58 protein-coding genes (1 of these 58 running past the window's edge) are annotated in these 55,469 nt (G+C 68.3%); 26 read left to right on the top strand and 32 right to left on the bottom strand.

Translation table 11 applies throughout. From position 1 onward, the window contains the following. Positions 1–277: the beginning of an iron chelate uptake ABC transporter family permease subunit gene (locus tag AB0E63_RS16525; protein ID WP_360366207.1), read on the bottom strand. Its footprint begins 791 nt before the window's first position; only the first 277 of its 1,068 coding nucleotides appear in the window; its start codon is at positions 275–277; its stop codon lies off the left edge, out of view. Between the two features lie 150 nt (positions 278–427). On the opposite strand from AB0E63_RS16525, the gene AB0E63_RS16520 reads away from it, so the two are divergent. Further along, positions 428–1,249, top strand: a complete 822-nt coding sequence (locus tag AB0E63_RS16520; protein WP_360366205.1) for a siderophore-interacting protein — start codon at positions 428–430, stop codon at positions 1,247–1,249. Positions 1,250–1,300: 51 nt separating this feature from the next. Here AB0E63_RS16520 and AB0E63_RS16515 read toward each other — a convergent pair whose 3' ends face one another. Both AB0E63_RS16515 and AB0E63_RS16510 read right to left on the bottom strand, forming a co-directional pair. Further along, positions 1,301–2,500 (bottom strand): alginate lyase family protein, encoded by a 1,200-nt coding sequence (locus tag AB0E63_RS16515; protein ID WP_360366203.1) that lies wholly within the window; start codon positions 2,498–2,500, stop codon positions 1,301–1,303. A gap of 220 nt (positions 2,501–2,720) precedes the next feature. Next, positions 2,721–3,311, bottom strand: coding sequence for a TetR/AcrR family transcriptional regulator (locus AB0E63_RS16510; RefSeq protein WP_360366201.1), 591 nt, complete (start codon positions 3,309–3,311; stop codon positions 2,721–2,723). A gap of 87 nt (positions 3,312–3,398) precedes the next feature. On the opposite strand from AB0E63_RS16510, the gene AB0E63_RS16505 reads away from it, so the two are divergent. Both AB0E63_RS16505 and AB0E63_RS16500 read left to right on the top strand, forming a co-directional pair. After that, positions 3,399–4,100, top strand: coding sequence for an SDR family oxidoreductase (locus tag AB0E63_RS16505; RefSeq protein ID WP_360366199.1), 702 nt, complete (start codon positions 3,399–3,401; stop codon positions 4,098–4,100). Positions 4,101–4,152: 52 nt separating this feature from the next. Beyond that, positions 4,153–5,052 (top strand): hypothetical protein, encoded by a 900-nt coding sequence (locus AB0E63_RS16500; protein ID WP_360366197.1) that lies wholly within the window; start codon positions 4,153–4,155, stop codon positions 5,050–5,052. Here the strand turns inward: AB0E63_RS16500 and AB0E63_RS16495 are convergent. Beyond that, a complete protein-coding gene (locus tag AB0E63_RS16495; protein ID WP_360366195.1) occupies positions 5,049–5,642 on the bottom strand; it encodes a DJ-1/PfpI family protein in 594 nt (197 codons plus the stop codon). The genes AB0E63_RS16500 and AB0E63_RS16495 overlap by 4 nt on opposite strands. A 77-nt stretch (positions 5,643–5,719) precedes the next feature. Continuing rightward, a complete protein-coding gene (locus tag AB0E63_RS16490) occupies positions 5,720–6,040 on the bottom strand; it encodes a DUF1330 domain-containing protein (protein WP_360366193.1) in 321 nt (106 codons plus the stop codon). Positions 6,041–6,155: 115 nt separating this feature from the next. Here AB0E63_RS16490 and AB0E63_RS16485 point away from each other — a divergent pair, with 115 nt between their 5' ends. Beyond that, positions 6,156–8,090: a serine/threonine-protein kinase gene (locus tag AB0E63_RS16485; protein WP_360366191.1), complete on the top strand. Its 1,935-nt coding sequence runs from the start codon at positions 6,156–6,158 to the stop codon at positions 8,088–8,090. A 35-nt stretch (positions 8,091–8,125) separates the two neighbouring features. Here AB0E63_RS16485 and AB0E63_RS16480 read toward each other — a convergent pair whose 3' ends face one another. Together AB0E63_RS16480 and AB0E63_RS16475 are read right to left on the bottom strand one after the other, a co-directional pair. Continuing rightward, positions 8,126–9,406: an adenylosuccinate synthase gene (locus tag AB0E63_RS16480; RefSeq protein WP_360366189.1), complete on the bottom strand. Its 1,281-nt coding sequence runs from the start codon at positions 9,404–9,406 to the stop codon at positions 8,126–8,128. A gap of 310 nt (positions 9,407–9,716) precedes the next feature. Beyond that, on the bottom strand, positions 9,717–10,202 hold the full coding sequence (locus AB0E63_RS16475; RefSeq protein ID WP_360366187.1) for a VOC family protein: 486 nt from the start codon (positions 10,200–10,202) through the stop codon (positions 9,717–9,719). Positions 10,203–10,259: 57 nt separating this feature from the next. On the opposite strand from AB0E63_RS16475, the gene AB0E63_RS16470 reads away from it, so the two are divergent. Further along, positions 10,260–11,081 carry a helix-turn-helix domain-containing protein gene (locus AB0E63_RS16470; protein ID WP_360366185.1) on the top strand — a complete coding sequence of 274 codons (822 nt, stop codon included), beginning with the start codon at positions 10,260–10,262 and terminating at the stop codon, positions 11,079–11,081. On the opposite strand, the gene AB0E63_RS16465 is transcribed toward AB0E63_RS16470, so the two are convergent. From AB0E63_RS16465 to AB0E63_RS16455, 3 genes are all read right to left on the bottom strand, one after another. After that, entirely contained in the window at positions 11,068–12,273 is a 1,206-nt protein-coding gene (locus AB0E63_RS16465) for an MFS transporter (RefSeq protein WP_360366183.1), read from the bottom strand. The genes AB0E63_RS16470 and AB0E63_RS16465 overlap by 14 nt on opposite strands. Positions 12,274–12,426: 153 nt before the next feature. Further along, positions 12,427–13,173, bottom strand: coding sequence for a 2-phosphosulfolactate phosphatase (locus tag AB0E63_RS16460; protein WP_360366181.1), 747 nt, complete (start codon positions 13,171–13,173; stop codon positions 12,427–12,429). A 43-nt stretch (positions 13,174–13,216) separates the two neighbouring features. Next, a complete protein-coding gene (locus AB0E63_RS16455) occupies positions 13,217–13,624 on the bottom strand; it encodes a DUF3151 domain-containing protein (protein ID WP_360366179.1) in 408 nt (135 codons plus the stop codon). Positions 13,625–13,769: 145 nt separating this feature from the next. Here AB0E63_RS16455 and AB0E63_RS16450 point away from each other — a divergent pair, with 145 nt between their 5' ends. From AB0E63_RS16450 to AB0E63_RS16440, 3 genes are all read left to right on the top strand, one after another. Further along, a complete protein-coding gene (locus tag AB0E63_RS16450) occupies positions 13,770–14,219 on the top strand; it encodes an HNH endonuclease (RefSeq protein WP_360366177.1) in 450 nt (149 codons plus the stop codon). Between the two features lie 12 nt (positions 14,220–14,231). Continuing rightward, entirely contained in the window at positions 14,232–14,849 is a 618-nt protein-coding gene (locus AB0E63_RS16445; RefSeq protein WP_360366175.1) for a hypothetical protein, read from the top strand. A gap of 68 nt (positions 14,850–14,917) precedes the next feature. After that, entirely contained in the window at positions 14,918–15,892 is a 975-nt protein-coding gene (locus tag AB0E63_RS16440) for a type IV toxin-antitoxin system AbiEi family antitoxin domain-containing protein (protein ID WP_360366173.1), read from the top strand. A gap of 61 nt (positions 15,893–15,953) precedes the next feature. On the opposite strand, the gene fbaA is transcribed toward AB0E63_RS16440, so the two are convergent. Both fbaA and AB0E63_RS16430 read right to left on the bottom strand, forming a co-directional pair. Beyond that, a complete protein-coding gene (fbaA, locus tag AB0E63_RS16435; RefSeq protein WP_360366171.1) occupies positions 15,954–16,979 on the bottom strand; it encodes a class II fructose-bisphosphate aldolase in 1,026 nt (341 codons plus the stop codon). 192 nt (positions 16,980–17,171) lie between these two features. Beyond that, positions 17,172–17,891: a GntR family transcriptional regulator gene (locus AB0E63_RS16430; RefSeq protein ID WP_130388014.1), complete on the bottom strand. Its 720-nt coding sequence runs from the start codon at positions 17,889–17,891 to the stop codon at positions 17,172–17,174. A gap of 139 nt (positions 17,892–18,030) precedes the next feature. Here AB0E63_RS16430 and AB0E63_RS16425 point away from each other — a divergent pair, with 139 nt between their 5' ends. Beyond that, positions 18,031–19,050, top strand: coding sequence for an SIS domain-containing protein (locus tag AB0E63_RS16425; RefSeq protein WP_360366168.1), 1,020 nt, complete (start codon positions 18,031–18,033; stop codon positions 19,048–19,050). 102 nt (positions 19,051–19,152) lie between these two features. Further along, positions 19,153–19,584, top strand: coding sequence for a VOC family protein (locus tag AB0E63_RS16420; RefSeq protein WP_360366167.1), 432 nt, complete (start codon positions 19,153–19,155; stop codon positions 19,582–19,584). Between the two features lie 401 nt (positions 19,585–19,985). On the opposite strand, the gene AB0E63_RS16415 is transcribed toward AB0E63_RS16420, so the two are convergent. Next, positions 19,986–20,768 carry an IclR family transcriptional regulator C-terminal domain-containing protein gene (locus tag AB0E63_RS16415; protein ID WP_360366165.1) on the bottom strand — a complete coding sequence of 261 codons (783 nt, stop codon included), beginning with the start codon at positions 20,766–20,768 and terminating at the stop codon, positions 19,986–19,988. 167 nt (positions 20,769–20,935) lie between these two features. On the opposite strand from AB0E63_RS16415, the gene AB0E63_RS16410 reads away from it, so the two are divergent. Genes AB0E63_RS16410 through AB0E63_RS16400 form a run of 3 tightly spaced genes read left to right on the top strand, consistent with a single transcriptional unit; the run spans position 20,936 to position 24,737 of the window. Next, positions 20,936–22,126 (top strand): maleylacetate reductase, encoded by a 1,191-nt coding sequence (locus AB0E63_RS16410; protein ID WP_360366163.1) that lies wholly within the window; start codon positions 20,936–20,938, stop codon positions 22,124–22,126. Between the two features lie 11 nt (positions 22,127–22,137). Beyond that, entirely contained in the window at positions 22,138–23,010 is an 873-nt protein-coding gene (locus AB0E63_RS16405) for an intradiol ring-cleavage dioxygenase (RefSeq protein ID WP_360366161.1), read from the top strand. Then, positions 23,007–24,737 carry an FAD-dependent monooxygenase gene (locus tag AB0E63_RS16400; RefSeq protein WP_360366159.1) on the top strand — a complete coding sequence of 577 codons (1,731 nt, stop codon included), beginning with the start codon at positions 23,007–23,009 and terminating at the stop codon, positions 24,735–24,737. The genes AB0E63_RS16405 and AB0E63_RS16400 overlap by 4 nt, the downstream gene beginning before the upstream one ends. On the opposite strand, the gene AB0E63_RS16395 is transcribed toward AB0E63_RS16400, so the two are convergent. The 3 genes from AB0E63_RS16395 to AB0E63_RS16385 all read right to left on the bottom strand — a co-directional run bounded on the left by AB0E63_RS16395 (position 24,726) and on the right by AB0E63_RS16385 (position 26,920). After that, positions 24,726–24,914 carry a hypothetical protein gene (locus tag AB0E63_RS16395; protein ID WP_360366157.1) on the bottom strand — a complete coding sequence of 63 codons (189 nt, stop codon included), beginning with the start codon at positions 24,912–24,914 and terminating at the stop codon, positions 24,726–24,728. The two genes, AB0E63_RS16400 and AB0E63_RS16395, sit on opposite strands and share 12 nt — an antisense overlap. Positions 24,915–25,050: 136 nt before the next feature. Beyond that, on the bottom strand, positions 25,051–26,298 hold the full coding sequence (locus AB0E63_RS16390) for an alpha-amylase family protein (protein ID WP_360366155.1): 1,248 nt from the start codon (positions 26,296–26,298) through the stop codon (positions 25,051–25,053). Position 26,299: 1 nt separating this feature from the next. Continuing rightward, positions 26,300–26,920, bottom strand: coding sequence for a TrmH family RNA methyltransferase (locus AB0E63_RS16385; protein ID WP_360366153.1), 621 nt, complete (start codon positions 26,918–26,920; stop codon positions 26,300–26,302). 63 nt (positions 26,921–26,983) lie between these two features. Between AB0E63_RS16385 and AB0E63_RS16380 the strand changes: the two genes are divergently transcribed. After that, on the top strand, positions 26,984–27,691 hold the full coding sequence (locus AB0E63_RS16380; RefSeq protein WP_360366152.1) for a DedA family protein: 708 nt from the start codon (positions 26,984–26,986) through the stop codon (positions 27,689–27,691). 4 nt (positions 27,692–27,695) lie between these two features. Here AB0E63_RS16380 and AB0E63_RS16375 read toward each other — a convergent pair whose 3' ends face one another. The 6 genes from AB0E63_RS16375 to AB0E63_RS16350 all read right to left on the bottom strand — a co-directional run bounded on the left by AB0E63_RS16375 (position 27,696) and on the right by AB0E63_RS16350 (position 34,098). Further along, complete coding sequence (locus AB0E63_RS16375; RefSeq protein ID WP_360366150.1) at positions 27,696–28,085, bottom strand: hypothetical protein; 390 nt, start codon at positions 28,083–28,085, stop codon at positions 27,696–27,698. A 136-nt stretch (positions 28,086–28,221) separates the two neighbouring features. Continuing rightward, complete coding sequence (locus AB0E63_RS16370) at positions 28,222–31,203, bottom strand: BTAD domain-containing putative transcriptional regulator (protein WP_360366149.1); 2,982 nt, start codon at positions 31,201–31,203, stop codon at positions 28,222–28,224. Between the two features lie 220 nt (positions 31,204–31,423). Beyond that, a complete protein-coding gene (locus AB0E63_RS16365; RefSeq protein ID WP_360366147.1) occupies positions 31,424–32,212 on the bottom strand; it encodes a LemA family protein in 789 nt (262 codons plus the stop codon). A 38-nt stretch (positions 32,213–32,250) separates the two neighbouring features. Beyond that, positions 32,251–32,979, bottom strand: a complete 729-nt coding sequence (locus tag AB0E63_RS16360) for a DUF3137 domain-containing protein (RefSeq protein ID WP_360366145.1) — start codon at positions 32,977–32,979, stop codon at positions 32,251–32,253. Continuing rightward, positions 32,979–33,524, bottom strand: a complete 546-nt coding sequence (pyrE, locus tag AB0E63_RS16355) for an orotate phosphoribosyltransferase (protein WP_360366144.1) — start codon at positions 33,522–33,524, stop codon at positions 32,979–32,981. Before pyrE ends, AB0E63_RS16360 begins: the two co-directional genes overlap by 1 nt. 28 nt (positions 33,525–33,552) lie before the next feature. Further along, positions 33,553–34,098 carry a sortase gene (locus AB0E63_RS16350; RefSeq protein ID WP_360366142.1) on the bottom strand — a complete coding sequence of 182 codons (546 nt, stop codon included), beginning with the start codon at positions 34,096–34,098 and terminating at the stop codon, positions 33,553–33,555. Between AB0E63_RS16350 and tdh the strand changes: the two genes are divergently transcribed. Together tdh and AB0E63_RS16340 are read left to right on the top strand one after the other, a co-directional pair. Continuing rightward, the gene (tdh, locus tag AB0E63_RS16345) at positions 34,089–35,138 is read left to right on the top strand and encodes an L-threonine 3-dehydrogenase (RefSeq protein ID WP_360366140.1); all 1,050 of its coding nucleotides are present in this window, start codon (positions 34,089–34,091) and stop codon (positions 35,136–35,138) included. The two genes, AB0E63_RS16350 and tdh, sit on opposite strands and share 10 nt — an antisense overlap. Continuing rightward, on the top strand, positions 35,138–36,322 hold the full coding sequence (locus tag AB0E63_RS16340; RefSeq protein ID WP_360366139.1) for a glycine C-acetyltransferase: 1,185 nt from the start codon (positions 35,138–35,140) through the stop codon (positions 36,320–36,322). The genes tdh and AB0E63_RS16340 overlap by 1 nt, the downstream gene beginning before the upstream one ends. A gap of 6 nt (positions 36,323–36,328) precedes the next feature. Here AB0E63_RS16340 and AB0E63_RS16335 read toward each other — a convergent pair whose 3' ends face one another. Continuing rightward, complete coding sequence (locus AB0E63_RS16335; protein WP_360366137.1) at positions 36,329–36,745, bottom strand: hypothetical protein; 417 nt, start codon at positions 36,743–36,745, stop codon at positions 36,329–36,331. Positions 36,746–37,313: 568 nt separating this feature from the next. Continuing rightward, on the bottom strand, positions 37,314–37,865 hold the full coding sequence (locus AB0E63_RS16330; RefSeq protein ID WP_360366135.1) for a hypothetical protein: 552 nt from the start codon (positions 37,863–37,865) through the stop codon (positions 37,314–37,316). Positions 37,866–38,000: 135 nt separating this feature from the next. On the opposite strand from AB0E63_RS16330, the gene AB0E63_RS16325 reads away from it, so the two are divergent. From AB0E63_RS16325 to AB0E63_RS16315, 3 genes are all read left to right on the top strand, one after another. Next, positions 38,001–38,558 (top strand): hypothetical protein, encoded by a 558-nt coding sequence (locus AB0E63_RS16325; RefSeq protein WP_360366133.1) that lies wholly within the window; start codon positions 38,001–38,003, stop codon positions 38,556–38,558. A 31-nt stretch (positions 38,559–38,589) separates the two neighbouring features. Next, the gene (locus AB0E63_RS16320; RefSeq protein ID WP_360366131.1) at positions 38,590–39,675 is read left to right on the top strand and encodes a winged helix DNA-binding domain-containing protein; all 1,086 of its coding nucleotides are present in this window, start codon (positions 38,590–38,592) and stop codon (positions 39,673–39,675) included. Positions 39,676–39,737: 62 nt separating this feature from the next. After that, entirely contained in the window at positions 39,738–40,562 is an 825-nt protein-coding gene (locus AB0E63_RS16315; protein ID WP_360366129.1) for an aldo/keto reductase, read from the top strand. A 158-nt stretch (positions 40,563–40,720) separates the two neighbouring features. Here AB0E63_RS16315 and AB0E63_RS16310 read toward each other — a convergent pair whose 3' ends face one another. Then, a complete protein-coding gene (locus tag AB0E63_RS16310; protein WP_360366127.1) occupies positions 40,721–41,797 on the bottom strand; it encodes a LysR substrate-binding domain-containing protein in 1,077 nt (358 codons plus the stop codon). A gap of 99 nt (positions 41,798–41,896) precedes the next feature. On the opposite strand from AB0E63_RS16310, the gene AB0E63_RS16305 reads away from it, so the two are divergent. Further along, positions 41,897–42,193 carry a hypothetical protein gene (locus AB0E63_RS16305; protein WP_360366125.1) on the top strand — a complete coding sequence of 99 codons (297 nt, stop codon included), beginning with the start codon at positions 41,897–41,899 and terminating at the stop codon, positions 42,191–42,193. Next, positions 42,150–43,049 (top strand): LysR family transcriptional regulator, encoded by a 900-nt coding sequence (locus tag AB0E63_RS16300; protein ID WP_360366123.1) that lies wholly within the window; start codon positions 42,150–42,152, stop codon positions 43,047–43,049. Before AB0E63_RS16305 ends, AB0E63_RS16300 begins: the two co-directional genes overlap by 44 nt. Positions 43,050–43,056: 7 nt before the next feature. On the opposite strand, the gene AB0E63_RS16295 is transcribed toward AB0E63_RS16300, so the two are convergent. After that, entirely contained in the window at positions 43,057–45,366 is a 2,310-nt protein-coding gene (locus AB0E63_RS16295; protein ID WP_360366119.1) for a N,N-dimethylformamidase beta subunit family domain-containing protein, read from the bottom strand. Positions 45,367–45,665: 299 nt separating this feature from the next. Continuing rightward, entirely contained in the window at positions 45,666–46,436 is a 771-nt protein-coding gene (locus AB0E63_RS16290; protein WP_360366117.1) for an SDR family oxidoreductase, read from the bottom strand. Positions 46,437–46,488: 52 nt separating this feature from the next. Between AB0E63_RS16290 and AB0E63_RS16285 the strand changes: the two genes are divergently transcribed. The 3 genes from AB0E63_RS16285 to AB0E63_RS16275 all read left to right on the top strand — a co-directional run bounded on the left by AB0E63_RS16285 (position 46,489) and on the right by AB0E63_RS16275 (position 50,007). Then, positions 46,489–47,136 carry an HAD-IA family hydrolase gene (locus tag AB0E63_RS16285; RefSeq protein WP_360366115.1) on the top strand — a complete coding sequence of 216 codons (648 nt, stop codon included), beginning with the start codon at positions 46,489–46,491 and terminating at the stop codon, positions 47,134–47,136. Between the two features lie 122 nt (positions 47,137–47,258). After that, entirely contained in the window at positions 47,259–47,963 is a 705-nt protein-coding gene (locus AB0E63_RS16280; protein WP_360366113.1) for an FCD domain-containing protein, read from the top strand. A gap of 88 nt (positions 47,964–48,051) precedes the next feature. Continuing rightward, on the top strand, positions 48,052–50,007 hold the full coding sequence (locus AB0E63_RS16275) for a glycosyl hydrolase family 28-related protein (protein ID WP_360366111.1): 1,956 nt from the start codon (positions 48,052–48,054) through the stop codon (positions 50,005–50,007). Positions 50,008–50,026: 19 nt separating this feature from the next. On the opposite strand, the gene AB0E63_RS16270 is transcribed toward AB0E63_RS16275, so the two are convergent. Continuing rightward, positions 50,027–51,598: an MFS transporter gene (locus tag AB0E63_RS16270; RefSeq protein ID WP_360366109.1), complete on the bottom strand. Its 1,572-nt coding sequence runs from the start codon at positions 51,596–51,598 to the stop codon at positions 50,027–50,029. Between the two features lie 115 nt (positions 51,599–51,713). On the opposite strand from AB0E63_RS16270, the gene AB0E63_RS16265 reads away from it, so the two are divergent. Further along, positions 51,714–52,136, top strand: coding sequence for a MarR family transcriptional regulator (locus AB0E63_RS16265; protein WP_360366107.1), 423 nt, complete (start codon positions 51,714–51,716; stop codon positions 52,134–52,136). 42 nt (positions 52,137–52,178) lie between these two features. Continuing rightward, on the top strand, positions 52,179–53,330 hold the full coding sequence (locus AB0E63_RS16260; RefSeq protein WP_360366105.1) for a pyridoxal phosphate-dependent aminotransferase: 1,152 nt from the start codon (positions 52,179–52,181) through the stop codon (positions 53,328–53,330). Between the two features lie 124 nt (positions 53,331–53,454). Here AB0E63_RS16260 and AB0E63_RS16255 read toward each other — a convergent pair whose 3' ends face one another. The 4 genes from AB0E63_RS16255 to AB0E63_RS16240 all read right to left on the bottom strand — a co-directional run bounded on the left by AB0E63_RS16255 (position 53,455) and on the right by AB0E63_RS16240 (position 55,420). Next, positions 53,455–53,715 carry a hypothetical protein gene (locus AB0E63_RS16255; RefSeq protein WP_360366103.1) on the bottom strand — a complete coding sequence of 87 codons (261 nt, stop codon included), beginning with the start codon at positions 53,713–53,715 and terminating at the stop codon, positions 53,455–53,457. Positions 53,716–53,836: 121 nt separating this feature from the next. Further along, the gene (locus tag AB0E63_RS16250; RefSeq protein ID WP_360366101.1) at positions 53,837–54,187 is read right to left on the bottom strand and encodes an ArsC/Spx/MgsR family protein; all 351 of its coding nucleotides are present in this window, start codon (positions 54,185–54,187) and stop codon (positions 53,837–53,839) included. A gap of 15 nt (positions 54,188–54,202) precedes the next feature. Next, entirely contained in the window at positions 54,203–54,775 is a 573-nt protein-coding gene (locus AB0E63_RS16245) for a hypothetical protein (RefSeq protein WP_360366099.1), read from the bottom strand. 48 nt (positions 54,776–54,823) lie between these two features. After that, positions 54,824–55,420, bottom strand: coding sequence for a hypothetical protein (locus tag AB0E63_RS16240; protein ID WP_360366097.1), 597 nt, complete (start codon positions 55,418–55,420; stop codon positions 54,824–54,826). Positions 55,421–55,469 lie beyond the last annotated feature (49 nt).

Genomic DNA, 55,469 nt, shown 5'->3' with positions numbered 1-55,469 from the left:
CGGCACCGACCAGCAAGCCGATCACCGTCCGTGGCACCCGCAGTGAATGGATGATCACGTGATCGGTGTTCGCCTCGTTGTAGTGGCGCAGGGCATCGAACACCGTCGGCAGCGGGATCTGCTTCGACCCGACCGCGATGCTGAGCAGCGTCACCAGCACCAGCAGGGCGATGCAGCCGATCAGGCCGAGTACGAGCGTCGCCCGCCGGGTCCGCCGAGGGCGCGACGAGACGGCGACATCGGGGCCGGTTGCGACCACGGCAGTGGGCGGGGGCATTGGACTTTGGGATCCTCTTAGGTAAGGCTAACCTCTAGACGCCTCAGAATAACCCGGCCGTCCGCGGGTCCGCACCTGGCGTCTTCCCTGCGTAGTTTCCCAGACCGGGGCGGAGGGGCGGGGCAGCAATGACAATATGGAGAAACCAGCATGACGACTGTGCTCGAGCGGCCGATCGTGTTCGACTCGGTTCTCGCCGCCGTGGCGGCCGTTGACGACCTGAGCCCGCATCTGCGCCGCGTGACGTTCGTCGCACCGCGGATCGCGGAGGTGGTCAGCGCCGGGCCGGACCAGCGGATCAAGGTGCTGCTCGCACCCCCCGACGGCACCGAGATCAAACTGCCTTCCGGCCCCGAGTGGTACCCGGAGTGGTGTGCGCAGCCGGTCGAGGAGCGTTTCATCATGCGGACGTACACCGTCCGCGCGCTGCGTCCCAAGGTCGCCGAACTCGATGTCGAGTTCGTCCTGCACGGCGTCAACGGCCCGGCCTCGGCCTGGGTCAGCGAGGCGCAACTGGGTGACCAGGTCGGCCTGATCCTGCCCTTCGCGGTCGACACCACCAGCACCAAGGGCCTACTGCACTCCGGCGTCGACTACGTTCCGCCGGCCACCAGCGTGCGCCGGATCCTGGTCGCCGACGAGACCGCGCTCCCGGCGCTTGCCGGGATCCTCGAGCAGCTCCCGGCCGCCGTCCACGCGACCGTCTTCGTCGAGGTCCCGGACGCCAGTGACATCCGGCCGCTGCCGACCCCCGGCTCCGCCGACATCACCTGGATCACCCCCGCCGACGGCACCTCGTTGCTCGAGGCCCTCAAATCCGCCGAACTTCCGTACGACGCCGACTACGCCTGGGTGGCCGGTGAGTCGTCGATGATCAAGTCGGTACGTCGCCACCTGGTCAACGTGGCCGGGATGCCCAAGGCCGCCATCTCCTTCCAGGGCTACTGGAAGCGCGGCGAAGCCCAGGTCTGAACAGATCCGGGAGAGCTGAAGGGGCAGATTCTCCAGCCCTCCCGGAAATCTTTAGGACGGATTCTCGGCGTGCGTGAGGGTTTCCCACGCGACGAACAGGTTGTTGGAGCCGGCCGGCCGACGAGACTCGGTGAGCGCCTGGGTGTTGGACATCGCGATGCCGAGACGCGTGTGCAGAGCATTGAAGCCGACCTCGGTGATCGGGCCGAGGCCGCGGTTGACAGCGCCGTTGCACAGCCAGGACGGCACCGGCTCGAGGTTGCGCTCCCAGCGCGACTGGAACCCGAGCGCCTGCCGGAGCCGCTCACCGAACTCCGGGTAGAGGTCGATCCCCTGGATCCGCGAGGTCTCCAGGACGTGTGAGATCGACGAGATGCCGTAGCCGGTGTGGGTGAAGTCGCGACAGGTCTCCTGAGTCAGACCGGTCACGAACGTTCCCTGCCCCTGCCAGTACGCGACGATCTTGTCGCGGGTGTTGAGGTTCTGGCTCGGCTTCGTCTTCGGCAGCGCGCCGTCCGACTCCAGGTAGACGTAGGCCGGCACCCGCACCCGGTAGAGCGCGATCGCCTTGTCGTACACGGTCTTGTCCTCGAGGAACACGCCGATGCCCTGGATCGCCTCGGTCATGCTCAACTCCCAGTTCCCGTTGGAGTTCGAGCCGTTGATGATCTCGGGCAGGTAGACGTTGCGCAGCATGGTCGCGAACCGGCCGGAGTTCGGCCAGTTGCCGTAGACATGCTTGATGATCTCCGCGGCCTTCGGCCACGACGACGCGGCCCACGCGGTCTGCAGCGGAGCGTTGCTGTTGGTGTGGTCGGTGATGGTCGCCGACCACGCGTCCATCAACTGGATCGACTTCTGCGCGTATCGATCGTCACGGGTGAGGTACCACAGCAGCGCGTCCGTGTACGCCGCGATCGCGTCCTCACGCTCGTTGGTGCAGCCAAGGTTGGGATTCGAGTACGGGCCGCACTCCACGACCGAGCGCGGAGTCGGCGTCCGGGACAGCGACGCGTAGGAGCTGTTCTTCGCCTGGTTGAACGCATTCGTCCACGGCTGTGCACCGGCCTGGACCTTGGCCCGGACGAAGTCCAGTTGGGCCCGGCTGACGCCAACACCTGGATGGGTGAACGTCGCAGGTGCGTCGACGGCCATGGGTTCAGCTTTCGAGGCGGCTACTGCTGGACTGCTGAGCGCTCCGGCCACCAGCGCGGCACACGCCGCGGCCAGGAGTAGGGGTTTGGTTCGCATGGGCGGATGTCCTGTCTTCGGGGGCGGTAGGACACTGCTCCCCCGCGTGCCCGGAGGCACTAGCGCAGGGTCTTTGCGAAAGTCTGACGACGGACGGTGAACGCGTCAACACCTGGCCTCGAACGGAACAGACTGCGAGGTTTTCCCAGCTCAGTGGAACAAAGTGAGGCTTTGTCCCATTAACGGGAGAGCCTCACGATCACTTTCTGCGACAGCGAGATCAGCTGACCTGCGTCGCCAGCTCGCCGACGCGGACTCCGGCCGCGTCCAGCAGGGCGGCCGCGGTGGTGACGCCGATGCCGGCCAGTGGTTGCGCCTTGACGACCGCCCGCGCGCTCGCGCCGTCGAAGATGATCGTCAGCTGGATCGCCAGCGTGCCCGGGTCCTCCGCGCCCGCCTTCACCAGCTCCCGGTGGAAGAAGTCGGTCAGCTGCTGCTTGAAGTGCCGCGCGACCACCGAGCCCGGGTGCTCGGGATTCTTCAGCTCCACCGCCGTACTCACGTAGGGGCAGCCGAGGAAGTTGCCAGCAGCAACCACCGAGTCCTGCCGCTCGAACACGGTCAGGATCCGCTCCCTGGGCGACCGGTCGTCCTCCGCGCCGGGCTGCAGCAGACTCTGGTACGCCGGTCCGCGGCTGGCCAGGCTCTCCGCGATCAGCTCGTCCTTGGACCGGAACAGCTGGTACATCGACTTCTTCGACACCCCGGCCGCCTTGCAGAGCGCGTCCACCCCGATGTTGACGCCGTCGCGGTAGAAGAGTTCGCCCGCAGCGTCGAGAAGCCGCTCACGGGGTGTCGCGGAGGTGGTCATGAAACGAGGGTACCGGTCGGATTTGAATATGGAAACCGATCGGTTTACAGTCGGGGAAACAGATCGGTTCCCACCAAGGAGTTTCAGATGACCACACTCACCGGCGCCGTCGTCCTGGTCACCGGCGGACAGCGCGGGATCGGCAAGGCGATCGTCGACGACCTGCTCGACCGGGGCGTCGCCAAGGTCTACGCGACCGCGCGTAACCCGCAGCCGAGCACCGACCCCCGCGTGGTCCCGCTGCCACTGGAGGTCACCGACCAGGCCTCGATCGACGCACTGGCCGCGGCCGCGCCCGACGTCACCGTCCTGATCAACAACGCCGGCGCCAGCTCGCCGGACACCTACCTGGACGCGCCGGTCGAGGAGATCCGCGCGGTCTTCGACGCCAACTTCTTCGGCCCGCTCGAGCTGACCCGCGCCTTCGTGCCGATCATCGAGCGCAACGGCGGCGGCCACATCCTCAACGCCCACTCGGCCCTGTCCTGGGTGGCGCGGCACGGCGCGTACTCCGCGACGAAGGCCGCGTTCTGGCTGCAGACCAACGCGATCCGGCTCGAACTGCTCGACCGCGGCATCGGCGTCACCGGCCTGCACATGGGGTACGTCGACACCGACATGACCACCGCCGTCACCGCCCCGAAGTCCCGGCCCGAGGACATCGCCAAGCAGGCCCTCGACGGCATCGAGACCGGCGCGCACGAGGTGCTCGCCGACGACACCGCCCGTGGCGCCAAGGCCGCCGTCTCCCAGGACCTCGCGGTGCTCTACCCCGAACTGGCCAACTGACCGACACTCGGCCGCCATTTTTCGGTAGGGATCTTGCGTAAACTGGTCAGGGATGATCGACGTCCTTGCCGTTACCCGCCCGGAAGATGCCGTCACCGATTTCCTGTCCGTCCTCGACCCAGCACACGGCCGCGAGGTGCACCTCGTCGCCGCTGAGCGCGGGATCTATCTGAAACTCCCAGCCGGGATCCCCCTCGCCGGCCGGCTGGCCGCGATCGCCGCGTTGCACGCCAGCAGCGGCGAAGGGGACCGGCCGTTCTCCGCCGAAACCGCGGCCGCCGCGATCACGCTGGAGACCGGCAGTACACCCTTCACCGTCTGGACACACCATCCGTCCGATGCCCGCGGGCGCTGGGGCGAGGGCCTCATCTCCGTCATCCAGGCTCCGGTCCGGCACCCCGCCGGCCCACCGGCTGACCTCGTACTCGAGCTCGTGCAGCCGACGGCATCGCCGTACGAGCAGGAGCGGCTGGACGCGACGGTCGCGTGGGTACGGCGTCATCTGGACCCGGCAGCGGGCCGGGTGATCGAGATCGGTGCCTATCAGGGTGCGTTGACGCGGCGCCTGCTCGCCGACGGGTACGGCGTCGACGCGACCGAGCCGGACCCGGTGGCGCTGGATCGGCTCAGGACGAACGTCGCCGGTGACGTTCGGATCCATCCGCACAGCTTCGACGATCTCGCGACCACGGCCCGGCTGACGGGTTCGGCGTACCTGCTGATCGAGCTGTTGTACTACGGCCAGGACCTGTTGCTGCTCGAACGGTTCCCCACCGACCGGCTCTTCATCGCGCTCGAGCCGGGCGAGCTCACCCACCGGACCTGGCCGGCGACGTGGGCGATCGAGGATGAGGTCGAGCTCGTCCCGCCCCGGCTCGAACCACTGGCCGGCGGACCCGCCTTCCTGCGCAAGCGCGGCAGCCGGGGCGTCCTGCTGCGCCGGACGAATTAGCTGCCTACGTACACATCCCGGTCGCGGGTGTACTCCATGGTCGCCGCGATTCCGTCGGCGACGTCCACGCCGTACTCGCGCTCGACGATGTGCAGCGCCAGGTCGATCCCGGACGTGATGCCGCCGGAGGTGACGAGCGTGCCGTCGTCGACGACGCGATTCGACTTGAGCTCGGCGCCGAAGGTTTCGAGCTCCGCCCACGCACCGCGGTTCGTCGTGGCCGCGCGGCCCTTCACCAGGCCGGCCTCGGCGAGCAGCATCGAGCCCGTGCAGACCGAACCGATCCAGCTGAGCGTCGGCGCCAGCTCGGCGATCCTGGCCGTCATCACTCCGCGGCGCGCCTCGGCCCACGAGCCCTTCTCGGCGCGGTTCATCCAGCCGCCACCCGGGACGAAGAGTGCGTCCGGCGTACCAAGTCCTTCAGGTGCCTTGAATTGCAGGGTGTTCAGGCCGGTCACCTCGACCGGGCCGTCCAGACCGACCAGCGCCAGCGCGAGCGCGGTTCGCTTCGAGGCATGACTCCAGACCTCGAACGGACCCATCACATCCATCTCGTCCACACCGTCGAACACCAGCATCTCGATTCGCATGACTCCACCCAATCGGCCGGCACCGGTCTGCACCAGTGGCCACAATGCCGCCCTTCGCAAGGATCTGGCCAGCGCAATCAGACCAGGACGTCGGTGGCCTGGTGGGTCCGGTCGACGCCCTCGACGAAGATCACCACGCCGTCGGAGTTCTCGGTGCGCAGCGGGAGGATCTCCCGGTACGCCGCCGACTCGTACCAGCCGTACAGGTGGTCGCGGTCCGGGAACTCGATCACGATCGGCGCACCCTCCCAGTCGCCTTCGATCCGTTCCGGCGCGGCACCGTGCACGATGAAGTGGCCGTCGTACGGCGCCAACGTCTCGTCGATGCGCTCCAGATACTCGACGATGTCCGCGCCCATCCGGACGTTGCGCAGGTAGGCGATCGCGTAGTGCTTCATCTCTGTTCCTCCTCGGTGGTCGATGCGTTCAGCTTCGGGCACCTCGGTGAGTTCAGACGATTACCTCAGACGTCATCAGGGCTGCTTGGTCTGCTGCCGACGTACCGTAGATGGCATGTCAGTCACAGGGGGGCCGCCTTCTACGCCGGTCGAGGAGGCGGAGGAGCGGGTCGGGCCGTACCGGTTGATCCGGCGGCTCGGACAGGGCGGCATGGGTGTCGTCTACCTGGCCGAAGGACCTGAGCACCAAGAGGTTGCGCTGAAGGTACTGCGCCCGCACGTCGCCCATGACCCGATCGCACGGGCTCGATTGCAGCGCGAAGCGACTACGCTGCAGAAGGTGAGCCACCCTGGCGTGGCCGGCATCCTCGACCACGACCTGGTGGGCGACCAGCCCTACCTGGTGACTCGGTTCATCCCAGGACGGCCGCTGGACGAGCAGGTGGACGAACGCGGGCCGCTGACGCCGCGCAAGTGGCTGCCACTGGCTGGATGCCTCGCGGAGTCGCTGCAGGCGATCCACCTGGCCGGTGTGATCCACCGAGACCTCAAGCCGGGCAACGTGATGATGTTGAACGGCAAGCCGGTCATGATCGACTTCGGCATCGCCCAGGCCGCTGACGACCTCCGCCTCACGCAGACCGGTCTCGTGATCGGTACGCCGGGCTATCTGGCGCCCGAGCTCATCGAGGGCGAGACCGTGTCGGAGTCGGCGGACTGGTGGGGCTGGGCGGCCACTGTGGCATTCGCGGCCACCGGACGCCGGCCTTTCGGCAAGGGTCCGTTCGAAGCGGTGCTGCATCGGGTGCACACCGGTCAGGCCGACCTCGAGGGCTTGGACCCGCGGCTGAAGCCACTGCTCGCTGCGGCCCTGTCGCCTGGTAAGAGCGACCGTCCGACCCAGGACGAGATCATGGCCGGTCTCAACCGGTACGCCGAGGGCCGCGACGCACTGCCGCCCCGCGAGTCGCCGACGGTGATCGCTGTACCGGCGACCGTGCAACTCCACCCGCAGACCGCGCTGATGACGCGCGAGCTGCCGTCGGATGAGCCGTCACCCACCGATGTCGCAGAGCTGGTGCCGCCGGTCATTCCGCCGTGGTCGGCGTTCACACCGATCCGCGACAAGATTCGCGACGCCGCGGCCAAGAAGCCTGTTGCTGCCGCGCCAGTGCATCCCGCGACGTACAGTCCGGCACCTGTTGCCGCCGCGCCGGCCGCGATGCCCTTGCCGTATCAGAGTGGTCCGCAGCCGGTTGCGCCGTACCCATATCAGCAGAATCCCTCGCCCTATCAGCAGAATCCGTCGCCATACCAGCAGAGTCCCTCGCCGTATCAGCAGCCCGGGCAGCCGCAGCAGCAGCCCGGTGGCGGCCACCCGGAGAAACCACCGAAGGCTCCACCCACCGGCCGGCGGACTCTGGTGGTCGTCGGGTTCATGGTGGCGCTGACCGGCCTGACTGCTCTCAATCCCGGCCTTGGCGCCGCCATCGCCATCGTGCTGCTGGTGATCGCTCGTACGGCCGACCGCACCAGCACTGCTCTGATGCGTCGCCGTCAGATCCGTGGCCGCTCCGGGCGTTCGGACGGCGTGGTGGCGGCAGCCTCCAGCCCACTGCAGCTCGTCACCGCTGCGCTGATCACGCTGCCTTGCCTGATCCTGCCGCTGCTGATGGGCGTTGTGGTCGGTGGCATCGTCACTGCTGTTGCCGCTACCGCCTACGGCCTCGAATGGCAGCCGCTGTCGGCCGTCGGCTTCGGCAGCGCCGCTCTCGTCGCACTCTTCACCGCCTGGTGGGGCCCCGGCGGCAGTTCACTCCGCCGCGGCGCTCACATCGCGGCGCGCAATACGTTCCGGCCACAGTGGGTCGGCGCCATGCTGGCTGCCGTGCTTCTGGCTGTCGGCGGCTTCACGTTCTACCAGGCGACTCAGGGTGAGGGTGCTGCCTGGGCGCGGAACCCCATCGAAGCCCCCACCATCGACCGTCCGACGTTCAGCGATCTCCGGGACGCGCCCTTCATCCGGGACCTCCCCATCATCGGACGATGACGGGCATCGGACGATGACGGGGGGTCCGGCGGACCTCAGAGCTGGACGATCTGGCTGCGTTCGGGACCCACGCCGATGGCGGAGATCCGGGCGCCGCTGAGGGACTCGACGGCGCGGACGTAGGACTGGGCCTCCTTCGGGAGGTCCTCGAAGGTCCTGCAGCCGGTGATGTCCTCGGACCAGCCGTCGAACTCCTCGTAGACCGGGACCGCGTGGTGGAAGTCGGTCTGGGTCATCGGCATCTCGTCGTGCCGGACGCCGCTCACGTCGTACGCGACGCAGACCGGGATGGTCGAGCGCCCAGTCAGCGTGTCCAGCTTCGTGAGGACGAAGTCGGAGACGCCGTTCACGCGCGCGGCGTACCGGGCGATGACCGAGTCGTACCAACCGCACCGGCGTGGGCGGCCGGTCGTCGTACCAAACTCGAAGCCCTGCTGCCGCAGCCACTCGCCATCGGCATCCAGCAGCTCGGTCGGGAACGGGCCCTCACCGACTCGGGTCGTGTACGCCTTCACGACAGCCATCACGCGATCGATCCGGGTCGGCGGGATGCCGGTGCCGGTGCACGCACCCGCGGAGATCGCGTTGGACGAGGTGACGAACGGATACGTCCCGTGGTCGACATCGAGCAGCGTGGCCTGGCCGGCCTCCATCAGCACCGTCCTGCCGTCGTCCAGCGCCTGGTTCAGCAGGAGGCTCGTGTCGGCCACCATCGGCCGGAGGCGGTCGGCGTACCCGAGCAGTTCGTCGAGCACCTCGCGGATCTCCACCGCGCGCCGGTTGTACATCTTCACCAGCAGCTGGTTCTTCTGCTCCAGCGCGCCGGTCACCTTCTGCTCGAGGATCTTCTCGTCGTAGAGGTCCTGGATCCGGATGCCGATCCGGTTCATCTTGTCGGCGTACGTCGGGCCGATGCCACGGCCCGTGGTCCCGATCCGGCGGCTGCCGAGGAACCGCTCGGTCACCTTGTCGAGGGTCCGGTTGTACGGCGGAATGATGTGGGCGCTCGCGCTCACGACGAGCCGCGACGTGTCGACCCCGCGGGCCTGGAGCGCGTCGAGCTCCTCGAACAGCACACCGAGGTCGACCACCACCCCGTTGCCGATCACCGGGGTGACGCCCGGGGTCAGGATGCCGCTCGGGAGCAGGTGCAGCGCGTACTTCTCGGAGCCGATCACCACCGTGTGGCCGGCGTTGTTGCCGCCGTTGAACTTGACCACGTAGTCGATGACCTCGCCCGTGTTGCCGAGCAGATCGGTCGCCTTGCCTTTGCCCTCATCGCCCCACTGGGCGCCGACGAGCACGATTGCGGGCATCTCAGCCCTCCTCTTCACGCGCCGGACTACGGCCTCACACCCCGCGGCTGCCGACGCTGGAAACGGTGAAGCCCGGAGACGTTCACCGGACGTTCATCCGGCGACGAAACCAGGCTCTTGCGACCAAAGCCTACCGGACCGAAGAGCCGATGTTTCGGCCCCGTCCACAAGGCCGAAACGCTCACTTCAAGTAACTGTTTCATCAACTGACGGGTTGCCATTTAGCGTGATCGCGTGCACACTCTTAGTCAGCGGCCCGCCGAAACTGCCGCAGGGGACGGTTCCGGCGGGCCGCTTCCTTGTGTCTGGACTACTCCAGGCCCTCGGGGTTCGAGGCGAGCCACTCCTTCACCCGCCGGTCGGCCTCCTCGCGGGACACGTCCTCCACCTTGGTGAGGATCGCCCAGCGGTGCCCGAACGGATCGATCACCGTGCCGAACCGGTCACCCGTCATGAACGTCTGCACTTCTTCCACCGGCTTCGCCCCCGCCGCGACGGCCTTCGCGTACGTCGCGTCCACGTCCGGCACGTAGTGCACCAGCGAGGAATGCACCCACTCGCCGTTCGGCGCGCGCAGCCCGATCTGCGGCATCTGGTCGCTCAGCTGCAGCATCGAGTTCCCGAACTTCAGCTCAGCCTGCCCGACCCGCCCGTCCGGCATGTCCTGCCGGCTGATCACCTCGGCCCCGAACACCGACTGGTAGAACTCGATCGCCTTCGGGCCGTCCGGCACGGCCAGGTACGGCGTCAGCGAGTGATAACCGTCGGGGATGGGGTTTACCGTGTTCGTCGTCATGACTCTTAGTCAATCTTCTGGCCGCCGTGCCGGTCTTGTAAGAAAGCGACAGCGAGGGTGAGCGTGCAGCCGCCGGACAGCGAGAAGGGCATCCTGCATCCGCGGGAGCAGGCCCGTCATCGGTCGCTGAGCCGTCTCGCCGCCGGCCCGGAGGTCGGCCGGTTCGTGGAGTGGTACTGGATCGTCGAGTGGGACCTGGACGAGCCGTACACGGCCGAGGTGCTGCCCTTCCCGAGCGTCAACGTGACCTTCGAGCAGCCGGGTGGTGCCTTCGTCAACGGGGTCTGCACGCGCAAGTTCGAGCGTGAGCTCGTTGGGCGGGGCCGCGCGTTCGGGGTGAAGTTCTGGGCCGGTGGGTTCGGTGCGGTGACCGGGCTGGACGTCGCGTCGTTCCGTGACCAGGTGCTGCCGCTGACCGCGGTCTTCCCGGACGGCGACCGGCTGGCGGATCTGGTGTTCGCCGCGGAGTCCGACGTACGGCGTCGCGCGGTGTTCGAGGCGTTCTTGCGGGACCACCTGACTCCGCCGGATCCGTCGTACGAACTGGTCCGGGAGATCGTCACGGCGATGTCCGTGGACCGGTCGGTGGCGCGGGTGGACCAGGTCACCGAGCGGTTCGACATTCCGATCCGGACCTTGCAGCGGCTGTTCCGTCGCTATGTCGGTGTCGGTCCGAAATGGGTGCTCCGTCGCTACCGCCTGCACGACGGTGCGGAGCTTCTGGCACAGGGCGAAGTCGCCGAGCTGGCGGAGCTGTCCGCCTCGCTCGGGTACTTCGACCAGGCCCACTTCTCCAAGGAGTTCAAGCAACAGATCGGCCTGACTCCGGCCGAGTACGCGACCAGAGCCGCGGCCGAACGTCAGATCACCTATCGCTGAGCTTGACGGTTACGGCCATGACCGTGGCTGTGAGGGTGGCGCACAGTGCGACGAGGAAGCCGTACTGCGCGCTGTGCGTATCGACGACGTGGCCCGCAACCGCTGCACCCAAGGCCATCCCGGCCGCGCCCCCGGAGTTCAGCCAGGTGAAGGCCTGGGTGAGTACGGCGGACTCCACCGAGGACTCGGCCAACACGGCCGAGATCGTCTGGAACGGCGCTATGGCCAAGCCTGGCAGGGCCAAGGCGAACGCCGCCGTGAGCGCGGAGTTGGCCGCCAGCAACGGCAGGCAGGTCAGGGTCAGACCAGCCAGGACGATGATGAGCTGCGTCTGCGGTGCCGTCCGCCAACGCCTTGCGCCATAGGCGATTCCGGCAAACAGACCGACCAGACTCGTGATGCTGTAGAGCGGTCCGGCCAGGCCCGGTGTGCCACGCGCGACGGCGAAGGCGGTGACCGAGACCTGCATGCTTCCGAAGAACAGTCCGATGCCGACGTTCGTACCGATCAGGCCGAGGAACCGCTTGTGCAACAGGCGGCTCGAGCTCTCGTGTTGACCAGGTTTGGTCGGCGGGGGCGCCGTACTGCGTTGCACCGCCAGGAGGAAACCGCCTGCCAGCAGCAGGCTCGTCGCGAGCACTGAGCCTGCCACCGGACTGACCAGTGCACTGATTGTGCCCACGAGCCCAGGGCCGACCATGAAAGCGACGCCGACACTGAGCGATTCCAGAGCGAAGGCCGACGAGAGTAGTGGGGTGCCACGCAGTGCATGTGACCAGCGAGCCGCGGTCTGCGCACCCAACTGCGGCAACGATCCGCCTGCCAGGACACCCGCGGTGATGAGCGACCACAGTGGTGCGCCCGAGACCGTCAGGCCGATCAAAACGGCTACTGCCGCAGCATGCGCGAGCAGAGTGATCGGCAGCATGCGGGTCTGACCGAAGCGGTCGATCAGACGGGCGACTTGTGGACCAGCCAGTGCCTCGGCGACTGCGAAGCCACCGGTCACACTGCCGGCCGCGGCGTACGAGCCGGTGGATCCGTGGACCAGCCAGACGATGCCGAGGCCGGTCATGGCGATACCGATGCGAGCCGGTGCCGCTGCTAGGTAGAACTTCCACGCCCCGGGAGTACGCAGAGCCGCTGCGTAGGTGTTGGTGGGCGTGCTGATCCGTCCGGTGAGAGCCGGCACGGTGAGACCTTCCGCTGCCCGAAGGGGCGGGGACCCGACCGTGGGCGTCCAGCTTCACCGGTCTGTCCTAGTCCGCCTACAACCGTCCATGTTCGGCAGGAAGCGGGGACGCGCACCGCCTGCCGGCTCTTTCAACGGGCAGAACCTCGTGGTTCAGGTTGACGCGAACATCCTACCGTCCCGGAGGACGGGGACGCTGCGACTCTCGTCCACCTCGGCCGCGATCGCGACGTCCTCGGGGTAGCCGTACTGCGTGAGCTCGCGACCACCGGCGCACTCGTGCAGGAGGGTCGGGAGCTCATCCGCCACAGCGTCGTACGCCGCCATCGCGGCCCGCGTCTCCGGGGACATGTCGTCGAGCTGCAGCGCACTCAGGAACCCACCGGCACCCCACAGGTCCTCCACCGCCGGCCGGAGCGAGCCGTCCTTCCACCGCTCCCCTGCCGCGATCGCCACGACCTTCGCGCCTGGGTGCTCCGTCAGTTGCTCCCGCACCCACTCGGCAGCCGCAACCCGGTTGCGCAGCGACACCGCGATCACTGTCGCCCCACCATCACTGAGCTGCTTCGCGATCGTCGACCCGTTGGGTGACGGCAGCACCAGCCGGCTGAGTCCCACCGCCCGCCGGATCGTCATCGGCGACAGACTCACGTCCCCGGTGCCCGCCTCGGACCGCCCGACTGCCAGCACCGCGTCGTACTGCTTGGCGTACGCCACAGCGGTCGCGTCGCGCCAGCGGTACGGGTACACGTCGATGCCATGGTCAACGGCGACGGTCACCGCGGTGGTGAAGGACAGGACGTCCACGACGGCAACCAGATTGCCGCCGACAACCTCCGCGCCGACCGGTCCCCAGTCGAATCCGACTCTGAATCCGTCCTGGGCATAGGGGCTGGTCACCCGACGGATCATGCCGCCGAGTCACCAGCCCGACAACCAGGTTTCAGCTCAGTACGTCGGCTGCGGTGGGTGACGAGTCGCGGAGGAACGTGGCGCAGCGCTCGGCCTCGTCCTTCTCGTCGATCAGCGCGGCCGCCTTGCCCAGCGCGGCCAGGCAGCGCAGGAACCCGCGGTTCGGCTCGTGCTCCCACGGGACCGGCCCGTGACCCTTCCAGCCGTTGCGCCGGAGCAGGTCCAAACCACGGTGGTACCCGGTCCGGGCGTAGGCGTATGCCTCGACCGTGCGGCCGTCCGCCAGCGCCGCTTCGGCAAGCAGGCCCCAGGCCAGCGAGGACGTGGGGAACTTGGCGGCGACGTCGGTCGCAGCTGCCCCGGCGGCGAGTTCCGCCGCGGCCGGGTCGACGGGGAGTAGTGTCTCGGGTGGACCAGACAGCAGATTGTTCAATTCCATAAGCACATCTTCGCCGATCACGCAGCCGTACCGGCACGTGACCGTCTGACGAAACCCGTTGACCGTTCACCGACCGGCCACGGATGCTTGAGACCCTGCGTCATAGCCGCCGTGGTTCCCAGCTACGGCCGGAAGGAGGCACCGGATGAGCGTCATAGTCCTGAACGCGTCATACGAGCCGCTGCACACCGTGTCGATCCAGCACGCCATCCGGATGCTGGTCCGCGAGGTCGCAGTGGTGGAAGAGGCGCACGGAGAGCGGACCATCGGCCCTTTTCCGGTTCCGCGCGTCCTACGCCTGGTCCGGTATGTCGTCACGCACTGGCGCTACGCCGCCGGTCGGATGAAGTACAGCAAGCACGGTGTGCTCCGGCGCGACAGGTTCCGGTGTGCGTACTGCGGTCTGGACAACGCCGACACCATGGACCACGTCCAACCCAGATCCAGGGGCGGCCGCACCGAGTGGCTGAACGCCGTGGCCGCCCATGCTGCCTGCAATGAGCGGAAAGGCAACCGCACCCCGTCCGAAGCCGACATGCCGCTCCTCTGGCAACCCTGGGTACCAACCCGCGCGGAGCTCGTCATAGACAAATGACGGGCTTTTTTCATGCCCGCTTCCAGGCTGCCGTCCGGGCACACCGTCGAGATCACCACTGTCGCCGACCGCCCGGACCTCGCCGGGACGGACATCGACGTCGGCCCCTGGCCCGAGTTCATGCGCCACCGGCGGATGGGAGCAGGCGGTCGTGTGGGCCTTCGCCGACGCACGGCGGGGCGTCGCACCGACTGTCGCTTGTGCGCTGAACATCAGCGTGGCTCGAAACTTCCAGGCCAAGAGCTGGCCGGACTCCTGCTCGCCGCACTCCGGAAGGCCGCCGCAGACCTGGGTCTCACGAGTCTGGACGCGCCGGTGCGGCCGACTGCTAAGCATCTGGAACCGCTGACCCCAATGCGCGACTACGCGTACCGCACGCGCGAGGACGGACTTCCCTCCGATCCGTGGCTTCGGACACATGTCCGGGTTGGCGGGCAACTTGCCGGGCTCGCGCCGGCCTCGTGGGTGGTCACGGGTTCGCTGGAGGAGTGGCGGCGGTGGACCGGGCTGCCCTTCGATCGCAGTGGTGCAGTCGAGGTGCCTGGAGCCTTGTCTCTCGTGCACTGTGACGTCGACGGCGACTGCGCGACGTACGTGGAATCCAATGTCTGGGTTCGCCATCGGTTGTGATCCCCAGGTTCTCCACAGATTTGAAATCGTCGATCTCGCCGGGGGGTGATCGCGGCAGTTTCTAGGGCATGAACCCTCAACTTTCCGTGATGGCCTCGATCCGCGGCGGCGTGTTCACCCGGGCCGATGCCCGTGCCTGCGGCTACCCCGACCCGGATATCGATTCTCTGCTGGACACCGGCGGCTGGCGCCGGATCCGGCCGGGCACGTATGCCGAGCGCCGCTCACTCATCCTCATCACCGACGAGGTCCTCCACCTGCGGAAGGTGTACCGCGTCCTCCGTTCCGGCGGACCCAACACCTACGCGAGCCATCAATCAGCGGCAGCCCTCCATGCGCTGCCGCTCTGGGGACTGGACTTGTCCGGGGTGCACGTGACCGCACCCGCCGGGCGCTCGGGCTGCCTCGGCGGCGTGCACCGGCACATCCGCGATCCCGTCGGCCCCGGCATCCAGCTCTGGAACAAACTGCGCATGGTCTCCCCGGCCCGCGCCATCGCCGAGGTCGCCGCCACCGCACCCACGACGGCCGCCGTCGTCCTGGCCGAAGCCGCCCTGTACGCCGGCCTCGTCACCAGACGCTCGCTAAGACGCGCGGTCCACGACCACGGGAACGAGCGCGCCCTCGAGGTGGTCTCTCATGCCTGCACGAATTCGGCGTCGGTTGCCGAATCACGCCTGCGCTACATCCTCAGCGAAGCCGGCTTCCCGACCCCTGCACCTTCGCCGGTTCCAGACTCGGGCGCACCTGACACAGCCGACCCGGAGACGACGACCCTGTGGTTCTCCGAGGAACGCACGATCCTCGAGTTCGAACCGCGTTTCCCCTTCTGGTGCGACGATTTCGAGGCGGAGGAGGACGAGCCGCCGGTCCCCGCGCCGCTTCCCGATCCGTTCGCGCCGCAACCGGTCGAGCGCTGCTGGATCTCCTGGGCCGACCTCAACGACCCACCTGCCGTGATCGACCGAGTCCGTGCCGCCTTCACCCGAGCATCCCGCCGTACAGGCATCCGGCACTTCGACCTCGCCCGTGCCCGGATGTGACTGAGGGGCCCACCGCTCGCAGCGGTGAGCCCCTCGAAGAACCCTTAGGAGGATCCGAATGTCAGGCGTTCAGCGACGTACCCGTCGAGCGGAGGCTCTCGCAGGCCTCGGCGACGCGCCCGGCCATGCCGGCCTCGGCCGCCTTGCCCCAGGCGCGCGGGTCGTAGGCCTTCTTGTTCCCGACCTCGCCGTCGATCTTCAGCACACCGTCGTAGTTGGCGAACATGTGGCCGGCAGCCGGCCGGGTGAACGCGTACTGCGTGTCGGTGTCGACGTTCATCTTGATCACGCCGTGGTCGACCGCGGCCCGGATCTCCTCGAGCGTCGAGCCGGACCCACCGTGGAACACCAGGTCGAACGGGCGGTCCTTGCCGACCTTGGCGCCGACCTGGTCCTGGATCTCCTTCAGGATCTCCGGCCGCAGCTTGACCGCGCCCGGCTTGTAGACGCCGTGCACGTTGCCGAAGGTCAGCGCGGTGATGTAGTGGCCGTTCTCACCGGTGCCGAGCGCCTCGACCGTGGCCAGGCCGTCCTCGACGGTGGTGTAGAGCTTCTCGTTGATCTCATTGGCGACACCGTCCTCCTCGCCACCGACGACACCGACCTCGATCTCCAGCACGATCTTGGCCGCGGCCGTCTTGGCCAGCAGTTCCTTGGCGATCTCCAGGTTCTCCGTCAGCGGCACCGCGGAGCCGTCCCACATGTGCGACTGGAACAGCGGGTTCTCGCCCCGGGCGACGCGCTCGGCGGAGATCTCCAGCAACGGCCGGACGAATCCGTCCAGCTTGTCCTTCGGGCAGTGGTCGGTGTGCAGCGCGATGTTCACCGGGTAGTTCTTGGCGACCTCGTGCGCGTAGGCCGCCAGCGCGACCGAACCGGTGACCATGTTCTTGACGGTCGACCCGGACAGGTACTCCGCGCCGCCGGTGGAGACCTGGACGATGCCGTCCGAGCCCGCCTCGGCGAAACCGCGGATCGCGGCGATCAGCGTCTGCGACGAGCTGACGTTGATGGCCGGGTAGGCGAAGCGGTTCTGCTTGGCCTTGTCCAGCATTTCGGCGTAGACCTCAGGGGTGGCAATAGGCATGTCTCGCGGTACTCCTCACAACAAAGTCCATGTGGGTTGAGCTCCAGTATGGCCATCGCGTACTTCGTCGTACCCGGCGGCCCACCTGCCGAGCCGGCCAGGTGGCCGGGGAGCGATCGGCAGGGATGCAGACCAGTTGATGAACAGGACAGATCCAGTTGGTTGCGGCCCGATGACGTTCGTGAGTCGGGTCTAGGCCGACCCGGTCCTCGGTCCGCGGGGGGTCAGGGCCATGTGCAGCCGGTAGCGATCCGCCCGGTAGGCCGACCAGGACAGTTCGACGACCTTGCGGCCGGCGAAGGTGGTGCGCTCGAGGACCAGCAGGGGTGCCCGCCTGGCCACGCCGAGCACCCGGGCGACATGACCGTCGGCGTTGTCCGCCCGGACGGTCTGCTCACCGGAGGTGACGACGACGTCGTACTCGCTGGCGAAGACGTCGTACAGAGTGCCGAGCTCACGGCCGAGCAGGCCGGGGAAGAGCGCGGACGGGTAGTAGCCGACCTCGTAGGCCATCGGCGAGGCGTCGGCGGTGCGCAGCCGTTCGACCCGGATCACCTTGGTGCCCTTGGCGACCCGCAGGCCCTTCGCGGTCTCGTCCGAGGCCTCGATCTCGCTGGCCGACAACACCACCGTGCCGGGCTCCAGGCCGCGGGCCCGCATCTCCCGGGAGAACGAGGTGAGGTGCAACTGGGAGTCGACCTGGGGGCCGGTGACGAACGTCCCCTTGCCGTGGACGCGTTCCAGCGCACCGGACTCGACCAGGTCGCTGATCGCCTGCCGCACCGTCACGCGGGACACGTTCAGCTTGTCGACCAGCGCACGTTCGGAGGGGATCGGGTCCCCTGGATGAAGCTCGACATCGATCAGCCGTTCCAGTACCGATCGGACCTGCGCCCGCTTGGTCGCCACCATCGAATCTCGATCCTCCAGACCTGGGCGGGTCTCGGGGGTGCCCCGGGGCGCCGCTCACTGCTATCGTGCGCAGCATACCTGTTAAGACCAGATAGGACCAGTGATCGTAGTGGTGTCTGTTCCCGCCCAGGAAACTCAGATGGCGCGCGAGATCGCCGAGCAGCCGGCCGCTCTGGCGGCGACGTTCGAGCACGTTCTGCCGTTGCGGCACGACATCACGCGGCTGGCCGCGGGTCGCCGGCACGTGATCTTCGTGGCCCGGGGATCGTCCGACAACGCTTGTGTCTACGGCCGCTACCTGACCGAGATCCACGCCGGCCGGCAGGCGTCCCTGGCCGCGCCCTCGGTGGCGACGCTGTACGGCGCCAACCTCGACCTGTCGAACTCCCTGGTGGTCGCGGTCAGCCAGTCGGGTGCGACCCAGGAGATCATCGACACCGCCGAGTGGGCCAAGCGCAACGGCGCCGCGGTCGTCGGCATCACGAACGACAGCAACAGCCCGCTGGCGTCGACGGCCGATGTCGCGCTAATCACGCAGGCCGGGCAGGAGCTCGCCGTACCGGCGACCAAGACCTACACGACCCAGCTCGCCGCGATCACGGTCGCCGTCGACGCGCTGGCGCAGCGGCCCGGCACGCTCGACACGGACATCGCCCGCGTTCCGGACGCGGCGTCGAAGATGCTGTCGGGATCCGTCGAAGCGGCCGCGGATCTGCTCGCCGGCGCCCACGACGTCCTCGCGAGCGGGCGCGGCCTCACCTTCGGCACCACCCTCGAGGTCGCGCTCAAGCTCGAGGAGACCTGCCTCCAGCCGGTCCGCGGCCTGTCGTACGCCGACCTGAAGCACGGCCCGATCGCGGTCGTCGACGCGGACTTGGTCACCATCCTGGTCGCGGCGAGCGAAGGTCCCGCACTGCCCGGCATGACCGAGCTCGCCGGCCTTGTCCGCGAGAAGGGCAGCAAGATCCTCGGCATCGGTGGCGACTCCACCTTCGCCTCGCGCTGCGACGTGAACCTCCCGGGTCCCGACCTCCCCGAGACCCTCGCTCCCCTGGCCCTCGTCATCCCGGCCCAACGAGCCATCGAGTCCCTGGCCCGCAAGCTCGGCCTGAACCCCGACGCGCCCCGCGGCCTCCGCAAGGTCACCCAGACGGACTGAACTAGCTGCGCCAAAGATTCCAGCAAAGTGCTCATTCGGTGAGCACTTTGGCTGGAAGTGTGGTGGTCATCAACCGGGAAAACCGAGGGAAGGACCACCGAGATGTTGCGAGGACTTGCCACCGTCAGCTTCTACGCCGACGACGTGAAGGCGGCGCGGGAGTGGTACTCGAAGCTGCTGGGGATCGAGGCGTACTACGCCGTGCCGAGCGTCGAGGAACCGGCGTACGTCGAGTTCCGGTTCGGCGACTTCCAGTGCGAGCTGGGCATCATCGACGCGAAATACGCGAGGCAGGAGGTCGGCTCGGGGCCGGCCGGCGCGATCATCAACTGGCACGTCGACGACCTCGAGGGTGAGCTTCAGCGCCTGCTCGACCTGGGCGCGACTCTCCACGAGCCGATCGTCGAACGCGGCAACAACACCGGCTTCCGCACCGCCGCGGTCGTCGACCCGTTCGGCAACCTCATCGGCATCATGAACAACCCGCACTACCTGCAGATCCTCGCCGACCTTCGGGCCAACGCGCCGGCCTGAGCCTCGGGCAGCAGCCGGCCGTGGGGGCCTCGTACGGCACGTGGTGGCCGTGAACAAGCTCTGCTATGTCCCAGGCCACCACAACCTGTTCAAGGCCACGGCTCCTGTGCGCTGTGTGCGGGTTGGGGTTGCGCGCACTGCGGCGGGGTTGGGGTTGAGCGCACTGCGGCAGGGGTGGGGTTGAGCGCACTGCGGCAGGGGTGGAGTTGCGCGCACTGCAGCAGGGGTGGAGTTGCGCGCACTGCGGCGGGTTGGGGTGCGCGCGCTGCGGCGGGTTGGGGTGGGCGCGCTGGCGCGGGTTGGGGTGGGCGCGCTGCGGCGGGTTGGGGTGCGCGCGCTGCGGCGGGGTTGGGGTTGCGCGCTGCGGCGGGGTTGGGGGGCGGGCGCTGCGGCGGGTGGGGCTAGAGGGGGCCGCGGTGGGTTAGGGCTGTGGTGATTTGGGCTGCGGCCTGGTGGAGGTGGGGGAGGACGTTGGCGCGTAGCGAGGTGGGGGTGCTGCGGGAGGCGTGGGCCGAGACGTTGAGGGCGGCGATGGTGCGGCCGCGGGCGTTGCGGATGGGGGCGGCGATGGAGCGCAGGCCGAGTTCGAGTTCCTGGTCGACGAGGGCGTAGCCGTCGGTCCGGGCGCGGTCGATCGTGACGCGGAGTTTGTCCGGGGACGTGACCGTACGGCCCGTGAGTGACTCGGCCTGCAGGGTCGAGAGGTACGACGTGAGCTCGTCGTCGGCGAGGTCGGCGAGCAGGACGCGGCCCATCGAGGTCGGGTACGCCGGGAGGCGGGCGCCGACCCCGAGGGCGACCGTCATGATGCGGCTGGTCGGCACGCGAGCGACGTACACGATGTCCGGAAGGTCGAGCGTCGCGATCGAGCAGGACTCGCGGGTCTTGGCGCTCAGCTCCTCCATGAACGGGCCGGCGAGTTCGCCGAGGTCGAGCGAGGACAGGTAGGCCCAGCCGAGCGCGAGTACGCGCGGAGTCAGCGAGAAGCGCCGGCTGTCGTTCCGGACGTAGCCGAGCTCCTCCAGCGTGAGCAGAATCCGGCGCGCGGTCGCGGGCGTGATCCCGACAGCACGCGCCACCTCGCTCAGCGTCAGTGACGGCGCCTCGGCCGAGAACGCGCGGATCACCGCGAGACCTCGCTCCAGCCCCTGCAGGAACGAGCCTGTAGACGCCTCACCCGCCATCGGCTAGCCTACTTTTCGTTGAAAGAAGAACTATTCGCTCAGCGAAATCGTAGCGGAGCAGCACATGCGACGTCCAGTTCACCTGCCTGACGCCCCCGCCGCGCGCGCCCCGCGCCGACGCCAGCGTCACCGCGAGAACGTCACCGCCCGCCGTCAGGTGGTCGCCGATGCCTGAGTCGGGATTCACGCACACGTTCCTGTCCGGGCGGGTGGTGTTCGGGGCGGGATCGCTGGATCAGGTGGCCGCCGAGGTGGAGTTGCTCGGCGTACGCCGAGCGCTCGTCGTCGCGACGAGGTCTGCGCGGGATGCGGCCGATGTGGTCGAGATGGAGCTCAAGGACCGGTTCGCGGGACGGATCGACGGGGTCGCCCAGCACGTCCCGACCGAGGTTGCGGAGGCGGCCCGCGACAAGGCCCGTGAGATCGGCGCCGACGGGATCGTCGCGATCGGCGGAGGATCCGCAATCGGCCTCGCGAAAGCAGTAGCCCTCACGGGCGCCCTGCCGGCCGGGGAGGCAGGCGGCCGGGCCGGCGGCGAGGCGGGTGGCCGGGCTGGCGGCGAGGCGGGTGGCCGGGCCCGAGGCGAGGCGGGTGGCCGGGCGGGTGGCCAGGTGGGTGGTCTCCCGATTGTGGCGGTGCCTACAACGTACGCGGGGTCGGAGATGACACCGGTCTGGGGCGAGACATCCGGTGGCAGCAAGACGACTGGGACTGATCTCAGGGTGTTGCCACGGACCGTCGTCTACGACCCGGTGCTCAGTCAGCACCTCCCGCTGAACGTGACAGCGGCGAGTGTCGCCAATGCGATCGCGCATTGCGTGGAAGCGGTATGGACGCCTAAGGCCGACCCGATCACCGAGACGACCGCGGTGGAAGGTGTCCGAGCCCTCACCGCCGGACTCCGGGCAGTCTTGCAGGATCACACCGATTTAGATGCCCGCAGCAACCTTCTGTACGGCGCCTGCCTCGCCGGCTCCGCACTCGCGACAGCCGGGACCGGGTTGCATCACAAGCTGTGCCATCTGCTAGGCGGCACCTACAACCTCCCGCACGCGGAAACGCACGCGGCAGTGCTCCCCCAGGTGGCCCGCCTGAACGCGCCCGCCGTACCGAGGGCCAAAGCCCGCCTGGAAGAAGCGCTGCAAACCGACGACCTCGCCGCCGGACTGTTCGACCTGTTCACCACAGCAGCAGTCCCGACGAGCTTGCGGGAGTTGGGGTTGAGTCAGGACCAGGCAACGGAAGCGGCGCACACGTTCCAGCCGACGCCCAACCCGATCCCCGTGACCGAAGAACTCGTGCAAGAGATTCTGACCCGGGCCTGGACCGGAACCAGGCCCGAAAGCCAAGAAGTATGAGGAGCAACCGGATGGACCTGCAAGGCGACGACCTGACCACAGCGGTGGTGGCCAGCTTCGACGGCAGCGCGAACCCACGCACCAGGACCCTGATGAGCGCACTGGTGCGCCATCTGCATGCGTTCGCGCGGGAGGTGGACCTGACCGAGGACGAGTACTTCACCGCGATCGACTTCCTCACCCGCACCGGCCAGATCTCCACCGGCACGCGCCAGGAGTTCGTCCTGCTGGCCGACGTCCTCGGGCTGTCGATGCTCACCGTCGGACTCGGGAACCGCAAGCCTGCGGCGGCCACCCAGTCGACCGTGTTCGGCCCATTCTTCGTCGAGGGTTCGCCCGAAGCACAATTGGGCGACGACATCGCGAACGGCGCCCCCGGACAGCCGTGCCTGGTGAGCGGGCGGGTCCTGAACATCAAGGGCGAGCCGATCGCCGGAGCGCTCGTCGAGACCTGGCAGGCCGACGAGGAAGGCTTCTACGACGTCCAGAAGGACCTCGACGGCCCGCAGAACCGGGCGCATCAGACAACCGATGCCGACGGCAACTATGCGTTCTGGGCGGTGAAGCCGGTCGCCTACCCGATCCCGGACGACGGCCCGGTCGGCGAGCTGCTCCGCGCCGGCGGCCGTGGTCCGATGCGCCCGGCCCACATCCACTTCATGGTCACCGCCCCCGGGTACGCGCGGCTGATCACCCACGTCTTCGCCGCCGGTGACGAGTACCTCCGCAACGACGCGGTCTTCGGAGTCAAGGACTCCCTGATCACCGACTTCACCGAACACCCGGCCGGCGACCAAGCGCCCTATGGAAAGACCCCGGATCGGCCGTACTACTCCGTCAACTACGACCTTGTGCTCGCCACGACCGAGGAGACGCAGCAGTGATCACGACAGACGTTCTGATCGTCGGCAGTGGCCCGGCCGGCGGTGCCGCCTCACTGTTTCTGTCCACGTACGGCATCGACAACGTCGTACTCTCCCGCTACGGCTGGACCGCCAACACGCCCCGCGCGCACATCACCAACCAGCGCACGATCGAGCTGATGCGCGACATGGGCATCGAGGACCAGGTCGTCGCCAAGGGCACGGCGCACCACCTGATGGGCGAGACCGCGTTCTGCACCAGCCTGGCGGGCGAGGAGATCGGCCGGATCCGCACGTGGGGCACGCATCCGCGCCGGCTGGCCGACTACACCGAGGCGAGTCCGAGTCTCCCGGTTGACCTGCCGCAGACGTTGTTCGAGCCGATCCTGGTCAGTACGGCGGCCAGCCGCGGTGCCCGGCTCCGATTCAACACGGAGTACCTCTCCCTGGAGCAGGACGAGGACGGGGTCACTGCGACCGTCCGCGATCGGCTGAGCGACACGACGTACCAGATCCGCGCGAAGTACCTGATCGGCGCGGACGGCGGTCGCAGCAAGGTCGCCCAGGACATCGAGCTGCCGATGGCCGGCGCGATGGACATCGAGGGCTCGATGAACATCGTCTTCGAAGCCGACCTGAGCCGGTACGTCGCGCATCGCCCGAGCGTCCTGTACTGGGTGCTCCAGCCAGGTGCGCAGATCGGCGGAATCGGCGCCGGCCTGATCCGAATGGTCCGGCCGTGGAACGAGTGGCTGATCGTCTGGGGCTACGACATCACCCAGCCGGCCCCGGTGGTCGACGAGGCGATGGCGACCGAGATCGTGCACAACCTGGTCGGCGACGACACCATCGACGTGAAGCTGAAGGGTACGTCGGTCTGGAGCGTCAACCACATGTACGCCGAGCAGGCCTCGAAGGGCCGTGTGTTCTGCATGGGCGACGCGATCCACCGGCACCCGCCGAGCAACGGCCTCGGCTCGAACACCTCGATCCAGGACGCCTACAACCTCGCCTGGAAACTCGCGCTGGTGCTGAAAGGACAGGCCGCGCCCGAGCTCCTCGAGACCTACGACCAGGAACGTACGCCGATCGCGCGGCAGATCGTGGACCGGGCGAACAAGAGCCGGACGCAGTTCGGCCAGATATTCCGCGCACTGGGGATGACGCCGGACGCGCCACCCGGGCGGACGATCGAGTCACGCAAGGACGAGACCCCCGAGGGCGCCGAGCAGCGCGAGGAGTTGCGGACCGCGATCGAGCTGAAGGACTACGAGTTCAACGCGCACGGTGTGGAACTCGGCCAGCGGTACAACTCGGCCGCCGTGATCGCGGACGGTACGCCGGAGCCGTCGTACGACCGGGATGAGGAGCTGTACTACCACCCGACGACGTGGCCGGGCGCGCGGATCCCGCACTGCTGGCTGACGCGTGGGTCGGAGACCGTCAGCACGCTCGATGTGGTCGGCAAGGGCCGGTTCACGCTGCTCACCGGGATCGGTGGCGACGCGTGGGTGAAGGCGGCGCAGTCGGTGTCTGAGCACCTCGGCGTACCGATCGAGCCGTTCGTGATCGGGCCGGGCCGGGAGCTCGAGGACCTGTACGGCGATTGGTCACGGGTGCGCGAGATCCCGGACGGCGGTTGCCTGCTGGTCCGGCCGGACGCGCACATCGCGTACCGCGCGTTCGAGCAGCCCGACGAGCCCACCGAAGCTCTGCGGCAAGCCCTCACCACACTGCTAGGCCGCTGACGACTGCTGGGCCTCCAGGAGGATCCGGTCGAGGATCGCCGAGATCTCCGCGGTCTCGGCGTCCAGCAGGGTGATCAGGGCGACCCGCGACGTTTCCGTGCGCGCCTCCAGAGCCGCCGCGCTCAAGGCGCGCACAGTCCCTAACTCGTGAATCAGTTCGTCCCACAGAGCGTTCATCAACAACCCCCATGTCCCCGTCACAAACCCAATACGACGTGCTTGATGCACGTCGAGCCCCCCGAGTTGGGGCTGACTTTGGTCGAGAAGCCTCACTTCTGTCTTACGGGGGACAACGCGTGACCCAGCGCGGAGGTTACGGACTTGTCAGCAATCTCCAGCTGTGCGCCGGCACGACCAACGGGTCCTCCGCCGACACGCCGGTCTCAGGTTGTGTGCCGATCGTCAGTCCGGTCGCGTCCACCGGAAAGCGCTCAGCCTGGTCGGAGATGTTCAGCAGAAGCAGGACAGACCGCCCGGAACCGACGGTCCGCAAGGCAACCACCTGGTTGGACAGATGCTCGACCGTCGTCCGGCCGCGGGTCAGCCATGAGTTCCGCCGTCGTACGCCGATCAACCGCTGGTGCAGCCGGTACGTCGGCCAGCCGTCGGCCGCCAGCTCCGAAGGCGTATCCGGGAAGGCCGGCCGGATCGCGTCGTCACCGCCGGCCCGATCCTCCTTCAATCCCCGGAACGCCTGCTCATCGCCGTAATACACACTCGGTACGCCGCCGACCGCGAACAGAATCGCGAGCGCGTGGCCAAGATGCCGCCCATCCTCCAACCGAGTCGCGAGCCGGGTCACGTCGTGGTTGCCGACAAACGTCTGCGGCACAAAGCCGTCGAACAACTCGTCATGCCGCCCGAGCGCGTAAGCAAGCTCGAAGAAGTTGCCGTCGTTGAGCGAGCTCCAGATCGCCTTCCACAGCTCGTACTGCGTGACCGAGTCCAGCCCGCTCTTCGCGACATACCCGGCGTAGTCGCCGTGGATGACCTCACCGAAGAACCACGCGTCCGGATACCGCTCGCGCGGCAACACAGTGCGCCAGAACTCAGGTGGTACGGCGTACGCGGCATCGAGCCGCCATGCGTCGACACCACGATCGAGCCAGTGACTCAGGACGTCGGTGACGTACTGCGCGACGGCGGGCTGGCGGTGATCCAGCGCAAGCAGGTGTTCGTGACCTTCGAAGGTGCCGAGCGTGCCGTCGGGACCACGGCGGAACCATTCACCAGGTCCACTGAAAGAACGGGCGACATGGTTGAAGACGCCGTCGAGAGCGATCCGCAGTCCCCGATCGTGAGCGCGCGCGACAAGCTGGTCGAAGTCGGCGTCGTCCCCCAGCCGAGGGTCGATCCGGAAGTGATCGACGGTGTCGTAGCCGTGGGTCTCGGAGGCGAAGACCGGGCCGAGTAGGAGCCCTGAGCAACCAAGTTCGATCGCGTAGTCCAGCCAGTTCTCCAACCGGGCCAGCCGATGGACGACCGACGTACGAGCGTCCTTCTCGGCACCGGTGAAGCCGAGCGGATACACCTGCCACCAGATCGCGTGATCGGCCCACACATCAAGTCCTTTGGTCGAAGGTGTGGCGGCGGATCCAGGCGTGCATGGCGATCGCGGCCGCGGCACTCGCGTTGATCGATCGCGTCGAGCCGAACTGAGCGATGGACAGCACCGCCGTGCAGATCTTGTGTGCCTCCGGCGTCAGTCCCGGCCCCTCCTGACCGAAGAGCAGCACACAAGCGGCCGGCAGTTCGAATGTCTCCAACGGAACCGAGCCCGGCAGGTTGTCGATGCCGATCACCGGGAGATCCCGCTCAGCGGCGTACGTCGCCAGGTCCGCCAGCTGAGGGTGATGCCGCACATGCTGGTAGCGGTCGGTGACCATCGCGCCGCGGCGGTTCCACTTCCGGTTGCCGACGATGTGCACCTCGGCCGCCAGGAAAGCGTTCGCCGTCCGGACGACCGAGCCGATGTTCAGATCGTGCTGCCAGTTCTCGATGGCGACATGGAACGTGTTCCGCTGCCCGTCGAGGTCCGCGACGATCGCCTCGAGCTTCCAGTACCGGTACTTGTCCACAACGTTGCGGCGGTCACCCTCCGCGAGCAGCTCCGGATCCAGCCGCGCATCATCGGGCCACTCTCCCTGCCAAGGGCCGACTCCGACCTCGTTCGGTCCCACCATGTCTGCCCCGCGAGGATCCTCGCCACTCAGCTCCTGCACAGCTGAGGACGCTACCCTGTCCGCGTGCTTTCTCTTGTCGCGATGCTGATGCCGAACTGGATGGACCCGGAGCACCTGCTGCACTGGCTGGGTGACTGGGCCCTCTGGGGAACGGCCGCGGTCGTGTTCATCGAGTGCGGGTTGCTGTTCCCGATCCTGCCCGGTGACTCACTGCTGTTCGCCGTCGGCCTGTTCATCGCGGCCGGGACGATCCACGTCCCGCTGTGGCTCGCCTGCGTGATCCTGACCGTCGCGGCGTTCCTCGGCAATGTCTCCGGCTACTACATCGGCCGGGTCCTCGGTACGACGCTCTTCCGCAACCCGAACGCCCGTTTCCTGAAACCGAAGTACATCGCGCAGACGCACGAGTTCTTCGAGCGGTACGGCCCGCGGGCGCTGGTGCTGGCCCGGTTCGTGCCGATCGTGCGGACGTTCATCACGGTCGTGGCGGGCGCCGGCAAGATGGATCCGAAGAAGTTCTTCCTCTGGACCGGGATCGGCGCCGTGCTCTGGGCGACCGGCATCACGCTGCTCGGCCACGCGCTCGGCAACGTCGAGTTCATCCACAAGAACCTCGAGGCCGCCCTGGTCCTGCTGGTGCTGATCTCGCTGATCCCGATGGTCGTGGAGTACGTGCTCGCCCGGCGCCGCAAGCGCAACGCCGGCCCGGCCGGGGGTACTCCCAAGCACGCTGCCCCGAAGCACCCGGTAACCAACCATACGAACGACTGAATCCTCAGTGCCCGAACGGGAAATGTGGGTCTGACCACACCCAGTCGGTGCTGAGGACCGAGAGGTCCGCGGTCTCGACCGGTCCGGTGAGCAACGGGCCGACCACCTGACCGGAACCGAGCGAACAAGCCACCCGGATCCGGTCTGCCGCGTGGTACCAGACCAGCGCCCCCCGTGGCGCTTCCCCCTCGCGCAGCAGGGCGTGCTGATGCAGCCATCGCACCGCGTCCCCCGCGTCGTGCCAGCCGCTGTCCTGGGCATACCCGAACGCCATCCGCTGGAACTTCAACGGCCAGTCCTGCCAGGCCGCCGATCCAAGCCGTTCCAGCTGCCAGTTCAGCGCCGCCTCGGTGTCCCGCGGGTTCGCCACCCGCGGGACGTTCCGGCGTTCCACGACAACCTCCCCCCAGGCCATAGCTGGTCCCCCGTTTTCCCCGAACCGCCTGGCCTGCGTGCCGTGGCGTACTTCAGATGTTGACCGAGGCGGATACAGCCGCCGTACATTCCCGAACGCCAACCACACAACGTGGTCAGCCCGTGGCGGCACCGGTGTCGAAAGTGGCCAACGCGCGGCGGCACTCGGCGGCGCGCACGTCGTTGCCCGCCTGCTGCCAGACCCGCGCGGCCCGGTCGAGGGTACGCCGGGCGGAGTCGAGGTTGCCCGTGGACACGTACAGCTGGCCGAGGTGCTGCGCGGCTTGTCCCTCGACGCTGCGATCGCCGAGCCGGTGGCCGATGTCGACCGCGTCGAGCAGCATCTTCCGGGCTGCGGCGACCTCGCCGCGCGCCATCAGCGCACGGCCCAGTTCGGCCCGGGTGTATGCCGCGCAGTGGTCGTCACCGATCCCGTTGAAGATCGCCAACGAGGTCCGCAGCTGACGCACCGCCTGGTCGTAGCGCTCCTGGTGGATGCGGACCGCCGCGATCCGCCGCCGTACCTTGGCCTCGCGGTGGTTGTCACCGAGCCGTACGCCGAGCAGGAACGCCTGGGCCAGATAGCGCCCGGCCGTGACGGTGTCGTCGCGGGACAGCCAGATGGACGCGGCCGCGGTCCGGCCGACCGCCTCGCCGTTCGCGCTGCCGACCTCGACGAACGCCTCGATGGCCTTCTCGTACTGCGCCAGCGCCTCGTCGGGCCGCCCGCGCTCGCGCAGCCAGGTGCCGAGTCCCACGGCGGTGATGCCGTCGCCGAGCCGGTCACCGGCCTCGGCGAACCCCTGGGCTGCATCGCTCAGGTGCCGCCACGCGGGATCCCAATCGTCCTGGTAAAGCCCGAGCTGGCCCAGGTTGCGATGCATGATCGCCTCGCCGCGCCGGTCCCCGCAGGCGATCGCGCTGAGCAGGCCCTGCTGGTGCGACCCGTTCCAGTCGTCGAAGCCGGCCCGCATGTCCAGGTACGGCCCCCAGGCGGCGGCGATCCGCCAGGCGTAGTCGTGCAGCCCGTTCTGCGCCGCGGCCCGGATCGCGGGCACGAACGTGCTGCGCTCGCTGTCGAGCCACGCGATCGCGTCGGTCTCGGTGAACGGTGCGGGATCCGGACCCGTCAGCGGCCCGGTGTGCTCGAGGACGCCGAAGTACTCGAAGGCCAGGGCGTTGTTGGCCCGGCGGATCTTGTTCAGGAGCGCGTCGAGCACGGTCTCGACGTCCCGGACCGCCTGCGCCTGCTGCTCGTCGTCGCCGACCCCGAGCGCGTGCAGCCGCAGCAGGTCATGGACCCGGTAGCGCGCCGTCCCGCGGTGGTCGACCGAGCTGATCCGGACGAGGTTGACCTCGATCAGCCGGTCGAGGCTGCGACGTACCGAGGCTGGTGACGCGACCGCTTCCAGAGCCCGCGCCGAGAAGACGCCGACGGCGAAGTGACCGATGAGGCGGTAGAGCCGGGCCTCCTCCGGGCTGAGCGCGTCGTAGCTCAGGTCGGCGCTCGTACGGACGGCGAGCTCGCCGATGCTCAGCTCGTCGAGCCGGGAGGTCTCGTCGCGCAGCCGCCGCGCGAGCTCCCGCGGGCTCAGGTCAGGGCGCTGGGCCAACCGGCTGCCGACGATCCTGATCGCCAGCGGCAGGTTCGCGCAGGCGGCGAGGATCTCATCGGCCTCCGGCGACTTCCGGTCGACCCGGCCGGGGCCGGCCACCGACTCGAGCAGGGCGGCGGCTTCGCGGTCGTCGAATGTGTCGAGTGGCATGCTGTCCGCGCCGGCCAGATCCATCAGCCGGTTGCGGCTCGTCACGACGACCGCCGAGGCGCCAGTACCCGGCATCAGCGGAGTGACCTGACCGGCCGTCGCGACGTCGTCGAGGATGATCAGCACCCGGCGGCTGGCCAGCTCGGACCGCAGCATCGCCGACCGTCGCTCGGGATCGGTAGGGATCGCGAAGTCCGGCAGGTTGAGGCTGAGCAGCAGATCGGTCAGTGCGGCGGCCGGATCGCGCGGCTGCGTCGCGCCGTGCATGTCCAGATAGATCTGCCCGTCCGGGAAGGACTCCCGGACCAGATGCCCGAGCCGTACGGCGAGCGACGTCTTCCCGGTCCCCGGGGCTCCGGAGATGACCGCGATCGGCGGCCGCACCGGGTCTCGGCCGCACACGAGGTCGCGTAGCTGGTCCAGCTGTTCCTGCCGGCCGTTGAAGTCGGCCAGGTCGAGCGGCAACTGACTCGGCGGCCGCTGCGGATCGGTCAGCTCGGGTGCCGACATCGGGCCCGGCTGGATGACGGCATCCGGCCGTTCCGCCGGACGGGCCGAGGGGATACCGGGGTTGGGCCAGTTGGCCGAGCGGCCGTTCTCGGCGCGGGCGCCGGCGGCCTCGAGCTCGGGGCCGGGCTTGATGTCGAGCTCGTCGGCGAGGGTCTGCGCCGCCTTGGCGTAGGCGGCGCGAGCCTCACCGACCCGGCCGGCCGCGAGCAGGGCGTCGACGAGCCGGCGCCAGAGTTGCTCGTCGTACGGATCGTCGGTGAGTCGTGCGCTGAGGAGTACGGCGGCTCCGCTCGCGTCGCCGTACTCGAGCCGCAGGTCGAGCAGGCTGTCGACCAGGCCGCGGTGCTGCGCCTCCAGGCGGGCGATCGAGCCCTCCCACGCGGCGGGAACCGACAGGTCCTCCAGCGGGCGGCCACGCCAGAGCGAGTAGGCCCGGGACAGCACCTGCATCGCCTGACGGCCGTCACCGGCGTCGCGGAGGTGACCGCCTTCGGCGAGCAGCGACTCGAACAGACTGGCGTCGAGCTCGTCGACGCCGACCTCGATGCTGTAGCCGGCGGCCGAGGTGTTGATCGGTGCGGGCAGTCCGGCTTCCTGCAGGACCCCGCGGAGCGCCCGTACATAAGTCCGGATGTTCGCCGTGGCGGAGCGCGGTGGACTGGTCTCCCACAGCGCGTCAGCGATCAGATCGGTCGAGACGAACCGATTAGGGTGCAGGAGCAACGTGGCGAGCAGCTGGCGCGGTTTCGCGGCCTTCAGCGGCTGGCCCTGGGCGTGAATGAGGCGCAGCGGTCCGAGGATCCCGTACCTCAGACTGTCCACTCGTCCTGCCCTCTCCGTTCCTGAATCGACCTATCGTGGCATCCGCCCGCACCCGGCGTGAAGTCCGATGTACGCCGGATGTATCTCATTGCGGCACTGTTGACACAGGTACCGGGGGGAGGGCAGGCCCGGTGGTGGCGACTTGACCGCCGCCATCTCCGGGTCTGGCACTGGTAGGGAGCTCGGGGTCGGGGGTCCTGGGCTACGGGGAAACCGGTGCCTATTGGCCACCGGTGAACGGCGGCTGTCCGTCCTGTGGAGCGGGGGAACCCGCAGGCGGGCCGCCGACCGGTGGCTGGCCCTGCCCCTGCTGATAGCCGGGGAACTGCTGCTGGCCCTGGTAGTTGCCCTGGTCTCCCGGCATCTGCGGGTGGATCTGACCCGACGACGGCGCGCCCGGCTGCATCTGCGGCGGCGCCTGCTCGCCCGCGACCGAACCGATCGTGCCGAACGAGACCTGCGGCACCGAGCGGACCTGCTCGTCCTTCACCTCGAAGTAGCCGGCCTTCTCGAACTTGAACGCCCCCGCGATGACGTTCGAGGGGAACGCCTCGATCCGGGTGTTGTAGTCGCCCACGTTGGCGTTGTAGAACCGGCGCCCGGCCGCGATCCGGTCCTCGGTGTCGGTCAGCTCGCGCTGCAGGCCGAGGAAGTTCTGGTTCGACTGGAGCTGCGGGTACGCCTCGACCGAGATCATCATCTGACGCAGCGCGCCGGACAGCTCACCCTCCGCGGTGGCCCGCTGCTCCGGGGTCGCGCCCTGCACGTTGACCGCCTGGGTGCGCAGCCGGGCGACCTCCTCGAACACGTGCCGCTCGTGCGCGGCGTACGCCCGGACGGTCTCGACCAGGTTCGGGATCAGGTCGTACCGGCGGTGCAGCTCGACGTCGATCTGCCGCCAGGACTCCTGGATCAGGTTCCGCTGCTTGACGAACCGGTTGTACGACGTGATCAGCGCGATGGCCAGAATCACGACCACCACCACGATCGCGATGATGACGAAAGTCATGTGCCTGCTCCCGAGTGTCGGTAATGCTGCCTGCGACTTTACGGGTAACCAGGTCCGCGCGGCGGTTGCTGCACACGGGGGTCGACACCGGCGTAGTCGCGCCAGACGTACGGCGGAACCTGCTCGACGACCTGCTGCAGCAGGGCGAGCCGGTTCATCACCTCGTTCGGATTGTGGGCGCCCTTGTCCCAGCCGACCAGCGAGTTGCCCTCGACCCGCCAGCCGATCTCGCCGCGGGCCAGCAGGAGCTCCATCATCCGGGGCGTGACCACCGCGTGGCCGAAGCGCTCGTCGTCCGCCTTCACCCGGAACGCACGATTGAACTGCTCGCTCTCGAACTGGATGTCCCGGAACCCGAAGGCGTTCGCCACCGCGCCGCCGAAGATCCCCTCGTGGGTGACCTCCAGGTGCGGCAGCGCGCCCGGCAACTGCAGCACGACCACGCCGAACTTGTGGGTGGTCGTCGTACGACGACCCTTCGAGTCGGTCGAATGGGTCTGGTAGCTGTAGTCGAAGGCAACCATCTGGTGGCCGTTGAACGCGCCGGAGAGCACGTTCAGGACCCGCCAGTTGTCACCGGTCTGGAACGGCGTACCCGACCACTGGCCGGCCAGCGTGTTGTTCGACGGCAGGTACGACCAGCCCTGTTGGGCGGCGAACCCGGCGAACAGCTCGCGCCGCTTCTTCGCCTGCAGATAGCTGAAGTAGAAGATGCCGCCGCCGATCAGGACGGCGACGAGGACGAACAGGACGGGGCCGGCGTTCATCAGCCGAGGCCCAGGTCCTCGAGTCCGAACACCGTCCGGTACTCCAGGCCCTCCGACTCCACCTTCTCGCGCGCGCCGGTCGAGCGGTCCACGATCACCGCGACCGCGACCACCTCGGCGCCGGCCTCGCGCAGCGCCTCGACCGCGGTCAGCACCGACCCGCCGGTGGTCGACGTGTCCTCGACCGCGAGCACCCGGCGGCCCTTCACGTCCGGACCCTCGATCCGCCGCTGCAGGCCGTGGGTCTTCTCGGCCTTGCGTACGACGAACGCGTCGAGCGACCGTCCTTCCTGCGCGGCCGCGTGCAGCATCGACATCGCGACCGGGTCCGCGCCGAGGGTCAGTCCACCGACAGCGTCGTACTCGAGGTCCTTGGTCAGCTCGAGCATCGCCGGGCCGATCAGCGGCGCCGCGGCCGCGTCCAGCGTGATCCGGCGCAGGTCGACGTAGTAGTCGGCTTCCTTCCCCGACGCCAGCGTCACCCGGCCATGCACGATGGCCTTGGTCTTGACCTGCTCCAGCAGTCCGTCCCGGTCATAGCTCATGAGCGTTGAGCTTAGAACAAGGGCCAGCTCAGGACTTCTTGCTAACCCTCACCAGGTGACCGAAGGCGACGGAACGGTCCGGGGAGTGGAACAGGTCCTGGCAGGTGGTCAGGGTGATCGTCGACTTGGCGGGAGTCTCGCGGGGGTTGCCGGGGACGGGGTCGAGCACCCAGGTGTCGGTGGGCTTGACGGTCAGGTCGCGGGGTGAACCGTAGAGCTCGTAGGTGTAGACGGCGTCCGCGGTCTCGACGAGTTGCGTCTGTGGGTAGTGCCCGATCCCCCGCGACAGGTCGTCCTTGCCGCCCCACCCACCCGAGCAGCCCCAGTCCCGCCACCAGCAGAACGATCCCCAGTCCCCGTGCCGCTCCTCGCATGCGGAGAGGGTATGTCTGCCGATCCCACGCCGTAGCGAGCTACCGTGCCGAGTGCCGCGCAGTAGGCGTGGGATCGGGAGACATGCCCTGGTGTGCAGTTCAACTGCAAAGGCTGTGCACGACGTGTCGATGGACGCCGGTGGTTGCCCGGGACGACGATGTGGACGATCGTCGAAGGTGGAGGTGTGCCGTGAAGGCACTGGTGAAGGCCGAGGCCGAGCCCGGTCTGTGGTTGCAGGACGTTCCGGAGCCGAAGATCGAGGCCGACGAGGTCCTGATCAAGGTGCTCCGGACGGGGTTGTGCGGCACCGACCTGCACATCCAGAGCTGGGACCACTGGGCTCAGAAGAACGTGCCGGTGCCGATGGTGACCGGTCACGAGTTCTGCGGTGAGGTGGTCGAGATCGGCGTCGGTGTCCGCGACGTCGCGGTGGGTGACCTGGTCAGCGGCGAGGGCCACCTGGTCTGCGGCCGCTGCCGCAACTGCCGCGCCGGCCGCCGGCACCTCTGCATCAAGACCCGCGGCCTGGGTGTCCACGTGCCGGGCGCGTTCGCGGAGTACGTCGCTCTGCCCGCGAGCAACGCGTGGGTCCACAAGGACCCGGTCGACCTGGATGTCGCCGCGATCTTCGACCCGTTCGGCAACGCCGTACACACGGCTCTGTCGTTCCCGCTGGTCGGCGAGGACGTGCTGATCACCGGGGCCGGGCCGATCGGCGTGATGGCCGCGGCGGTGGCGCTGCACGCCGGTGCGCGGAACGTGGTGATTACGGACCTGTCGGAGTACCGGCTCGACCTGGCCCGCAAGATCGGCGTCACCCGGGCGGTCAACGTCGCCGACGAGTCGATCGCTCAGGCGCAGCAGAGTCTCGGCATGCGCGAGGGGTTCGACGTCGGCATGGAGATGTCCGGCCAGCCGGCCGCGCTGCGGGACATGCTCGCGAACATGACGCACGGCGGGAAGGTCGCGATGCTCGGCCTGCCCGCGGACGAGATCGCGATCGACTGGAGCACGGTGGTGCTCAACATGCTGACGATCAAGGGCATCTACGGCCGGGAGATGTTCGAGACCTGGTACTCGATGTCGGTGATGCTGGAACGCGGCCTGGACCTGACGCCGGTGATCACCCACCGGTTCGGGTACGGCGACTTCGAGCGCGCATTCGACGTGGCCCGGCAGGGGCACTGCGGCAAGGTGATCATGGACTGGACGACGGAATCCCTGGAGGAGAAGCACTGATGTTCGGGCGGATGCGGGACGACCTGACGGCGACCATCGGCGAGATCCGGGACGCCGGGCTGTACAAGTCCGAGCGGGTGATCACCTCACCCCAGCAGTCCTTGATCTCCGTTGCCTCCGGCAACGAGGTGCTGAACTTCTGCGCGAACAACTACCTCGGCCTGGCCGACCATCCTGAGGTCATCGCGGCCGCTCGGGACGCTCTCGACCGGTGGGGTTTCGGGATGGCGTCCGTACGCTTCATCTGTGGGACGCAGCAGGTCCACAAGGACCTGGAAGGTGCGCTGAGCAACTTCCTCGGCACCGAGGACACGATCCTCTACAGCTCCTGCTTCGACGCGAACGGCGGCCTGTTCGAGACCCTGCTCGGCGCCGAGGACGCGATCATCTCCGACGAGCTCAACCACGCCAGCATCATCGACGGCGTCCGGCTGTCGAAGGCTCGCCGCTTCCGCTACAAGAACCGTGACATGGCGGATCTGGAGGCCCAGCTCAAGGACGCCGCCGACGCCCGCTACCGGCTGATCGCCACCGACGGCGTCTTCTCGATGGACGGGTACGTCGCTCCCCTCGACGAGATCTGCGACCTGGCCGAGCGGTACGACGCCCTCGTCATGGTCGACGACTCCCACGCGGTCGGCTTCGTCGGCGCGGACGGAGCTGGTACGCCGTCGCTGTTCGGCGTGAAGGACCGCGTCGACGTGGTGACCGGCACCCTCGGCAAGGCGCTCGGCGGCGCGTCCGGCGGTTACGCCTCCGGCCGCCGTGAGATCGTCGAGCTGCTCCGCCAGCGCTCCCGCCCGTACCTCTTCTCGAACTCCCTGGCCCCGTCCGTCACCGCGGCCTCCCTGAAGGCGCTCGAACTCATCGGCGGCTCCAGCGACCTCCGCGACAAGCTCAAGGCCAACACCACCCTCTTCCGCACGAAGATGACCGAAGCCGGCTTCGACGTCCTCCCCGGCGACCACCCGATCTCCCCGGTCATGATCGGCGACGCCGCCGCAGCCGGCCGCCTCGCCGACAAACTCCTCGACCTCGGCATCTACGTCATCGGCTTCTCCTACCCCGTAGTCCCCCACGGCAAGGCCCGAATCCGAGTCCAACTCTCCGCCGCCCACTCCACCTCCGACGTCGAACGCGCCATAGCCGCCTTCATCGAAGCCCGCGCCGCGCTCGCGGGGTAGCCGGCGTCAGTCGGTTGGGGGTGGTGGGGCGAGGGTTTGCTCTAGTTGGGTGGCTACTGCGTCCAGGTTCTGCGGCATCGTGGCCGGGGTGCTGGATGCCAGGAGGTTTTGGATGTCGGCTCGGGCTGTTCGTACGGCGTCTCGGAGGGTGCGGGCCCGGGTTGCGGTGGCTTCGTCTGGTGCCGACGATTCGAGAGCGGTCAGGCTGTCCTCGGCGGCGATGACTCGGCTCTCGGCGACGTTCCAGCCGCCGGCTGCCTCTGCGGGCGAAGTCTGCTGGCGGAGCTGCGGGATGAGTACGCGCGCGAACCACGCCACCTCGTCTTCCGCGGAGGCGAGGTTGTCCCGCCATGTCCGGCGGCGGCGCGCTCTGACAAGGAGCGGCACACCTACGGCTAGTGCGAGCACTATCGCCAACAGCACCCACCACAACCAGGAAGACGTTCCGTCCGTCTCGGCCGAGGAGGGCTGTACCGACGGCGAGGTCGTCGGGGATAGCGGCGCCGTGGGCGTTGTCTGGGTCGGCGCGGTGGTCTGCGTCTCCGTAGGCGAGGTGGGCTCCGTGGGTTCGGATGACTTGGTGTCGGTTGGCTCGGCTGTTGTCTGGGTCGGCTCCGCGCGTACCGATGATTGGGTGGGGCTTGGTACGGCCACGGGCTGGGACGAGTTCTCCGATCTGGTCGGGCTTGGTTCGGCCTCGGGCTCGGAAGGGTTCTCCGAGCGTTCGGGCGAGCGGGTCGGGCTTGGTTCGGCCTCAGACTCGGATGAGGACGAGCTCTCCGGGCGCTCGGGCGACCGGGTCGGGTTCGGGAGCGACGCCGTCAGGGACGGCAGCGAGGATGGCGTGCGCGTCGACGATGGAGACGGCCGGTCAATGGACCCGGACTCTCCGCAGGAGACGAGGAGCACTACTGCCAGTGCCAGACCAGCGGCACGCACCATCCGGGGCACCGGGGCGGACCCCGCTCTCCTGGTCACCCGCTCACGCGCCCTACGTGCCGGCATCACTGTCGACGTTGCTCGCGGCTCGGGCGTCGTGTTCGATCTCGGCGGTATCGGCCTTCAGTTCCTTGGCCTCGGTCTTCTTCGCACGGCGCATCGCCTGCTCGATCTTGGCGCCCATGTCGGCCACTCCGACGACCACGAGTCCCACTTGGCCGGCGTCCAGGTGCTCACCGAGCTCTTTCAGGTCGCCACGGCTCATCCCCATCGCGGCATGTCCCGTGACCGCGCCCAGGACCGCTCCGCCGGCAGTCGTGGCCGCGAGCAGCCCGCCGCCGATCGCGGCGAACGGGAACAGCGCGACGACCAGGCCGGTGGCCAGGCCCACACCGCCACCAAGCACGCCTCCCACCCGCGTCGGCGTCTCATGCTTGTGGGCGATCTTGACCTTCCCGTCGTCGCGGTGCTCGACAACAGCCGCGTCGTAGGCATCGATCAGTCCGGCTTTGGTGTGCAGTTCTTTGACCACCGCGTAGTCTGCCTCCGCGTCGGCCAACTCGTCGTACACCCCGACGTAGACGATAAAGGTGTCGATGGCCATTTCAAGTTCCCCTCGTCCTCGCTGCTTGTCAGGACGAACATCGCACCTTCAGCCCCTCCTCGGATTCATCCACCCGGGGCGATATTCGGACGCCCGGGCTAGGGTGAGCCGTTTCGGTCTGGGTGAGGGAGAATCGTGCGTCAAGTGCTGTCGGTTGTTGGTGTCGTCGGGTTGCTGGGTGTCGCCGGGTGTGGTGGGGGTGAAGAGCAGCCGGTTGATGCCGCACCATCGAGTACGGCGCTGTCGCCGAGCAGCACCCCCGCCCCGGTGCGGAGTGTTCCGGTGGTGAGGGCTACGCCGGTGCCGATGAGTCTGGCTGCCGCGGGTCAGCGGTACCTGCAGGTGACCCGGCCGTACAACGTCGCCCTCGAACGCTTCGAGAAGGCCGCCAACAACGGCTCGTCGGCCGCCACCCTGCGAGCGCGGGCCCGGGCGGTAGCCGCGGCCAACCTCGCCGAGTCCAAGCAACTCCTGGCCAATACCTGGCCGCCGAAGGTCGCCCAGCAGATCCGAACCTTGGCCCAGGCCGACACCGCCGCGCGCCCGCACTGGCTGAAGGCCGCCGAGGCGGACAACCTCACGGAGATGGCTAGCCACGTGAAGCTCGCCTCGGCGGAGAGCGGCAAGTCGCCCGCCGCCGAGATCCGCCGCCTCCTCAACCTGCCGAAGTACGACGAGAAGGACTACAGCTGACTTTGTCGGAGCCGCCGGGCAGGATGCCTGCATGGTGGTGATCAGTGGGCGGGCGGTCAATCGGGCGACGCTGGCGCGGCAGTTGCTGCTGGAGCGGGAGAGTGTGTCCGCGGTCGACGTGGTGGGGCGGCTGGTGGGGATGCAGGGGCAGGAGCCCAAGCATCCGTACGTCGGTTTGTGGTCGCGGATCGGTGGTTTCGAGGAGGCGGAGCTCGATCGGGCGGTGACTGATCGGGAGGTGGTGCGGGCGACGATGTTCCGCGGGACCTTGCATCTGGTGACATCCGCCGACTATCTGCGGTTTCGGACGACAGTGTCGCCGGTGCTCGAGGCGGGCTTGAAGGTGCTCGGGGATCGAGGGACCGGGCTGGAGCCTGCGAAGGTAGTCGCGGCGGCGAAGAAGCTGCTGGCGAAGGAGCCGTTGACGTTCACCGAGGTGCGGGATGCGTTGCAGAAGCAGTTCCCGGACGTGAACGAGCGGGCGCTCGGCTTCTGCACGCGGATGCTGGTGCCACTCGTGATGTACCCGACCGACGCCCGCTGGAGCTGGTCCGCGAACGCGCGCTTCACACCGGCGGAGGACTGGATCGGCGACAAGCTCCACACGCCCGCCGAGCCGCAGGAGCTGGTCACCAGGTACCTCGCCGCCTTTGGACCGGCCACTCCCGCGGATTTCCAGACCTGGTCCGGGCTGCAGAAGGCGAAGCCGTTGTTCGACGAGCTCGAGCTGGAGACCTTCACGGACGAGGCCGGCAAGACGTTGTACGACGTACCGGATGGGCCGCGGCCGGCCCCGGACACTCCGGCGCCCGTGAGATTTCTCCCCGAGTTCGACAACATCCTGCTCTCGCATGCGAAACGGGAGCGGATCATCGCGGACGAGCACAAGCCGGCCGTGTACACGAAGAACCTCCGGGTCAAAGCGACGTACACAGTCGACGGCTTGGTCGCCGGGCTGTGGACGGCCGAGAAGAAGCGCGGTGTGGCGACGCTCACCGTGGCGCCGTTCGGGCGAACTCTGAAGAAGACGCTGACCGAGCTGGAGCGTGAAGGGACCGCGCTGCTGCGGTTCCTGGAGCCAGATGCGAAAACCCATGAGGTGGTTACGGGGAGTTAATGAGGTTGTTGTCACACGTCGGATGACTGGGCCAGAGCCCTTCGGCCCGGTGGAATAGACAAATGAGCACAGTCCCCACCATCACTCTGGACAACGGCGTCGAGATCCCGCAGCTGGGCCTGGGGGTCTGGCAGATCGAGGACGAGATCGTCACCGACGTCGTCACGACCGCGTTCAAGGCCGGGTACCGGCACATCGACACCGCCGCTATCTACGGCAACGAGGCCGGCGTCGGGCGCGCGATCGCCGCGGCGGACCTGCCCCGTGACGAGCTATTCATCACCACCAAGCTGTGGAACAGCGACCAGGGCTTCGACAGCACGCTGAAGGCCTTCGACACGAGCCTCGAGCGGCTCGGCCTCGAGTACCTCGACCTGTACCTGATCCACTGGCAGTCGCTGCAGCGGGACAAGTACGTCGACACCTGGAAGGCGTTCGAGCAGCTGTACGCCGACAAGCGGGTCCGCGCGATCGGCGTCTCCAACTTCCACGAACCGGCGCTGCGGCGGCTGTTCGAGGAGACCACGATCCGCCCGGCGGTGAACCAGATCGAGCTGCACCCGGCGCTGCCGCAGGACGAGCTGCGCGCGTTCAACGCGGAGAACGACATCGTGACCCAGGCGTGGAGCCCGCTGGCGCAGGGCGAACTGCTCTCGCAGCCGGCCCTGAAGACGCTGGCCGACAAGCACGGCAAGACGCCGGCCCAGGTGGTCATCCGCTGGCACCTGCAGCTCGGCAACGTGGTGATCCCGAAGTCGAAGACCCCGAGCCGGATCCAGGAGAACTTCGCCGTCTTCGACTTCCAGCTCGACAACGACGACATGGCCACGATCGCCGACCTCGAAACCGGTATCCGCACCGGCGGCGACCCCGACATCTTCGGCTGACCCGCCCGCACCCATCCCGCCCGCCCGGCCCCACCCGCCGCGCCATCCCGCCGGCCCGGCCCCACCCCGCCGCGCCATCCGGCGAACCCTCCAACTCAGTGGGCAGCCCCTCAGCTGGAGGGTTGCCCACTGAGAATCTGAGGGGGCAACCCTCCAGGTCAGGGGGCAGGCTCAAGGAGTTCGAGGAAGCGGGCCAGGGCTGGGGAGCGGTTGTCCGGGGACCAGGCTACGGAGAGTTGCCAGGGTGGTAGGTCGTCGGACAACTCGCGGTAGACGACCGCTTCCGGGTTGGTCAGCGGGGTCGGGCTGATCAGCAGCGAGACTCCGAGGCCGGCGGCGACGAGCGACACGATCGTCTGTACGTCGGCCGCCTCCTGCTCGATCCGCGGTATGAACCCGGCCGCCCGGCAGAACCCGACGATCGTGTCGTGTACCGCGGGACCGCTGAGCCGCGAGTAGAAGACGAACGGCTCGTCCGCGAGCTCGACCAGCCGGATCCGCTTGCGCCGCGCCAGCCGATGCCGCGCCGGCAGCACCGCCACCAGCGGATCCGCCGAGACGGCCCGCGACGCCAGCCCCGGCGCGAGCTGTACGACGACCGTCCCGCCACCCGACGAGTCGTCCCCTCCACCACTCGCCGCCACCCGCTTCCCACCCCCTCCACCGCTCGCCGCCACCCGCTTCCCACCCCCTCCACCGCTCGCCGCCAGCCGCTTCCCACCTCTTCCTCCGGTCGAGGCGGGCGCGAGCCCGGTGATCGGATCCCGGCCACCGACCGTCGCCGGAGCGTTCGGCCGGAGCAGGCCGACATCGATGCGGCCGTCCCGCAGCGCCTCGGTCTGTTGGAGGGTCGTCATCGTCTCCAGATCCAGGACCACGTCCGGATAGGCGTCGCGGAACGTACCCAGCAACCGCGGCAGTGCCTCATGGGTCGCGGACTGGACGAACCGCAGCCGCAGCGTGCCGAGCTCACCCCGCTGCGTTCGCTGCGCCGCGCGTACTGCCTCGTCGGAGCGCCGGAGCAGATCCTGCGCATCGGCCAGGAACGTCGCCCCGGCCGCGGTCAGCACGAACCGGCGGCGGACCCGGGCGAACAGTTCCACGCCGAGATCGTGCTCGAGCGCCGCGATCTGCCGGCTGAGCGACGGCTGGGTCAGATGCAGCCGGGTCGCCGCCCGGCCGACGTTGAGCTCCTCGGCCACCACCACGAACGATCTGAGCTGCCGTAGTTCCATACCAACGATCATGCACCACATGCATCAACTCTGCGAAGAACTTTCATTGGACGTATCACCGTGCCGGTTCTTACTGTCGAAGAGACGAAAGGAACTACCGTGCACTACGTCCCGTTCTCCGTGATCAAGTCGATCCACGAGCAGACTCACTCCGCCATGCCGAACGCACCGGTCCGGCCCTATGTCCCGCAGCGTCGTCCACTCCGCGCCGCCGTCCGACGCCTGCTGCAGCGGCAGGCACAACCCGCACCCGCCCCGCAGCCCGCACCGACGCCGGCATCGGCGCCGCGCGCTGCGCTGACACTGGTCGCCTCGGAGCTGTCCGCCGACCAGCTGTGCGAAGCTGAGGTCCGTGATCGAGGTACGACGCCTCCGGGTGTTGCGCGCGCTGGCTGACCACGGGACCGTGACGGCGGCCGCCGAGGTGCTGCATCTGACGCCCTCGGCGGTCTCCCAGCAACTGGCCGCCCTGGAATCCGAAGTCGGCCAGGAGTTGCTCGAACGCCGCGGCCGGCGGGTCGCGATCACCTCGGCCGGCCGCCTGCTCCTCGCCCACACCGACACGATCCTGACCGAGGTCGAACGCGCCGAAGACGCGATGCGCCTGCACGCGAACGGTGCGAACGGCGAGGTTCGCGTCACCGCCTTCGCGACCGCGATCAGCCTGCTCGTCGCCCCCACTCTGACCCGCCTCCGGGAAACCAACCCCGGCCTCGACCTCGTCGTCCGCGACGCGGAAGGCCATCAAGGCATCACCCAGCTGCTCGACGGCGACGCCGACATCGCGATCGCGGTCGAGCACCGCGGCTCACCCCGCGCCGACGACCAGCGCCTGATCCGGATCCCCTTGTACGCCGAGCCGTTCGTCGCCGTCCTCCCACCAACACACCCGGCAGCGGCCGACGACACCATCGAGCTCTCCCAGCTCGCGGCCGACGACTGGGTGATGACGGCTCCCGGCAACCCGATCCGGGACGTCGTACTGCTGGCGTGTGAGCAGGCCGGCTTCCAGCCACGCGTGGTCCATCAATCCGACGACTTCCGGGCCGTCGCCGCCCTGGTTGCGGCCGGCGGTGGTGTCTCGCTGGTCCCGCGCCTCGGCGTACCAACGCCGACTCTCGCGGTGATCCGCCCACTGCCCGAGCCGATCCCGACCCGACGCGTGTACGCCGCAATCCGCTCGAGCCGAGCCGATCACCCGCTGGTCTCCGCAACCCTCGCCGTACTCACCGAGGTCGCCGAGAAGCTGTAATCGGCCATCACGGTTGGTTCTCAGCGGGGAGCTGCTGCTGGGGAACGGCGACCCGTACCACGGCGGCCGTGTCCACCGGCGGCTTGATCGTCCCGCGGCCGACCCAGTCGGTGATGTTGTTGACCATGATCGTCACGACCTGCTGTGAGGCCGCCGACGGTGTGGGGATGTTCCAGTTGGACGGGCAGCGGCGTACCAGGAAGCAGCCGTAGGCGAAGGTGGAGCCGTTGAACACCCGGGCTCCCGATGGTGCGACGAACGCAGTCGCGTGCATCGGAGTCTCGCGGCCGTTCGTCCGGCAGATACCGGTGCCGCTGGCAACAATGGTCAGCCCTGGATGCCTGTACAAACCCGGCCAGACGAAGTCGACCTCGCCGGCGAGGAACCCTGGTACGGCGGTGCCGGCCGAGGTGCCCTGGAACAACCAGCCGCTTCCGGTAGTGAGGGTGTGGCCCAAGTCGGCGCAGAAGTACTCGGCACCAAGCAGCGGCTGCGACGCATAGGCATCACCCAGGTAGCGCCAGGTCGTCGAGTCGAAGCCGGCCGTGTACCGGTCGACGTCCCATGCCCGCCGACTGCTGTCCGTGAACGCAATTCGCCGGTACGCCGCGTTCGCTCCGAGACTGGCCACGTTCACGCCTCGCGTGATCGCCTGGCTCAGCGCCGCCCGCATAGGCAGCGAGTAGTACTCGTCGTGCCCCGGCAAGAAGATCGTCCCAGCCCGCAACGGCAACTGGCCACCGAACTCGTCGAGGTCGTTGTCGGTCCAATAGGTGACGTCCAACCCCATGGATTCGGCCCAGAAAACCAGCCCCTGCTCCAGAGGCAGGAACTGACCGGACCCCTGCCCCTCGTTGTACGGACGATCGAAGGTCAGGCGGCCCGATCCGGTGTCCAAACTGGTGTAGAAGCTCACGCCGCCGTACTTGTTGTACGCCTCCCACGTCGTGTTCGCCTGCTGGATCAGCAGATCGTGCTTGGTCCCCGTGTCGTCCCGGACCGTCAGCGGAGCGTACGACGCAAACCGGCCGTCGCTGACCCGGATGAGATACGTTCCGGGCACCCAGTCGCTCGTCACCGGAATGCTCAACGTCTTCGACCACGACGCGGCCGACGTCATCTGCAGCGGGTGACCGTTGGCCGTACCACCGGTTGTCGGGGCGGGTTGCACCACGGTCGGCGCGTTGTCCTGGCGCCACACTTCACGCGCTCCGAGGCCGGCGTAGTACCCCATCCGGTAGGCCACCACGCTGACCGGATTGCCGGACGTCACCTTGATATCCACGGTGTCACCGCAGCTCGCCGAAACCTCCGTGAGGTACGCCGCCAGCGTCCCGTTCATACTGTCCGGAATGACCCACGCACCGGTGCCCGCCTTTGCGTTCTCGGCGGTCGTCGTCGGCCAGGCGGACGGGCAACCTGCCGGAACCGGGCGGAACGGGGCGACTGCCACCGCCGGCATCGGTGCGGGTGGCGCGATCAGGGCCAAGGTTCCCGAGCCGGACATCATCAGGCCGCCGGTCGAGCTCGTGGCCGAGACCGCCAGCGTGAAGACGCCGCCGTACTTCGACAACACCGCTCCGTAGATCGGGATCGCCAGTCGCGCTCCGGCCGCATAGCTCCGCAGAGTAAAGGCCTTCCAGGTCGCGTAGCCACCCGAGGTCGTCAGCGTCCCGTTGACGCTGGTGACAGCCCCCGAGGTGCCGGCCGGCAGCTGCATCCGAACGGCAGAAAGGATCCCCGGGCTCGTGAGTGTGCCGTAGTAAGACAGCGTGGTCTTCTGCCCCGGGATCGGGTTGCTCGCGGTGATGGCCACGTTCGGAGAGATCGTCACCGGCCGGGTCAGTGTTCCGGTACCGGACGAGAGCACCGCACCCGTGGTACCGGTCGCCTTGAAACTCAGCGTCCACGGTCCACCGCTCGGCAGCCGGAGGCCGTAGAACGGGATCACGAAACGGGTGCCTACGGCAACATTTATCGTCTTGGTCGGTGTCCACCGCAGGACGCCGGGCGAGACGGTGCGGACCGTGCCGTTCACGGAGGTGACTATCCCGGTGGAACCCGTCGGGATCGTGACGACGATGTCGCGCACGGTTCCCGCTGCGGTCGCGGAGGCTCGGTACGTCACTGTGGTGGTGCCATTCGAGCCCGCGGTCCCCGTGATCGTGACGTTGGCCACGACCGCCGACGCCGGTCCGGCGGCAACTGTCAAACTTGCTGACGCCAGCAGGACTGCCACGGCCACCGCGGTCCAGCTCCGCCGAACCGACGAGAATCTCCTGCCCATCCGGCGTCGTACGGCGTCGCTGATGTCCATGGTGCCTCCCCCTGCCTCCACGGAGGAATGCACGCCCGGATCCGTCAATCCCCCGCTCGCACTCCTCCGCTCACCCGGGAGGCCCCTTCAAGTGCGAACTAGCAGCAGGATCGCACAAAGTCAGCAATGTCCCTAGGGACTCATAGCCACGCCTACGCCGAGCAGCACAGGCGTCGCGTTCGGTGGAGGAATTAGTTGGCTATGCAACGGTCTCTAGTTGGCTATACCAACGGCCTTCCGAACGACCGCCGCGTCGTCGATCGCGCTGGCCAAGACTCGCTACGAGTCGCTTCGGCCAGTCAGGCGCGGCGCCGACCACCGTCCAGGCCCACGGTCGACACCCGTGCGATCAGTGCGCGCGGGGTGTAGCGGGCGGCGGCGACGATGAGTTTGTAGCGGCGGGTTGGGATCGAGATCGCCTTGCCGCGCATCAGGTCCTTCCAGGCGGCGTCGACCAGGTCGCCCGCGTCCAGCCACAGGAACGACGGGATGAGCGACTTGTCCATCCCCATCCGCTCGTGGAACTCGGTGTGCACGAACCCCGGGCACAACGCCATCACGGCAACGCCCTTGGAGTGCAGCTCGACCGCCAGCCCGGCCGAGAAGTTCGTCACCCAGGCCTTGTGCGCGCTGTAGACGTTGCGCTGCAGGAACCCGGCCACCGACGACACGTTGATCACCGCGCCCGACCCGCGCTCGATCATCGGGAGTACGGCGGCGTGCGTGAGCCGCAGTACGACGCGGACCAGCAGATCGAGCTGGTTCTCCTCGGCCTCGATCGTGTTCGCCCAGAAGGGCTTCTTCTGCCCGAAGGCGGCGTTGTTCACCAGCACCTCGACCGGCCCGGTCCGGAACCGTTCCTCCACCCGGGCCAGGTCGTCCGCGTCGGTCAGGTCCGCGGCCAGCACCTCGCACGCGACACCGTGCAGGCGGGAGATGTCGGTCGCGACCTCCTTCAGCCGCGCCTCGTCCCGCGACACCAGCACCAGGTCGTACCCCTCCAGCGCCAGCTTGTCCGCGAACGCTCGGCCGATTCCGCTCGCCGGCCCGGTGATGAGCGCAGTCGCCACGTGTCAGTCCTCCCGTCGGTGACTCACCCCAGTCTGTCACTACTCTGGTCTGGTGCTCACGGACATCGACACCTGGGTGCTTGACCTCGACAACACGCTGTACCCACCCGGCTCCGCCTTGGCCGGCCAACTCACCCACGGCATCCTCTCGACGATCGCCGAGTACTACGACACCGATGTCGCCGGCGCTCGCCAGATCCAGGCCGAACTGGTCGCGCAGTACGGCACGTCGCTGCGGGGAGCGATGGTGACCGGCACCATCGATCCGCACGACTTCCTCAGCTTCGAGCGCCGGATCGACTACTCGGTGATCGCCCCGGACCCGACGCTCGCCACCGCGCTCACCGCACTGCCCGGCCGCCGCTACGTGTATACGAACGGGTCGGCGTACCACGCGGAGCAGGCGCTCGGGCAGCTCGGCCTGACCGCCTGCTTCGACGGCATCTTCGACATCCTCGCCGGCGAGCTGATCCCGAAGCCGTACGCGGAGAGCTTGGACGCGTTCCTGAATCTCTTCGGTATCGAACCCACCCGGGCAGCCATGTTCGACGACCTCGAAGTCAACCTCACCCTCCCACGGGAGCGCGGGATGGCCACGATCCTGGTCGACGGCAGCGGTACGCCGTACGAACAGCTCGACCGGCGGCACTGGCGGGTGCGAGATCTGCCGGCCTTCCTGCAATTGATGGTTGGGGACTGACGTCTGAGGAATTGGTCGAGAGTTCGTGGCGTCTTCGCGATCAGTAGGCGAGAACGACCAGAATGTGACGGCAAATGGTCTGAGGACTTACCCTTCACGGGGGACATCGAGGAGGGTGGCGAATGGCAGCTACGGACAAGGCACTGGCCGGCCTGCGACAGATGATCGCGTCCGGCGAGCTCGGCCCGGGGGCCAAGTTCCCGCCGGAGCCCGAGCTGTGCGACCACCTCGGCGTCTCCCGCAGCTCGTTGCGCGAGGCGGCCCGGTCGCTGGCCGCGCTCGGCGTGATCGAGTCGCGGCACGGCTCGGGTACGTACGTCTCCGCGCTGGACCCGGCCGAGATCATCAGCCGGTTCTCGCTGTCGGTCGAGCTGATCCCGCTCGAGGGAGTGCTCGAGCTCCTCGAGGTCCGCCGGGTGCTCGAGTCCCACGCCACCGCCGCGGCCACGGCCCGCCAGGACCCCGAGCTGCAGGCACGACTGAGCGACATCCTCGACCGCCTCGAGGCGACCACCGACGCGACCGAGATCCAGCAGCTCGACGCCGAGTTCCACGGCGCGATCTGTACGGCGGGCGGCAACCCGACCGTCACCGCGCTGACCGGCGTGATCCGCGGCCGGGGCGGTCACTACCGCATCTTCGAACCCGGGGCGGACTTCGACGCGATCAAGCGAACCAGCGACCGCGGCCACCGCGCCATCCTCGACGCCATCGCCACCCGCGACCCCGCGGCCGCCGCCACCGCGGCCTCCGCCCACATCGCCCAGACCGAACTCTGGCTCCGAGCCATCCGCCCCGAACCCCAGGTAGAACTACCCCTCGAGTAGCAAGAATTTTCTTCTTCTTGTCGAGATCTTGCGGTGAGTTGGTTGGATGCATAACCTCCAGACACGTTCGTCCGGAGGGGATCCGCCAATGTCCCGATCACACCTGCGCCTGACCGCGGTCGCACTCTCGACTGCCCTGTTCGGCAGCCTGCTCATCAGCCCCGCGTCAGCTCACCCGGCCCCGCGGATCACCCGCGCCGGCCTCGATCCCGCGCTCGTCGCCGGACGTGGAGCCGACGTCCCGTTCGTCGAGCAGGAGGCCGAGAACGCCTCCTTCACCGGCGAGAAGCTCGGCCCGAGCCGGGAGGCCTACACGCTCCCCGCCGAGGCTTCCGGGCGGACCGCCGTACGTCTGCAGCCCAAGCAGTACGTCGAATTCACGCTGACCCGAGCCACCAACGCACTGACGCTTCGCTACAGCATTCCGGATGCGCCGGGCGGTGGTGGGATCACGGCGCCGCTGGACGTCACGGTGAACGGCAAGCACAAGCAGACGATGACGTTGACGTCGCAGTACGCCTGGCTCTACGGCATGTATCCGTTCTCCAACGACCCGAACGCCGACCCGATCCCGGGCTGGTGGAAGCCCGAGCCGGACCCGGTCGCAAAGCCGTTCCGGCCGAACCACTTCTACGACGAGCAGCGCGTGCTGCTCGACCACACGTACAAGGCCGGCGATCGCGTCCGGTTCGCCGTACCGCGCAACTCGGCGGCGGCTTGGACCGTCCTCGATGTCGCCGACTTCGAGCTCGTCAACGCACCGATCCGGCAGCCCGCCCGGTCGCTCGACGTCCGGCTCTTCGGCGCTGACCCGACCGGCCGGCGCGACGCGGCGCCCGCGATCGAGCGCACCATCGCGGCGGCGCAGAAGCTCGGCTGGTCGGTCTTCATTCCGGCCGGCACCTTCCAGGTCAACCGGCACATCATTGTCGACAAGGTGACGATCCGCGGCGCCGGCAACTGGTGGACGATCATCAAGGGCAAAGTGCTCCCGCTCCCTGAACCCGCACCAGACAAGTCCGTGCACAGTGCTCCCGGCTTCTATGGCAAGTACGCCGCCGACGGCGGAAGCACCCGGGTTCACCTGGCCGACTTCGCGATCGAGAGCGACGTACGCGAACGGATCGACACCGATCAGGTGAACGGGATCGGTGGCGCGATCGGTGGCGGCTCGACGATCGAGAACCTCTACCTGCACCACACCAAGGTCGGGATCTGGCTGGACGGTCCGATGGACGGCCTGCTGATCCGCAACAACGTCATCACCGACGCGGTCGCCGACGGGATGAACCTGCACCTCGGCGTCTCGAACGTCCGCGCGACCAACAACTTCGTCCGCAACAGCGGCGACGACGGCCTCGCGATGTGGTCGGAGTCGAACCCTTCCGGCTCGGTGAACCACGACAACGTCTACGACCACAACACGGTCCAGACGCCCGTACTCGCGAACAACATCGCCATCTATGGCGGTCGCGACAACGCGGTCACGGACAACCTGGTCGCCGACCCGATCCGCGAGGGCAGCACGTTGCACGCCGGATCGCGGTTCAACGCGACGCCGTTCGAGGGAACGCTGACGTTCGCTCGCAACACCACCGTCCGTGGCGGTCCGCGGGATCTCAACTGGGACATCGGGCTCGGCGCGATCTGGCTGTACGCGTTGCAGTCCACGATGTCCGGGACGATCGAGATCACGGACAGCTCGTTCCTCGACTCGACGTACAACGCGATGATGTTCGTCGTCGACTGGCCGGTCAAGGACGACTACGCCATCACGAACGTTGCCGTGCGCAACATCAAGGTCGACGGGGCCGGGACGAACGTGGTCAACGCCCGGGTCGGCGGCTGGGCGACGTTCGAGAACGTCGACGCCCGCAATATCGGCGCTCCGTTCGTCAACAACTGCGGCACGTTCCACTTCAACGGGCCGCCGGAGTTCGACGTACGGCTGCTGGCCGGCAACGACGGCGGCTGGACCGGCGCGACGTGGTGCGAGGACCGCCCTGCCGTCGTACCGCCACCGCCGCCGTCACCCTGGAACTAAGGCGCGGACCGTCAGCCCATCACAATCGCCCGGTGCCGGCGCGCTCCCGCCTGAGCGGCCGCGGTTCCGGCGATTGTGATGGCGTGGCGGTCCGGAACGCCAGCACCAGAACGACCGCGCCGACCAGGACGATGACCCCGCCGACCAGCGCCGCGGTGTGCATGGCGTGGATGAAGGCGTCGTCCGCGGCCTTCACCAGGTCCGGGCGGCCCACCGTGCCCGCCACGTGCCGGGTCGCCTCGGCCGACGTACCGGCCGCGTCCCGGACGCCGGCCGGCAGACCGGCCAGCGAGGGCGCGATCCGATGCTGGTACGTCGACGAGACGATCGTGCCGAGAATGGCGACGCCGAGAACGCTGCCGACCTGGCGAAGGACGTTGTTGACCGCAGATCCGGCACCCATCCGATCGAGCGGCAGAGTCGCCATCACGGCGGCCGTGGTGGGCGCAGTGGTCATGCCGATCGACAGACCGACCAGCCCACCGACCACGCCGATCCACACCAGCGGGGTGTCGACGTCGTACAGCACGTTCAGCCCGGCACACACTGCGAGCGTGAAGACCGCCGTACCCGAGACCTTGGCCACTCCGAACCGGGCCGCCAGCCGGGCGCCCAACTGTGAGCCGACGATCACACCGGTTGCGGCAGGCAACGACATCAGGCCGGCCGACAACGCGCTCATCCCGCGCGCGCCCTGCAGGTAGAACGCGAGGTAGAAGCTCTGGCCGGTCAGGTTGAGGAAGACGACCGCCAGGGTGAAGTTGCCGGCCGCGAAGCGGCGGTTGCGGAACAGCCGCGGGTCGAAGCTCGGCTGCTGCTCGCGCCACTCGGAGAAGATGAACCCGGCGAGCAGGACCAGACCGCCGGCGATGCTCGCCCAGACCTGCCAGCGGTCCCAGCCGCCCTGGTGGCCGCCTTCGATCAGTCCGTACGAGAGACCGAGCAGGCCGAGGGTGGACAGGCCGAGGCCGAGCGGGTCGAGCCGGCGGCGCTGCGGGCTCCGGGGGTTCGGCAGGACGAGTGCGGCGCCGAGCAGGCCGAGCGCGACGATCGGCAGGTTGATGGTGAAGACCGATCCCCACCAGAAGTGGTCGATCAGCAGGCCGCCGAGCACCGGGCCGACGGCGACGCCGACGCCGGCCGACGAGCCCCAGATCGCGATCGCGCCGGCCCGGCGCTCGGGCGGGAAGGTCCAGCCGATGATCGCCATCGACGGCGGCATGATCAGCGCGCCGCCGAGGCCCATGGCCGCACGCGCCAGGATGAGCGCGACCGGGTCGGTGGCCCACGCGGCCCAGGCCGACGCGGCGCCGAAGATCAGCAGACCGAGCATGAGGATGGTCCGGTGGCCGTAGCGGTCACCGAGGGCCCCGGCCAGGAACAGCGCGGTGGCGAACAGCAGCGAATAGATGCCGACGGCCCACTGCAACTGGCCGGGCGTGGCGCCGAGCCCGTGCACCGGGTCGGCGAGGCGTTCGAGCGCGATCCCGAGGACGGTCGAGTCGATCCAGATCGGGACGGCCGAGACGACCAGGATCGCGAGGATGCGGCGTTGTTTGAGCGTGTCTGGTGGGGGGTCGATCGTGGACACGAAGTCTCCTATGATTGTCAGGACCCTGACGAGATTCACATCGTCCTAGATTGACAGGAACCTGTCAATCACCTTTTGGTCTTCCCGTGCCCGCGGGACCGGCAGAATGGGGAGCATGGAAGACGACGGCTGCGTGACTTTTCTCGTCCGGCACGCCTGGCTGAGCATGCGTTCGGCCCTCGCGGAGGCGCTCGACGAGCACGGGCTGTCGGTGCAGCAGTACGGGACACTGCTCTGCGTGCGGAAGGATCCGGGCCTGACCATCGCCGATGTCGGCCGCGTCGTCGGCACGACCCGTCAGTCGGCGAACGAGCTGATCACCGGAATGGAGCGAGCCGGCCTCGTCGAGCGGCAGCCGAACCCGAAGGACCGGCGTACCCAGCAGGTCCACCTGACCGCCGCCGGGGCGCGGCGGCTGGCCGAGGCGGCGCCCGCGATCCGCAAGCTCGAGGACGAACTCGAGGCGTCCTTCACCGCCGCCGACCGCAGCACAGCCCGCGCCTGGCTGACCCACATGGTGGACACGATCGAGGGCTGAGCACGCGGTCCTTGGCTGACGAGGCGAGTTAAGGTCGGGGGCATGCGCGCACACGCTGAGCGGTTGACCGGCCTCGGTACGACGATCTTCGCCGAGATGTCCGCCCTCGCGGTGGCGACCGGCTCGGTCAACCTCGGCCAGGGATTCCCCGACAAGGACGGGCCGGACTCACTGCTCGAGGACGCGATCGACGCGATCCGCGCCGGCGCGAACCAGTACCCGCCGGCCCGCGGCATCCCCGCGCTCCGGCAGGCGATCGTCGATCACCAGAAGCGGTTCTACGGTCTCTCGTACGACCCCGACACGCAGGTCCTGGTCACCACCGGCGCCACGGAAGCGGTCGCCGCCGCGCTGCTCGCGTTCGTCGAGCCCGGCGACGAGGTGATCGCCCTCGAGCCGTACTACGACTCGTACGCGGCCGGCATCGCCTTCGCCGGCGGCCGCCGTGTCCCGGTCACCTTGCGCGCCCCGTCGTACCGGCTCGACCTGGACGAGCTCCGGGCCGCGGTCACTCCGCGCACCAAGGTCCTGCTGATCAACTCGCCGCACAACCCGACCGGCACCGTCCTCACCGACGAGGAGCTCCGCGGGATCTGCGCCGTCGCGATCGAGCATGATCTGGTCGTCATCACCGACGAGGTCTACGAGCACCTGGTGTACGACGGACTCGAGCACCGGCCGCTCGCGTCGTACGACGGAATGGCGGAACGGACCCTGTCGATCAGCAGCGCCGGCAAGACGTTCGCGGTCACCGGCTGGAAGATCGGCTGGGTCACCGGATCGCCCGCCGTGGTGACGGCGGTGACCACCGCGAAGCAGTTCCTCACCTTCACCTCCGGCGCACCGTTCCAGCCCGCCGTCGCCCATGCGCTTGCCCTGGGCAACGACTACTTCGACGCCCTGCGCGCCGACCTGCAGTCGCGCCGCGACCTCCTCTGCGACGGCCTGGCCGACCTCGGCTTCGAGGTCCACCGCCCGCAAGGCACCTACTTCGTCACCACCGACATCCGCCCCCTCGGCCACACCGACGGCATCACCTTCTGCCGCCAACTCCCCGAACGCACCGGCGTAGTAGCCATCCCCCACCAAGTCTTCTACGACAACCAAGCCTTCGGCCGCCCCCTGGTCCGCTGGGCCTTCTGCAAACAACCCACAATCCTCCAAGAAGCGTTGACCCGCCTCCAAAAGCTCTGAGGCTGATCGCGAATGACAACCGGGGGCGCGGTGTGACAGACTGTCACCAGCTCGCGAGCGCTGCTCGACCGAGAAGTGAGGCTGGGAACCCCTCCGGATGGTGGGACCCAGCCTTCGCGCTTTCCTAGCGCACGACGACATCGTGCCGGGTGAGGATCTCGTCCATGGCGAGTACCCAGCCAGGTTCGCCCAAGGTGGCAGCCGTGACCGCCCCGGCAATCGCATCCGGGATCCAGAGCATCGGATCGTCCAACGGCCGGGCGAATCGGACAACCAGGCCGCTCGGCACCAGACCCTTTCGGCGGGCACTGTCCACCAGCCGTACGTCGCGCCGGTCCGGACCCGCGGATCGCGACTCCAGCCAGACATCGCCCACCCCGAACACGGCGAGCTCGTGCAGCAGGCGCTCGACACAGCATCCATGGATTGTGCAGGAGATCCGAGAGCGACCGCTGGCGCTGTCCACAGGTGTCGTGGGGCAGGTTGGGGCAGGACGGGGCAGTTTGTCAGGGGAGGAAGCGGGCGAGGGTTTCGGGGTCTCGGGGGATGGCTGTGGTTGTGTCGTCGGCGGTGAGGATGGGGCGTTGGATGAGGATGGGGTGGGTGATCATCGCGTTGATCCAGTCGGTGCGGTGGGCCTCGTCTCGGGGGAGGTCTCGGAGGGGTTTGGCTTCGGGTTCGTTGTGGCGGACCAGGTGCCAGGGGTCGAGGTCGAGGCGGGTGAGGACGGCTTCGAGTTCTTCGGCGGTGGGTGGGTCGTCGAGGTAGCGGCGGACGGTGTAGTCGACGCCGGCCTCGTCGAGGGCCTGGGTGGCGGCTCGGCATTTCGAGCAGGCGGGGTTGATCCAGATCTCCACGGGGTGGCCCTTCGGTCAGCGGCGGTGGAACCAGAGCTTGGTGGGTTGCTGGAGCATCAGGACCAGCAAGGTGGTGTGGATCGCCAGGCCGAGGATGCTGCCGGGCAGGGCCACCACGCCGCCGGCGATGCCCATCGCGGCGACACCGATGAGCAGGTAGCGGGCCCACGGGCGGCGTTTGCGCAGGAAGATCGCCGGCAGCGTGTAAACGACAGCACAGAACAGGGCCGCGGCCACCGCGACGCCCTGGTTGTCCTTGTCACCCGTGAGAACCTCGGCGACCTGCTCGCCCGCGGACGTCAGCGCGAGGCCGGCGAGCAGCACGCACAGCGCCCCGAGACCGAGCGCGATCATCGCGGCGATGGTGACCTGCTTCGGCGGATTCTCCTGGTAGCTGGACGTGTCCGCACCGTACAGACCGCCGTACGCACTCGGACGATCGCCGTACGGCGCTGAGCCGGGCGGCCGCGAGCCGGGCGACTGCGGACCGGCGGGACCAGGGACTGTCGGACCGGAGGCGGAACCGAATACGCCGCGGTACGGACCGGGCCTGTCCTCGGTCGAGTCGTCGCCGTGCTGCTCGGTCATGTGGTGAAGAGTTCCTTCCAGCTGCCCCCTGCCCCCGATCCTCCCAGATCAACCAAGCGTGACGGTGATATCGAGGTGCGGGAACACCAGGTACGGCTGCAGGTCCTCGGCGGTGAGAGGAGCGGCGGGCCTGAAGCGCACCGTCGTACCGGTGGTTCCATCCGAAGCGATCGCCTCGAGATCATTGACCGGGACGCCGTGTTCGTACCGCTGGGTCCAGGAGCCATTGAGGCGACGGTTCGTGTGCGTCAACGAAGCGCTGAGTGCCGCGACCACCGACATGCCCCGGCGCGGAAGACCATCTGGCAGCAGCGGGGCAGCCGGATCCTGGAAGAAACGGAGGTCCTCGGTCGCCATGATCGGCTTCTTCACGAGGTTGCCGTCCTCGTCGACGCGAGTGTCGGTCCCGCGGCCGTTGTCCGTGACCGAGATAGAGCCGTCAGCGTGGAGAGTGACCAGGCAACTCCCCCGCCGTCCCGCCGCCTCGGCCTCGTCGTCCGGGTAGGCGATGACCTCCAGCACGAGGTGCAGTACGCCGGGCGCGTAGACGTCGGCGTGATCGCGGATCTGCTGCAAGTGAGCGAGATCCACCGATCCGGCCCAGTCGTGCGTGGTGTTGACCCAGTCGGCCCGAGGTTGTGTCACCAAGCCATTCTCCCCGACAAGAAAGCCGGGCCCGGTTGAAGAAACCGGG

The sequence above is a fragment of the Kribbella sp. NPDC026596 genome (genome assembly GCF_040638415.1).
Classification (GTDB): Bacteria; Actinomycetota; Actinomycetes; order Propionibacteriales; family Kribbellaceae; genus Kribbella.
Note: the sequence above shows the minus strand (reverse complement) of the source record. Positions and strands in the feature narration are given on the sequence as shown.

Bases quoted from the DNA above. Each gene is read 5' to 3' on its own strand.
- AB0E63_RS16500 (WP_360366197.1), top strand. From the start codon at position 4,153: ATGATCGACGTCCTTGCCGTTACCCGCCCGGAAGATGCCGTCACCGAT.
- AB0E63_RS16385 (WP_360366153.1), bottom strand. From the start codon at position 26,920: ATGGTGGGACCGAACGAGGTCGGAGTCGGCCCTTGGCAGGGAGAGTGG.
- AB0E63_RS16455 (WP_360366179.1), bottom strand. From the start codon at position 13,624: ATGGAATTGAACAATCTGCTGTCTGGTCCACCCGAGACACTACTCCCC.
- AB0E63_RS16245 (WP_360366099.1), bottom strand. From the start codon at position 54,775: ATGACCGAGCAGCACGGCGACGACTCGACCGAGGACAGGCCCGGTCCG.
- AB0E63_RS16430 (WP_130388014.1), bottom strand. From the start codon at position 17,891: ATGGTGGCGACCAAGCGGGCGCAGGTCCGATCGGTACTGGAACGGCTG.
- AB0E63_RS16415 (WP_360366165.1), bottom strand. From the start codon at position 20,768: ATGGCGGGTGAGGCGTCTACAGGCTCGTTCCTGCAGGGGCTGGAGCGA.
- AB0E63_RS16405 (WP_360366161.1), top strand. From the start codon at position 22,138: ATGGACCTGCAAGGCGACGACCTGACCACAGCGGTGGTGGCCAGCTTC.
- AB0E63_RS16295 (WP_360366119.1), bottom strand. From the start codon at position 45,366: ATGGACATCAGCGACGCCGTACGACGCCGGATGGGCAGGAGATTCTCG.
- AB0E63_RS16490 (WP_360366193.1), bottom strand. From the start codon at position 6,040: ATGAAGCACTACGCGATCGCCTACCTGCGCAACGTCCGGATGGGCGCG.
- AB0E63_RS16410 (WP_360366163.1), top strand. From the start codon at position 20,936: ATGCCTGAGTCGGGATTCACGCACACGTTCCTGTCCGGGCGGGTGGTG.
- AB0E63_RS16515 (WP_360366203.1), bottom strand. From the start codon at position 2,500: ATGCGAACCAAACCCCTACTCCTGGCCGCGGCGTGTGCCGCGCTGGTG.
- AB0E63_RS16450 (WP_360366177.1), top strand. From the start codon at position 13,770: ATGAGCGTCATAGTCCTGAACGCGTCATACGAGCCGCTGCACACCGTG.
- AB0E63_RS16280 (WP_360366113.1), top strand. From the start codon at position 47,259: ATGGCAGCTACGGACAAGGCACTGGCCGGCCTGCGACAGATGATCGCG.
- AB0E63_RS16475 (WP_360366187.1), bottom strand. From the start codon at position 10,202: ATGACGACGAACACGGTAAACCCCATCCCCGACGGTTATCACTCGCTG.
- AB0E63_RS16420 (WP_360366167.1), top strand. From the start codon at position 19,153: ATGTTGCGAGGACTTGCCACCGTCAGCTTCTACGCCGACGACGTGAAG.
- AB0E63_RS16485 (WP_360366191.1), top strand. From the start codon at position 6,156: ATGTCAGTCACAGGGGGGCCGCCTTCTACGCCGGTCGAGGAGGCGGAG.
- AB0E63_RS16340 (WP_360366139.1), top strand. From the start codon at position 35,138: ATGTTCGGGCGGATGCGGGACGACCTGACGGCGACCATCGGCGAGATC.
- AB0E63_RS16320 (WP_360366131.1), top strand. From the start codon at position 38,590: ATGGTGGTGATCAGTGGGCGGGCGGTCAATCGGGCGACGCTGGCGCGG.
- AB0E63_RS16480 (WP_360366189.1), bottom strand. From the start codon at position 9,406: ATGCCCGCAATCGTGCTCGTCGGCGCCCAGTGGGGCGATGAGGGCAAA.
- AB0E63_RS16440 (WP_360366173.1), top strand. From the start codon at position 14,918: ATGAACCCTCAACTTTCCGTGATGGCCTCGATCCGCGGCGGCGTGTTC.
- AB0E63_RS16520 (WP_360366205.1), top strand. From the start codon at position 428: ATGACGACTGTGCTCGAGCGGCCGATCGTGTTCGACTCGGTTCTCGCC.
- AB0E63_RS16365 (WP_360366147.1), bottom strand. From the start codon at position 32,212: ATGACTTTCGTCATCATCGCGATCGTGGTGGTGGTCGTGATTCTGGCC.
- AB0E63_RS16315 (WP_360366129.1), top strand. From the start codon at position 39,738: ATGAGCACAGTCCCCACCATCACTCTGGACAACGGCGTCGAGATCCCG.
- AB0E63_RS16395 (WP_360366157.1), bottom strand. From the start codon at position 24,914: ATGAACGCTCTGTGGGACGAACTGATTCACGAGTTAGGGACTGTGCGC.
- AB0E63_RS16360 (WP_360366145.1), bottom strand. From the start codon at position 32,979: ATGAACGCCGGCCCCGTCCTGTTCGTCCTCGTCGCCGTCCTGATCGGC.
- AB0E63_RS16495 (WP_360366195.1), bottom strand. From the start codon at position 5,642: ATGCGAATCGAGATGCTGGTGTTCGACGGTGTGGACGAGATGGATGTG.
- AB0E63_RS16265 (WP_360366107.1), top strand. From the start codon at position 51,714: ATGGAAGACGACGGCTGCGTGACTTTTCTCGTCCGGCACGCCTGGCTG.
- fbaA (WP_360366171.1), bottom strand. From the start codon at position 16,979: ATGCCTATTGCCACCCCTGAGGTCTACGCCGAAATGCTGGACAAGGCC.
- AB0E63_RS16445 (WP_360366175.1), top strand. From the start codon at position 14,232: ATGCCCGCTTCCAGGCTGCCGTCCGGGCACACCGTCGAGATCACCACT.
- AB0E63_RS16425 (WP_360366168.1), top strand. From the start codon at position 18,031: ATGGCGCGCGAGATCGCCGAGCAGCCGGCCGCTCTGGCGGCGACGTTC.
- AB0E63_RS16310 (WP_360366127.1), bottom strand. From the start codon at position 41,797: ATGGAACTACGGCAGCTCAGATCGTTCGTGGTGGTGGCCGAGGAGCTC.
- AB0E63_RS16260 (WP_360366105.1), top strand. From the start codon at position 52,179: ATGCGCGCACACGCTGAGCGGTTGACCGGCCTCGGTACGACGATCTTC.
- AB0E63_RS16505 (WP_360366199.1), top strand. From the start codon at position 3,399: ATGACCACACTCACCGGCGCCGTCGTCCTGGTCACCGGCGGACAGCGC.
- pyrE (WP_360366144.1), bottom strand. From the start codon at position 33,524: ATGAGCTATGACCGGGACGGACTGCTGGAGCAGGTCAAGACCAAGGCC.
- AB0E63_RS16510 (WP_360366201.1), bottom strand. From the start codon at position 3,311: ATGACCACCTCCGCGACACCCCGTGAGCGGCTTCTCGACGCTGCGGGC.
- AB0E63_RS16330 (WP_360366135.1), bottom strand. From the start codon at position 37,865: ATGGCCATCGACACCTTTATCGTCTACGTCGGGGTGTACGACGAGTTG.
- AB0E63_RS16275 (WP_360366111.1), top strand. From the start codon at position 48,052: ATGTCCCGATCACACCTGCGCCTGACCGCGGTCGCACTCTCGACTGCC.